Source organism: Actinosynnema sp. NPDC023794 (genome assembly GCF_040639675.1).
GTDB classification, from domain to species: domain Bacteria; phylum Actinomycetota; class Actinomycetes; order Mycobacteriales; family Pseudonocardiaceae; genus Actinosynnema; species Actinosynnema luteola.
Map to the genome: position 1 here is coordinate 1 of NZ_JBFAFR010000026.1, position 57,671 is coordinate 57,671.

Here is a 57,671-nt window from a genome sequence, read left to right on the forward strand (position 1 = left end):
GGGTTGCCGCCGGCGGTGCCGGTGGCGGGGTAGTAGACGTAGGTGGTGCAGGGGCGGCTGCCGCGGGTCCAGTTGTACCTGCGCACGCCGACCGCGAACGGCGTGGTCGGCGCCGTGGCCATCGGGCCGACGGGAGCGGCGAGCGCCTGACCCACGCCGAGCAGGCCCAAGCCGACGCCCGCCGCTCCGGCCGCGCTCACGCTGAGGAATGTCCGTCGTCGCATGGTCATGGATGACTCCTTGGTGCAGGGGTGGTTGTGGGAGTTGGAACGGCGGCGTCCGCGGTGTCACCCGGTGGCGAAGCTCGGGTGGGCGGCTGGTCGTGGACGGTCTGCCAGGCGACGGCCGGTCGGTCGCGCACCGTCCACAGAGACCGTCGTTGATTTGCGCACGGCAGATCTTCCGTTCGTCGGAGGGTGCTTCCCGCGGCGGCGGACTGTGGATGGCAGGGGCGACAGCGGGTGCGGCGGTCGCGCAGCGACAGGGTGCTGTGAACGTGCACAGTAGCTGGCCGTGTCACGTATGTAAACACGTCAACTTTGTTGGCACTACAGGGCTATCGCGTCAGAAACCACTGTGCACGTTCCCGGTCGATCGCCCGTCTGGCGGTGCATCGCTGGTGCGAACGGCGGCTTCTTGTCGAACATTCGACGAAAGCCGCGACAGGGGAGTGCCCGGTCGTGCATGGACCGATCAACTTGCGTCGGTCGGTGCTCTGTCCACAGTGTCCCTCGGGTGGCGGGACCTGGGGCGGCACAGGCGGTTCGTGACGCCCCGGAGTCGAGGTGGCCGCCGTGCTGGACCGTTCGGGCGATGCCCGGAACGCGAGCGAAACTTTTTCGCGAAGGTTGTTGACACCAGGGTGGCGGCGTTCGTACCGTCGCGGTCGGACCGGTATGCGACCACGACCTGGATAGCGCTTTCCGCACGAGGCGTCCGGGCCGTCGTGCTATCTCCGCATATCGGCTCGTCGAGTGCGAACCTGATTGCCCACGAGCGCGGGTGACGGCCGTCTCGGAAAAGGTGTACACCGCGGCGTCGAATATTCGACGGAGCGGTCCCATACGAGATGCGGCCATTGACGGCCACGCGAAATCGACGCGACTATCGGACTGGAAATGTCCTCTCATCCCGGCGGCTCCGCCGCTGTGCCAACTCCAGGTGAAAGGCACGTACATGACATTGTCGTCATGCGGTGCGGTCGTGAGGTCCGTGCTGGTGGGCGCGGTCGCGGCGCTCGCGCTCGCACCGGCCGCGCCGTCGGCCCAGGCCGCCACGGTCGACACCACGGCCACGTACGCGGTCGTCGCCCGCCACAGCGGCAAGGCGATGCAGGTCCAGTCGACGGCGGACGGGGGCGCCGTGGTGCAGGCGACCAGGACCGACTCGTCCGCGCAGCAGTTCCAGTTCGTCGACTCCGGCGGCGGGTACTACCGGCTCAAGTCGCGCCACAGCGGCAAGGTGGTGGACATCGCCTCCTCGTCGACGGCCAACGGCGCCGAGGTGGTGCAGTGGACCGACCGCGACGCCGCCAACCAGCAGTTCAGCCTCGTCGACACCGACGGCGGCCACGTCCGGTTCGTCAACCGCAACAGCGGCAAGGCGCTGGACGTGTGGGAGCGCTCGACCGCCGACGGCGCGCGCGTCTCGCAGTACGACATCAACTCGGGCGCCAACCAGCAGTGGCAGCTCGTCCGCCTGGGCGGCGGCACGCCGGGGGGCACGGGCGCGCCGACCGACCCGAACGTCAAGTACTTCGGCCGGTGGAACACCACCGACCCCACCGCGTACGTCTCGGAGTGGGCGGGCGCCTACGTGACCGTCGGGTTCACCGGGCGCACGGTGCAGCTCAAGCAGCGCAACGCGATCGACTTCTTCGTCAGCATCGACGGCGGACCGGACGTCTCCTACGTCAACCGCAGCGGCACGGTGAACCTCACTCCCACGCCACTGGCGGCGGGCAACCACACGCTGCGCGTGTCCTACCGGCCGATCGCCGGCTCCTACCGGGGTGACGCGGTCTACCGGGGCATCCAGCTGGACGCGGGCGCCACGACGTTCGCCCCGCCCGTCCCCGCGAAGCTGATCGAGTTCGTGGGCGACTCCATCACCGTGGGCCAGCAGTCGTCCAAGCAGGCGTTGACCGCCTACGGCTGGCTGGTCGGCGAGCGGCTCGGCGCGGGCCACACGCAGATCGCGGTGGGCGGGGCGTGCCTGGTGTCGGCGGCGGACGGGTGCATCGGCATGAGCGACAGGTTCCTGCGCACCGGTCTGCAGGCCAACGCGTCCAACTGGGACTTCTCGCGGTACCGCGCCGACGCCGTGGTGATCAACCTGGGCACCAACGACGTCGGCCACAACGTCACCAAGGAGCAGTTCCAGAGCGCCTACGTCACCCTGATCCAGCGGGCCCGGCAGAAGTACCCGAACGCCACGGTCCTGGCGCTGCAGACCTTCCGGAAGCGCTTCATCCCCGAGACGCAGGCCGCCGTGCGCATCGTCAACGACCCGAAGGTGAGGTTCGTCGACACCACGGGCTGGATCGTGGAGGCCACCGACACCACGGACAACGTGCACCCGAACGACCAGGGCCACCGCAAGATCGCGGACCGGTTGGCGCCGATCCTGTCCTCGGCCCTCTCGACCGGCTGAGCCGGCGCTCCGGTCACCCCTGCCCGCTCCACGTCCGGGGCTGCCTCCTGTCCCGGACGTGGAGCGGCCTCCGGCGCGCCCGCGCCCCCTCCCGCAGACCTGCGGTCGAACCGCAGCAAGGAGCACACCCATGCCCACCCTGTCCGCCGTCCTCCGCTCGGCGCTCGCCGTGACCGTCGCGTCGGGCGCGCTCACCGCCCTCGGCGCCGCTCCGGCGGGCGCCGCCCCGGCCAACTGCTCCGGCACCGGCCCGGTCACCTGCCGCTACGACGTCGCCCCCGGGCACTACGACGTGACCGTGCGGCTGGGCAGTCCCACCCGTGCGGCCAACACCGGCATCACCGCCGAGGCCCGCCGCCGGGTGCTCGCCGCCGTGGACACCGGCGCCGGTCAGCTCGTCGACCGGGTCCTCACCGTCAACGTGCGCAATCCCGAAGGCCAGCCGACCGGTCAAGGAGGCACCGGCACGCCGGGGTTGACCCTCGTGTTCGACGGTCGCGCCCCGGCGGTCGAGGCCATCACGGTCAGGCAGGTGAGGCCGCCGGCGTTGTTCCTGGTCGGCGACTCGACCGTGTGCGACCAGCCCGTCGCCCCCTACGCCGGCTGGGGCCAGGCGCTGCCCGCGCGCCTGCGCGAGGGCTTGTCGGTGGCGAACTACGCCGACTCCGGCGAGAGCTCAGGTTCGGTGCTGTCCAACTCGGCGCTGTTCCCCGCGGTGCGGTCGCAGACCCGGGCGGGCGACACGGTCGTGATCCAGGTCGGCCACAACGACAAGCAGACCTCGGCCACCGCGTTCCGCGACAACCTCACCCGCATGGTGCGCGACGTCCGCGCGGCGGGCGGCGCACCCGTGCTGGTCACGCCGCCGGTCCGCAGGTTGTTCGACTCGTCCGGTCGCCTCACCGGCACCGCTTGGCACATCAACGGGGTCGGCGTGAACCTGCCCGCCGAGATGAAGACCGTCGCACGGTCGCAGGGCACGCCGCTGATCGACCTGACCGCGATGTCCGCCTCCCTCGTCCAGCAACTCGGCGTCACCGCGTCCCAGAACCTCTTCCTGACCCGGGAAAAGGGCGATAACACCCATTTCTCGGAATACGGCGCGGCCACCATGGCGAACCTGGTGCTGAACGAGGCCGTCCGGCTGGGCGTCATCCGCTCGACGCAGGTCCGCTGACGTCGCGAATTCCGTCGTAACGACATGGAGGATCAATGAGGATCTCGATGAGGAACAGGTGCCTCGCGGTCACGGCGGCGGTGTGCGCGGCGATGGCGGTCGTGGTGGCGCCGGCGCAGGCCGCGCCCGCGCCCGCGCACTGCGCCGCACCGCAGGCCGCCGGTCCGGGGACCGCCGCCGCGCCGTTCAAGGTGTGGTTGGCCGGTGACTCCACCATGGCCAACGGCAACAGCACGTGCCCGGTCGGCTGGGGTCGGGAGTTCGACCGGCTGTTCAACGACGACGTCACCGTCGTCAACAACGCCGTCGGCGGGCGGAGCATCCAGACCTGGCTGTACGAGTCGAACGTCAAGAGCACCAAGGACGCCGCCGGCGAATGCGTGGTCAGCCCCCGCACTTACGCCTCGCGCTGGGCGAACATGCTCTCGTCCAACGGCATGCAGGCCGGCGACTGGCTGATCATCCAGTTCGGCATCAACGATGGCGACCGCAACTGCCCGCGCCACGTCGGCACCGCGCGCTACCGCGAGCTGATGGCGACCATGGGCCGCGAAGCCAAGGCGCGCGGGGTGAAGCCCATCTACGTCACGCCCGTCTCGGCGATCCGCTGCTCCGGTTCGACCGCGGTGGCCACCCGCGGATTCGTCAACGAGACCATCGCCCAGGGCCAGGCCGACCAGGTGCCGGTCATCGACCTGCACAAGCGCAGCATCGCGCTGTACAACACGTTGCGCCTGTGCCCCAACAACGGCGACTACAGCCAAGGCGCGGTCGGGGCCTTCTTCTGCAACGACCACACCCACTTCGAAGCCGCCGGGGCCGCGCGCATCGCGGAGACCGTCGCCAAGGCACTGAGGGAACAGGGCATCGGCCTGGCATCCTCCCTGCGCTAGCGAGGAGGGCCTCCGCCTTGCCGATCACGACACCTGCCTGACCTCGTGGAAACGTTTACCCAACGTGATCGCGAGGTCGGGCAGGGCAGTCGGGCGGCAACACCGCTCGCTGACGGGACTTTCGGCTTGAGGTGCTGTTGACAGCCTAGGGCGATCCTCTAAGCTGAGGCGACAGGTGTAAACGTTTTAACTCCTGATCGGCGTCAACTGTGCACGTTCACAGGTATCGGGCCCCCGAGCCTGGGAAATGATCTGTCTTACCGGCTTGATGTGGGGTGGCGGTCACCGGGCAGCTGTGCACGTTCACAGTCCTCGCCCCGGCTCGCCCGTGAGGACTCCAGAGCTCCCTCAACGTGTGACGCCACAAGGCATTCAAGGAGGCACCAAGATGACCCGAACACCACGCACATCCTGGAGGCGGCGGGCGCTACTCGTCGCGGCACTGTTGTTCGTGTCGGTTCTGGCACCGCGGTCGGTAGCGGCGGCGGCGCCGCTCGTCGCCGGGGTCGCTCCGGTCGCGGTGGTTCCCCCGGCCGCGCAGGACGCTCCGGGTGTGGAGGACGCGGTGGATGATCCGCATGGTCTCGGGAAGACGGTGGCCGATTACCGGACGCGTGTTCCGGTGGAGTACACCGCGGAGTCGTGGGGGCCGTTCGCGAAGGCGTTGTCGGTGGCGGACGAGGTGGCGGGGAGTGCCTCGGCGGGTGCGGTGGAGGCCGCGGCGGCGAAGACGGCCCTGGTCACCGCGGCCGGTGGGTTGGTGGCCGCGGACGAGGGCACGTTCCAGACGGTCACGAACAACACGTTCTGGAACGACACGGCCGGTAATCCGATCTACTCGCAGGGTGGTGGGGTGTTCAGGTTCGGTGACACGTATTACTGGTACGGGGTGCATTACCGCGGTGCGGAGAGCTATCGGGCGGACCCGACGCGGAAGTACGACGGCGAGGTGTCGTTCGTGTCGATCCCGGTGTATTCGTCCAGGGACTTGGTGAACTGGAAGTTCGAGAACCGGGTGGCGACGCGTTCGACCGCGATCCACAACGGGAACACGATGGCGTCGACGGGGTGGGTCGGGCGGTTGGGGGTCGTGTACAACGAGAACACGGGCAAGTACGTGCTGGCGACGCAGGCCTATGTCGGAGGGGCGCACGGGGTGCTGCTCCTGCAGGGCAACACTCCTACCAGTCCGTTCGCCTACGGCTACTTCCAGGGTCAGGTGGTCAACTCGCCGACGACGGGCACGGGTGACCAGACGGTGTTCACCGACGAGGACGGCAGGGACTACCCGGTCTTCTCCAACCGTGAGGGACGTTCCCGCGGCTTCGTGTCCAGGTTCCGGGAGTCCGATTCGCTGCGGATCGAGCCGGGTGTGGAGATCCGTCGTGGTGAGGGTCGTGAGGGCAACGCGATGTTCAAGCTCGACGGGAGGTATTACCACGCGGCCTCGGCCCTGCACGGTTGGAACACCTCGGTCAACTACGTCAACGAGTCGACCGGCGGGGACATCCAGGGTTCCTATTCGGGTGAGTTCGTTCTGGCCGGTACCGAGATGGACTACAGCCACGTCACCCAGACGGGGTTCTTCGTGACCGTGAAGGGGAGCAGGCAGACCACGGTGATCTACGCGGGTGACCGCTGGGCGGACTTCGCGTGGAACGGCATCGGTTACAACCAGTGGGTGCCGATCACGAAGGCCGGTGCGAGGCCCCGGTTCCACTCGGTGAGCCAGTGGCAGTTCAACGTCACGACCGGGGAGTGGCGTGTCGGGCCGGACAACAACTACATCCTCAACCCCGACTTCCAGGCGGACCGGATCATCGTCTCCGGTGTGCGGGGGTGGCGGAACCTCGGCGGTTCGGTGAGCAACGTCAACGGTGGTGTGAACGGGTCTCGTTTCGCTCTGCAGGTGGGTGACAGCGGTGGTGTCGAGCAGCGGATCGAGTCGGTGCCCGCGGGGACATACACGCTGTCCTCGCACGCCCGGGGCGGTGCCGGGCAGGTCGTGATCACCGGCGTCGACGGCGGCCAACGGACCCTGGCCATCCCGTCGTCGAGCGGTTGGGCCAAGCGCGGGCTCGCCGGCATCGCGCTTCCGGGCGGGGCCGCGACGGTCACCGTGCGGGCGTCGGGTTCGGGTGGCGTGGTCGTCGACCAGCTCTCGCTGGTCAGGACCGACGGTGCGCCGCCGACGGGGCGGCGTTACGAGGCGGAGACGGCGCCGGCGGTGTGTCAGGGCACGATCGACTCGAACCAGGCCGGTTTCTCCGGCACCGGGTTCTGCAACGGCACCGCGGCCGTGGGCGCCTACGCCCAGTTCACCGTCGACGCCGCGCAGGCGGGCCCGGCGGCGTTGGCGGTCCGGTTCGCCAACGGTCACAGCACCGGCGCTCCGCGCCCGGCGAACCTGGTGGTGAACGGGTCCACGGTCGGCACGGTGTCGTTCGAGTCCACCGGTTCCTGGACGACCTGGTCCACCAAGATCCTCACCGCCTCGCTGAACGCGGGCAGCAACACCATCCGGCTGGAGCCCACCACCGCGGGCGGCCTGGCCAACATCGACTACCTCGACGTGGGAGTCCCGACCGCATGAGCATGAACATGAGAACCAAGCGCCCGACCCGCGTCCTCGCCGGTCTGACGACGCTGTCCACCCTGGTGGCCGCGGGGCTGGTCGCGGGTGCCGCGCCGGCCGGCGCGATCTTCGGAACCGCGGACATCAAGCCGATCGAGAGCAACATCGCCGCCAAGCCGTGGTCCTCGGCGACGGCGGGCAGCGGCTCGTCGACCGCCGGGCTGGCCATCGACGGCGACCCGACCACCGCCTGGCGCCCCGATCGACCGGGCGCCCGGCAGTGGCTCACCGTCGATCTCGGTGGCACTTATGACAACCTGCGCAAGGTCAAGGTGGTGTTCCCCGAGCGCGGCGCGGCCCACCGGTACGTCGTCGAGTCCTCGTCGGACGGTCGCCGGTGGCGGACGATCGCCGACCGGTCCCACAACCGGGCCGTGTCGCGGGGAGAGGTGCACCTGTTCACCCGGCCGGGGACGCGGTTCGTCCGGCTGACGTTCACCGGTGGGGCCGGCCGCGCCGAGGTCGGTGTCAGCGAGCTCCAGGTCTTCAACTACCTGCGCGACGACCTCGTCCTCGGCGCCGACCTGTCCTGGGTGGACGACCACCAGTCCCGGGAGTACTGGGTCGACCCACTGGCCGCCGACCGGGGCGCCGGGCCGCACCAGTTGGACGTGGTCAAGGACCGCGGCATGCAGCACGCCCGGCTGCGGGTGTGGAACGAGCCGCGCAGCGAGAGCACCGGTCAGCCGACCGCGGTGCCGCGCCAGGGTCCGCAGCGCACGCTGACGTCGGCGCAGTGGATCAAGCAGCGCGGGATGGGCCTCGGCATCGACTACCACTACGCGGACTCGTGGGCGGACCCGGCCAAGCAGCCGAAGCCGCGCGCCTGGGCCGAGTTGGGGTTCGGGGACCTGAACCGGGCGGTGTACGACTTCACCGCCGATCACCTGCGTCAGCTGGTCCGGCAGGGCACGACGCCGGACAAGGTCGCCGTCGGCAACGAGATCATCAACGGGTTCATGTACGGCAGCGAGGCGGCGCTCATCGGCACGACGGATCCGAAGTACTTCGTCGACCAGGCCGACGTCTACCAGTCCCAGCCCGGCGGTGGGCTGCTGTGGCGGTACTGGGGCTCGACCGACCCGGCCGAGCAGAAGCTCTACGACGAGGCCTGGGACCGGTTCACGACCCTGGCGGCCTCCGGGATCAAGGCGGTCCGCGACGCGTCGCCGACATCGAAGGTCGAGATCCACGTGATCGTCGGCAAGGACCGGCTCGCCAAGACCATGGAGTTCTGGCACCAGTTCCTCACCAGGGTGAAGGCCAAGGGCCAGGACCCCGACGTGCTGGCCATCTCCTACTACTCGGAGTGGCACGGCACGCCCGAGGCGCTGGACGTCAACCTGCACACCATGGCCACGACGTACCCCGGGTACGAGATCGACATCGCCGAAACCGCGTACCCCGCCTCCGGCGGCGACGGCTCGCCGATGCCCAACTCGCCGTTCCCCCGCACGATCCAGGGGCAGGCGGACGCCATCCAGCGGGTGTTCCAGGCCGCCAACGACGTGGTCGACAACAAGGGCGCCGGCGTGCTGGTGTGGGAGCCGGCCGGCTTCCAGACGATGTTCCGGGCCGTGCCTGGACTGGCGAACACGTGGGAGCCGCACGCGTCCATCAACGTCTTCAACGCCAGTCGCGCCAAGCACATCCTCCAGGACACCGTCCACACAGCCACTCCGGTGGGCGCCGCACCGAAACTGCCCGCCACCGTCCAGGTGCTCACCACCGCCGACAACAAGATCACCGCTATCCCCGTCCGCTGGCAACCGTTGCCGCCCGGCGCCACCGACAAGCCGGGTGAGGTGACGGTCACCGGCATGACCGCCCGAGGACCGGTCACGGCGGTCGTCGACGTCCTGCCGCGACGCGGCGACCACGACGTGTCGGACTCGTAGCCCCCGCCGATCGAGGAGTGCCCTCCAGGGACCGCCTGGAGGGCACTCCTCGTGATCAGGTGACGTCGGCGGCCCGGTGAAGCTCCCGGCCCCCAGCACGTCCAGCAGGGCCAACGCCTCGGCGTCCCGGGATTCCCGCGGCGCGCTGTAGAGCACGAGTTGCTGGTCGCGGTCGACGAGGGTGAGCGAGTCGCAGTCGACGGTGATCTCACCGACGACCGGGTGGCGGAAGGTCTTCGTGAGCACCGGCGACGCCTGCACGTCGTGCCGCTCCCAGAGCCGGGTGAACTCCGGGGCGGCGTCGCGCAGTTCGTCGACGAGATCGGTCACGGCGGGGTCGGACGGGTACCAGGCAAGGGTGGCCCACAGCTCCATGACGACGTGCTGGCGGAACTCCGCGACGTCGGAGATCCCGTACAGCGGGGACTCGGCGTGCGCCGGGGCCAGGAACGCCCGGCGCGCGAGATTGCGGCCCTTTGGCGTGAGGCCGGCGAAGTCCTCCATGAGCGCCGCCGCGAGATCGTTCCACGCGAGCACTTCGAACGTCGCGGACACGACGAGAGCGGCGGTCTGCGGCAGGCGTTCCAGGAGCGCGAGGATGTTCGGGCGGACGTCGCGCCGGTGCAGCCCGGTCCGGCTCGGCGCGGTGCCCGCGAGGACGTGGAGGTGGTCGGACTCGGCGCCGGCGAGCCGCAACGCGCCCGCGATCCCGGTCAGGACCTCGGCCGACGGGCGAGGCGCGCGGCCCTGCTCGAGCCGGACGTAGTACTCGGTGGAGATGTGCGCGAGGACGGCGACCTCCTCGCGGCGCAGACCCGGTGTCCGGCGTCGCGGGCCCGGGGGGAGGCCGACGTCCTCCGGTCGGAGCCGCTCGCGGCGGCTGCGGATCCTGGTACAGCCTGTGCCTGCCTCCGGTCGGGTGGCCGGCCGGACGCTGTCCTCATGACCAACGACAGCGCACCCACCGGCCTGCTCACCGGCAAGGTCGTCTTCATCACCGGCGCCAGCCGCGGCATCGGGGAGGCCGCGGCCCGCCTCTTCGCCCACGAGGGCGCCGCCGTCGTGCTCGCCGCCCGCGGTGCGGACGCCCTCCGTCGAATCGTCACCGAGGTCCGCGCGGACGGCGGCGTCGCGGATGCCGTGGCGATGGACCTCGCCGATCGCGCGAGCATCCGCGCGGCCGTCGACCGCGTCGAGGAGCTGCACGGACGGCTCGACGGCGCGTTCAACAACGGCGCGACGATCCAGCAGCCCGGTCCGCTCGACTCGACGAGCGACGAGGACGTCGACGTGCAGTTCGCGGTGAACTTCCGGGCGCACTGGACCGCGATGACGGCCGAGGCCGCGCTGATGCGCCGCAGCGGCGGCTGAGCGATCGTCAACACCTCCAGCATCGGCAGTCGACGTGCGAACCCGGAGCTCCCCGCGTACGGCGCGATGAAGCGCGCGCTCAACAGCATCACCGAGACCGCGGCCGTGACCTGGGGTCGTCAGGGCATCCGGGTCAACGGGATCACGCCGGGCGGCACCGCGACGGAGATGATCGCCGAGTGGGAGGCGGCGACCCCCGGCGTCATCGAGCGCCTCACCCCGACGATCCCGCTCGGTCGGATGGCGGAGCCCCGCGAGGTCGCCGAGGTGGCCGCGTGGCTGCTCAGCGATCGGGCGTCGATGGTGACCGGCGCGATCGTGCCGGTCGACGGCGGCTCGGGCGTCGCCTGACGGGCCGTCACGCCCGGTCGTAGACGGTGACGGGGATGTCGCGGCTGGTGAGTTCGCTGACGACGAGTGGTTCGACGCGGTCCCACCGGCCTCCGGCCAGGCCGGTGCCGATGCGGGGCAGGTGGACGCCGGCGGTGAGCCGGGCGGCGTGCGCGGCGAGGTCGCGCAGGCACTGGCGCACCGCGTCGTAGCGGATCGGAGGCCCGGAGCTGCGGCTGGTCTTGAGGCCGTGCTGGCCGACCATGTTGGCGACCCAGAGGTCGGGCGCGACCTGGACGAGCTGGGTGGCGCCGAGCGCGAAGTCGTTGTGCGCCCGCTCGCGGTGCCAGCGGCGGTAGGCGGCTTCAGGCTCCGGCCAGCGCTTCGAGATCGCCAGGACGAAGCCCTTGCCCCACCCGCCCCGGTTGTTGCAGAGGTGGGCGATGATCTTGGGGCCCTTGGCCTGAGGGCTGGTCGCGTCACCGGTCAGGTAGCGGATCCCCGTCATGGTCGGGGACCATATCCGGGCCCACCGACAACATCACAGGCTGTTTTCCGCGGGACGCCGGGCATCCCCCCGACCAGGCGGTGCGCCGACCGTTCCCAGGCGTGTCCGCCGGTCGCTCGTGGCGGCCGTGGGATGCTGGAAGCGGCAACGCATCCGGGGGTGGGCATGGCGTCGAAGCGCAGGGGCGGTGTCGCTCCGTACGTGGCGCTGCTGGTGGCCGTGATCATTTTCGTGCCGGCGGCCCGGGACTTCGTCGCCGACCTGGTGGGACCGTTGGTCGACCTGCTCAAGGACGCCAACCCGTTCGGCGGGTGACACGGGTTCGGCATGATCCTTTCCCAGTTGACCGAAATAGTTGCGACCAATGGAGATGAACTATTTCACGCGTGATGTGACGCCCGTTACTTGACCTGCCCGATGTGGAGCGGTTTAACTGCGGTCGCGATTCGCCTACCGGCTGGTAGGCGATCTTCGCGCTACCGATACGAGGCGGGTGCGCCCCATTCCCCGTTGTGCCCGACATTGTTGTCGTGATCGACATCGGGGTGCCGCCTGCCGTAATCCGGGGAGTCCGGCATGTCCCTGCCCCATCGCCATGAACGCGTCCGACACCGGCTTGCGCGCCGCGGCCGGGCCCGCATACTGCTACCGATCGTGGCCGGTGTCATGACGGCGACGCTGATCGCGCCGTCCAGTCCGACCAGTGCCGCGGAGGAGCCGGTCGCGGGCGGAGGTGGCGCGGTGCAGTCCTTCTGGCTGCACATGAACTCCACACCCGTCTCCGACGAGGTGCTGGCCACCGAGGCGCGCCGACGCGCCTACATCGTGCTCAACGCCTGGGAAGGCGCGCTGATCCCCAAGCTGAAGGCGGCGAACCCGGCCCTCCAGGTGTTCGTCTACAAGGACTTGTCGTCCACGCGCTCGTACGCGTGCCGTGACGGGGTGGACGACGCGCAGTTGCCGACCGGTGTCGGGTATTGCCAGGCGGAAAAGGACCACCCCGAGTGGTTCCTGCTCGACCCGAACGGCCGCCGGTTCGAGTACGGCGGCTATTCCGGCCACTGGCAGATGGACGTCGGCAACACCGCCTACCAGGCCGCGTGGGCGGCCAACGTGATCGAGAGCAGCACCGCGTCCGGATTCGACGGCGTGTTCATGGACAACGCGCTGTTCCCCTGCGACGCCTATCACGACGGCGTGTGCCCGGCGAAGTACCCGACCGACGCGGCATTGCAGGACGCGTACAAGTCGATGTTGGCGAACACCCGCGACGACTTCGTCGCCGCCGGCTTGAAGACGGTCGCGAACCTGTCCAACGCCCGGTTGCACGCGGGCGCCTGGGACGCCTACACCGAGCACCTCGACGGCGGCTTCGACGAGTGGTGGCTGACGTTCGGCGACACCAACCTGCTCTCGGAGTACCCCGAGGGGTGGAGCAGGCAGGTCGCCGAGATCGCCTCGAACGAGGCCAGGGGCAAGATCACCTGGGTGCAGCCGCACCACACCGAAGGCGCGGACCGGCCGTACCGGTTCGCCCTGGCCAGCTACCTCTTGGCCGCCGGGGACCGGGCCGCGATCGCGAGCATCGACCAGACCGACGGCTACGGCGACGCCTCGCCGTGGCGCGCCGAGTACGACTGGGACCTCGGCACGCCGTCCGGGCCCTACAAGTCCGTCGGCACGAACGTCTTCGTCCGCGACTTCACGTGCGGCACGGTCGTGGTCAACGCCAACCGCACCGACAGCCGGTCCGTCACCGTGCCCCTGGACGGCGGGCACGTCAACGAGCGCGGCACGTCGGTCACCGAGGTCTCGCTGGCCGGCACATCCGGCGCCGTCCTGCGCAGGACCTGCTGACGGGAGGTCGCCCGTCGATCGGCGGTGCGACCCCGCGGCGGAGCGATTCGCCGCCGGTCAGGTCGTGCGCCGCCCGGGCGCGCGAGGTCGATCGCGACCGACGGTCGCGACCACTCCGGTCATCGGGCGAGGAGATCAGGGCGGACCCGTGCTCGCGGGCGTGGCGATCGGCGCCGTACTTCGGCGCAACCGACGATCGCCACGCCCGCGAGCAGCGGGAGGACCATGGCCCCCTCGACCGCCAGCGCGCACGTGAGCGCGATCCACAGCAGCAGTCTCATGACGGAGAGGTTAGGGAGACGCCGGTCACACCCGCACCTGATTTGGGCAAGACTTGAGGTAATGCCGCCCGTTCGTGCAGTCCGCTCCCGGTCACGACGAGGCGACGAACCGACCGACCTGATCATTTTGTCGGACCCCCTCGCTAACCTCCGCGCCACACCGTCGTGAACGACTCGCAGGAGGAACCGTGGGCTGGCTCGATGCCCAATCCGAAGAGGGGCACGCGTCCGGGTACCAGGTGCGGCTCGGGGAGAACGGGCGCGTCCAGTGCCGCAACGCCAAGGGCAAGCTGCTGTCCTCGGTGCCCGCGTCGCTCAAGGACGACCCGAGGGTCGTCCAGCTGCGCCAGCTCGCCGAGTGGCTGTCCCGGCACCGAGCCGAGTGCCTGTCCACGGTGGACGGCTGGATGGTGCGCTCGCTGCCGGTGCCGGCGGCGCTGATCGCCGAGGTCTGGGCCGACGCCGCGTGGGCCGAAGCGTTGCGGGACCTCGTGGTCACGGCCGACGACGGCAGCGGCGCGGAGACCGGGTTCCTGCGCGACGCCGACCCCGAGCGCGGGCTCGGGGTGGTCACCCTCGACGGCGACACCCGACGGCTGAAGCCCGAGGTGGTGGGCATACCGCACCCGGTGCTGCTGGAGGACCTGGAGGAGCTGCGCGAGTTCGGCGCGGAACTCGGCGTCGAGCAGCAGGTGCAGCAGCTGTTCCGGCAGACGCACGCCCGACCGTCCGGGTTGGCGGGCAAGACGTCGGTCGACGACTTCTCCGGCGGCCGGTTCGAGCAGCTCAACCACGCGCTGAGCCGGTGCCGCACGCTCGGCTACCCGGTGCGCGGCGGCGACGCGGTCTACTCCGCGTTCGAGGACGGCCGGGTCGTGGAGGCCCGCTACTGGCTCGGCTCGGACTACCCCGAGGGCGAGACGTGGACCGGCGAGCTGCACTGGGCGCTGGAGGACGGAACCACGCTGCCGCTCGCCGACGTCGGACCGGTCGCGTGGTCCGAGGGGATGCGCATGGCGGCGGCGATCCACGCCGGTCGCGTCGTCGAGGAAGCGGTGGTGGCCCCGTGAACGCCCTGAGCCCGAAGGCCCTGATCTCGGCCGGCGCCGTGCTGCCCGGCGCCGACGACGTCGGCGAGGACCGCGACACCATCACCGCCCGCCACTACGCCCACGAGGGCCTGGACGGCCGCGTCGTGGTGCGGCTGGTGCCCGCCGTCCTCGGTCAGGCGGAAGACCTGACCTGCGAGTACCTCGGTTTCGACGCGCCCGCCCGGGTCTCCGACGTCGGCACCGGCAAGCGCGTCGCGCTCGGCTTCCCCGCCTGGGCCCTGGTGCACGACCCGGCCAACGGCCACCACGCGCTCAACCTGGTCAAGGACGTCGAACGGCTGGCCCGCACGGCCAAGTCGCGCGCCGGCGCGGCGAAGGACGGGTTCACCGCGCTGGGCGCCATGCTCGGCCGGTCCGCGCCGCACTTCCTGCCCACGTTCTACGAGCAGGCCGGGCGGATCTTCCTCCAGCACGGCAACACCAGCTACGCGGCGAGCATGTTCGGCAAGGCCCGCGAGGCGGAGGAGGTGCACGACCTGGCGGTCGACCCCGAGCGCACGCGCGAGGTGTTCCTGGAGTTCGCCTTCGCCGGCGCGTTGACCGCCAAGGCGCTGTCCGCGCACGCCAAGGGCCTGGCCCGCAAGCACGACACGGACGCGGCCTACGAGCTGTTCTTCACGCTGTGCGTGGAGCGCACGCGGGGTGGTCTGCCGCCGTACACGGGCATGCCGGAGGACCTGCGGCGGTTGGCGAAGGCCGCCAAGCGCGACCTCGTCGCCGAGGACCACCGGCTGCTGCGGGCGATCCTGGACAGCTCCGCGATCAGCCGCGCGGGCGGCGCGTTCTGGAAGTCCTACCGAGCCTCGCTGGTGGCGTTGGCGACGGGCGACGCGGAGGTGCGCGGACGGCTGCTGTCGTTCGTGCCCGACTCCGAGACCGTGCTCGACCTGTGGCTGGACATCCTCGCCTCGTGCGGCGCGACCCGCGCGCTGATCGGGCCGGACGAGGTGGAGGCGAACCCGGCCGAGTGGCTGTCGTCGGTGCTGGCGGTCCGCTCGTCGGGGTGGCGCGGCACCGGGCGGTCGGTGAAGCTGCTGGACCTGGTCGAGGCGATGGCGGGCCGGCTCGCGGCCGACGCCGTGCCGGTCCGCGTGCTGCGCCACTACCGCCAGGGCGACCTCGACGTGCTGGACCTGCTGGTGTCGCGCGACGTCCCGATCGCCCGCGGCAACCAGGACGACCACCAACTCGACGTCACCGGGTGGCTGGCCGACGACCAGCCCGGCCGCCGCGACCTCGCCGCGCTGGCCGCGTCCGAGCGGTTCGGCGGCGCGCTCGGCTCCGGGCTCATCGCCCACGCCCGCTCGCACCTCCGCTCGAACGTCGTCGCCGTGGACGTGCTGTCGTCCGCGATGGCCGTGCCGGGTCTGCGCAGCGCGCTCGGTGCGTGGATCAGGGGGCGCGTCGAGCGCGTCGCCGTCACCGGCCTGCCCGACCTCCGCGCCCACCTCGACACGTTGGCCGTCGTGCGGCTGCCCGAGGCGTACGTGGACGTGCCCGAGGCGGCCGAGTCGCTCGCCCGCACCGACGTGGCCGCGGCCCTGCACCGGACGCTGCGCGGGGGCGTGCTGGACGAGTTGGGGTGGCCCGCCCTGGAGGAGGCCGTCGCGCGCCTGGCCACGGCCGGGACGCCCAGGGACAGCAGCGTGGTGGTGTGCGGCGAGGGTTGGCCCGCGCTCGTGCTGCGCCGCGGCGAGACGTTCGTCGTGGTCGGCCCGGACGGCGTGCTGGCCGAGCACGTCTCCCGCATCCCGGCCCACGCCCGGCACCGCTGGGGGGCCGCGCCGGCCGCGTCGTGGTTCGACGGCGTGCTGCTCGTGCGCTGGCAGGGCCCGGACGGCGAGCTGGCGTACTGGAGCGACGCGCCGGACCGCGTCTTCGCGATGGGCGAGGGCCGGACCTACCACCGCAACGACATGGTCAGGGCGTCCATCGCGCTGCCCGGCGGCGGTCGGTTCGCCGGTGGGCGGGCCGCGCACCCCGGCGACACGGTCGTGTCGACGCTGTCGGAGGCGCACGGCGACGGCGCCACCGTGTGGACCGGCTTCTACCACGACCGCGGCTGGCGCTGGTTCGAGGTCGACCCGGCCACCGGCCAGCGCGGTCGGGCGAGCTTGCCCCGGTTCATCGAGGACTTCGCCGCCGACGGCACGTCGCTCGAACTCGACGTGTGCGACCTGCGGCCCGCCGTCCCCGCGACGCACCGCAGTCCACTCGGCGCGGCCGACGGCCTGCACGGATGGCGCGTGCGCCGCGAAGCGGACGGCTCGTACGCCGGCGAGGGCGTGGACGGCCGCCGGGTCCGGCTGGCCGGCGGTGCCCGCCCGAAGGGCGTGCTGCGGCTGCCCGGCGGCGCGGACCTGACGCTGGCGACGGGCAACCAGACGACGGCGGTGCTCGACGCCGAGGGCGTCAGGCTGGCGACGGTGTCGGAAGCTACGCAGCACCCCGCGTACGCGACGGGCACGCCGTTCGTGCCGCCGTTGGACTGGTGGCACCTCCTGCGACCCCGCGACGAGGCCGGCTCGGTCGCGCTGCGCGGGGTGACCCGGGAAGCCGTGGACCGGATGCTCGCCGCCGCACGCCAGGAAGAGCCGGACAAGCGCACGGTCCGCGAGCGGCTGACAGCGCTGTTCGCGGGCGACCGCGGCGGGCTCGCCGGTGTCGTCGCCGCCGAGTTGCCCGGCCTCGCCCACCCGGCGCTGATCTCCGGCGTGGTCGACCTGGTCCGCGCCGCCGCCGAGGTGGAGCGCTCGTACCGGCGCTACGGCGAGATCGCCGAGGCGGCCCGCGCGGTCGACCCGGTCCTCGCGCCCACCGGGCCCGCCGTCACCGAGGACGACGTCAACGCCGCGCTCAACTGGTTCGGCGGCTACCGGTCCTACAACTCGCGCGGCCAGGTGCGGACCGGGCTGCCCGCCTTGATCACCGCGCTCGGCGAGGCGGTCGCGCGGCCCGAGGCACGCGCCCTGCCGCTGTCGAACGCGCCCCGCTGGTTCGACGCGCTGCCGCACCTGGCCGCGCTGGCGCACCGCGCCGCGTCACCGCTCACCCCGGACGACCAGCGGGCCGCGCTGGCGCTCGTGCTGCGGTCCGTCGCGGACGGCGGCCTGGCCGACGGCGCCGGGCACTGGCGGACCCTCGGCGTGGTCGTGGACAAGGGCCAGGCCGGTGTGAAGGACCGGGTCGTGCCGGTGGGCGACGGGTTCATCGCCCTGTTCGAGACCCAGTGGCGCAACAGCCCCGGCAGCCGGTTCGACGGCCTGCAGTTCAGCCGCACGCCCGGTGTGTTCGACCTGCCGAAGGACTGGCACGTCGAGTCCGCCGAGGAGGTGCGCACGTCGTTCGGGCCCGACCGGGTGGCCCGGTTCCTCGACGTGCTCGCCGAGCGCGGCCCCGCGCCGTGGTTCCCGGAGGCGGTGCCCGCGCTGATGGAGCTGACCGGCCTGGGCACGGCTGAGGCGACGTACCTGCTGGCCGGGCTGCCCGGCGTCGGCCGGTGGGACGCGAACTTCCTCTCCACCGCCGACCGGCGCCTGCTCGGCCTGTCCGCGGGCGGCGCCAAGGTGGCCAGGGACCGGTTCGACCGGCTGCGCGACGGGCTCCGGCTCGAGCTGGTCGCCGCCGCTGTGCCCGCCGACCCGGCCGACTTGTGGACGAGCGGCCCCGACGTGGCCACGGTCGCCGAGGTGTGGACCGCCGCGCACGGGCGGCGGACGCCGGTGCCCGAGGACGTGCTCGTCGACGCGGCGAAGCTGCTGAACCTGCGGGACATCGGCGAGTACGTGGCCGGCGTGGTCAACCCGGACCTCACGCCGTGGCTCACCGTGGACGCCGAACTGACGTTCACCGGTGACGGGCTGGAGGCCCGCCGGCCGGAGGGGTTCGACCGCGTGGCGCTGTGGTCGGTGCCGCAGGTGCTGGTGTGGCTGGCGCACCGGCTCCCGGCCGGCTCGCCGCTGCGCGCCCGACTGCCGGAGGCGTTGGCACTGGCCAGGCAGCGGGTCGCGCACCCGGGCTTCGCCGTCGACCTGGGTCGGTGGGTCTCGCTGGACCGGTTGTGCGCGTTGCTCGGCGTCGACGTGCCCACCGAGGCGGGCGTCCACCAGTACCACGGCTGGCTGGAGCTTGCCCCCGCGGGCGAGGAGTACTGCCGGTTGGCGGCCAGGCCCGGCCTCGTCGGACCGGCCGACCGGGACCTGTTCGTCGCGGTCACGGAGTTGGCCGGCGGGCAGGACGTGCTGCGGATGCTGGACCGGCTGGCCGACGACCGCCTCACCGCCCTGTGCGCGGTCCCGACGCCCGAGGGCGTCGACCCGGCCGCCTACCACCAGGACCCGACGGTGTCCGTGCCCGCGCTGGTGGCGGAGGTCGCCACGCGGTTCGGGCTGACCGAGGACGCGGCTGCGCTCTACCTGCAGCTGCTCGCCCTGCCCGATCCGACGGACGCGAACGTGGCCCGGTGGACCTGCTGGAAACCCGCCCGGCTGCGCCAGGCCCGTGCCGCGCTCGCCGAGACCGACCTCGTGCTCACCGCGAAGCGGGCCAGGGCCGGGCGTTCGCTGTTCCTGCCCGGCGGGTGGCTGGCCCTGGCCGCGCCGCACCTGCCGTTGGAGAGGTGGAAGGCGCCGATGCTCGAGTACGTCACGGGTCAGCCCGGCGTCATCGTGCCGCTGGAACCCGTCGCCGACCTGTTCGCCCGCGCCTGGCAACGGGTGCTCGACGGCGACGCGCCCGCCTACGAAGAGCTCAAGACCGGAGGACGCAGGTGACCGCACCCAGGCAGGTCGAACCCGCCGAGGACGCCTTCCGCGAGGAGTTGGCGTTCCTCGCGGCCTACGACAGCGGGCCCCGTCCGCCGGGGTGGCGGCTCACCCCGCGCGCCGTCGTGACGTTCGTGATGGGCAGCGGCGGCGACCCGCTGGCGCTGCCCAAGGGCGTGTCGGTGGACGGTGTGCCGAACCGGCTGGTCATCGGCGCCAAGTTCGTCGGCGAACGGGCGCTGGTCGAGCGGGCCGTGGTGACGCTGGCGGGCGAACGCGGCCTGCTGCTGGTCGGCGAACCCGGCACGGCGAAGTCGATGCTGTCCGAACTGCTGGCCGCCGCCGTGTCCGGCAGCAGCCAGCTGGTCGTGCAGGGCACCGCGGGCACCACCGAGGACCAGTTGCGCTACGGCTGGAACTACGCGCTGCTGCTCGCCGAAGGGCCGAGCCCTCGCGCGCTGGTGCCGTCGCCGGTGTTCACCGCCATGCGCGGTGGCGGCGTGGTGCGCGTCGAAGAGGTCACCCGGTGCCTGCCGGAGGTGCAGGACGCGCTGGTGTCGATCCTGTCGGACCGGCGCATCGCGGTGCCGGAGCTGTCCGGCACGGACGGCGCGACCGTGCACGCCGCGCCCGGCTTCACCGTGATCGCCACGGCGAACCTGCGCGACCGCGGCGTGTCGGAGATGTCGGCGGCGTTGAAGCGGCGGTTCAACTTCGAGAACGTCGGGCCCATCGGCGACCTGGCGGCCGAGACGGCGTTGGTGCGGCGGCAGGCCACCGCCGCGCTGGAACGGGTGAGCGCGCCGTTCGCCGTGGACGACGTGGTGCTGGAGGTGCTGGTCACCGCGTTCCGCGACCTGCGCAACGGCGTATCGGAGGAGGGGTGGGCGGTCGAGCGGCCGTCGACGGTGATGAGCACGGCGGAGGCGGTGTCGGTCGCCACGTCGTTGGGGTTGGCCGACGCGTACTTCCCCGGCGACCGCGACCCGCTGTCGCTGCTGCCCGGCCACCTGCTCGGCGTGGTCCGCAAGGACGACCCGAGCGACGCGGCCCGGCTGCTCGGCTACTGGGACGGCGCGGTGCGGCGGCGGGCCGAGTCCGGCGCGCGCACGTGGCGACGGCTGTGGGAGCTCCGTGACGTCCTCGATGCGTGAGCTGGCCGAGCACCGGCGCCCCTACCTGATCGGGGTGCGGCACCACTCGCCCGCGTTGGCGGTGGTGGTGCCCGCCCTGCTGGACGCGTTCGCGCCCGAGGTGTTGCTGGTCGAGCTGCCGGAGGAGCTGGGGGAGTGGCTGCCGCACCTGGCCGATCCCGACCTCGTCGCGCCGGTCGCGTTGTCCGGCGCCTCGCCGGACGGCGACCTGGCGTTCTACCCGTTCGCGGACTTCTCCCCGGAGCTGGCCGCGATCCGCTGGGCGCACCGCAACGGCGTCGAGGTCCGGCCGTGCGACCTGCCGCTCGCGCTGCGCGGTGACGGGCACCGGCCGCAGGAGCGCGGCGCGTCGCCGTTGACGGACGCGTTGCGCGGTGCGACGACCGGCCGTGACGGCGACGACCTGTGGGACCGGCTGGTGGAGGCCGCCGCGCCCGGCCAGACGCCGGAGGCGGTGCGGAGGGCGGCGTTGATGGTCGGCTGGGCGTTGCGTGAGGACGCCGCGGGCGCCGGCGTGGACCCGTACGACCTGCGCCGGGAGGCGTGGATGCGGCGGGCCGTGCGGGCAGTGGACGGACGGCGTTGCGCGGCGGTGGTCGGGTCGTTCCACGCGGCGGCGTTGCTGGACGGGCCGCTGGACACCTCGGACCGGGTAGCCGGTGACGTGGTCACGTCGTTGGTGCCGTACGGGTTCGCGTTGCTGGACGAGCGTTCCGGCTACCCGGCGGGGATCCGCGATCCCGAGTGGCAGCAGGCCGTGCTGGAGGCGGCGGGCGACCCGGAGGCGGTGGAGGCCGCCGCCGCGTCGCTGATCGTGCGGATCTGCGCGCGCGTGCGGGAGCTCGGCCACCCGGCCGGTCCCGGTGAGGCGCGGGAGGCGTTGCGGTTGGCGGTCGACCTGGCCCGGCTGCGCGGTCTGCCCGCGCCCGGTCGCGGTGAGCTGGTGGAGGCGGTGCAGACCGTGCTGACCCACGCCGAGCCGCTGGGGCGGGGACGGGTCGTGGCGCGGGCCGCCGGTGACGTGCTGGTGGGTCACCGCACCGGGGTGCTCGCGCCCGGCACTCCCCGGTCCGGTCTGGCGCCGGCGGTGGAGGCGCTGGTCGCGTCGCTGCGGCTGCCCGGTCCGGACTCGCGCGAGGCGGTGTCGTTGCGGCTGGACCCGTTGCGGTCGGACCTCGACGCGCGGCGCGAGGTGGCGTTGCGGCGGCTGGCCGTGCTCGGCGTGACCTACGGCGAGGAGACCGCGACCACGGGCGTCGGCGGCGGTGAAGCGCTGACCACCCGGTGGACGGTGACGTGGACCCCGGCGACCGCGGCGACGTTGCCGGTGGCGGGGTTGTGGGGCGCGACGTTGGAACTGGCCGCGTTCGGGCGGCTGCGGGCCCGTCGCGCCGAACGCGAACAGCGCGGCGGACACACACCCGCCGCCGTGCTGGGCGATCTCCTGGACGCGGCGCTGTGCGGGTTGCCCGGGATGGTGGACGCGCTGTTGGCCGACGCGGCGACCGTGCTGCCGTCGTCGGGGACGCTGCGGGAGCTGTTGGCGGGGCTGGACCTGCTCGACCGGTTGCGCGCCGGTCACGTGCCCGGGACGCCGGGCGACGTCTTGGACGCCCACCCGTTGCTGGCGCTGGAACTGGAGACGGCGGCGGTGGCCCAGCTCGACGGGCTCGCCGGGTCGGAGGACGTCGCCGACGCGCGGGCGTTGGTGGAGCTGGGTCAGCGGCCGGGGGTGCACGGGCTGCGGCTCGAAGCGTGCCTGCGGGCGTTGGCCGACTCGGGGACGCCGCTGATCGCCGGTGCGGCCGGCGCGGCCCGTGTGCTGCTCGGCCTGGCGCCCGCGTCGGTGTTGGGCGAGCGGGTGGCGTCGTGGGTGGACGGTGCGAACACGCCGGAGCGCAGGGGTGTGCTGCGGCTGGGGCTCACCGGGGTGCTCGCGGCGGCCGGGCCGTTGCTGGAGACGCCGGAAGCGCTGTCGCCGTTGCTGGACCGGGTGGAGGGGTTGGGGGATCGGGACTTCCTCGACCGGCTGCCCGCGTTGCGCGGGGCGTTCACGTCGGTCGGGCCGGCGGCGCGGGCCCGGGTGCTGGCGGTGGTCGAGGAGCGCACGGGTGAACGGGTCGACGCGGTCGGCGCGCCGGATCCGGAGCTGCTGGCGGTGTGGTTGGACGCCGAGCACGCGGCGGTGGACGCGTTGCGGGCGCACGGTTTGCTGCCCGAGCGGGCGCAGCCGGCCGCCGCCTCGGCGGACGGAGCGGCCGCGTCCGGGGGTGGCGGCGGAACGTCGGTGGGCGGGGCCGGGACATCGGCTGGAGCGGCCGGCACGGGCGGGTCGCCGATCGGCCCGGCCGGCCCGGCCGAGTCGACCGCCGAGGTGGCCGGCGGTGAGGCGTTGGCGACCGGAGTGACGAGCGGGGGAGGGGCGTCGGCCGGGTTGTCCTACGCCGGTGAACTGCCCGCCGGGGTCCGGTGGCGGTTGGTGCTCGGGTCGAACGGCGAACGCCCGGCGGGCGCGGCCAGGTACGCCGCCGCGTTGGACGAGCTGTACGGGCGTGATCGGGGCGAGGGCGCGGCGCGGGGCGATCTCGGCGCGGACCGCTCCAGCCCGTTCCCCGACGTGCGCGAGTGGTCGGAGGAGTTGCGCGACCTGTTCGGCGAGCACGTCCGCGAGGAAGTGCTGGCGGCAGCGGCGGAAGGCGGGCGGTTGGAGGCGGCGCTGGAGATCGACCCCGGCTCCGTGCGGCCGTCGGTCGACCTGCTGCGCACCGTGCTGTCGTTGGCGGGCGGGTTGTCCGAGTCGGCGCTGGCGCGGCTGCGGCCGTTGGTGGCACGGCTGGTGCGCGAGCTGACCGACCAACTGGCCAACCGGGTGCGGCCCGCGTTGACCGGGATCCAGCTGCCGACGCCGACCCGTCGGCCCGGCGGCCGGCTGGACCTGCCGCGCACCCTGCGGGCCAACCTCGCCACGGCTCGCCGCGGCGCCGACGGCCGCGTGGTGGTCGTGCCGGAGCACCCGGTGTTCCGCACCCGCGGGCGCAAGGCGAACGACTGGCGGCTGGTGCTGGTGGTGGACGTGTCCGGCTCGATGGAGGCGTCCACGGTGTGGTCGGCGCTGACCGCATCGGTCTTCGCCGGGGTGTCCGCGCTGTCGACGCACTTCCTGGCGTTCTCCACCGAGGTCGTCGACCTGACCGACCGGGTGGCAGACCCGTTGTCGTTGCTGCTGGAGGTGCGGGTGGGCGGCGGCACGCACATCGCGGGCGCGTTGCGCCACGCCCGTTCCCTCGTGACCGTGCCGGAGAGGACGATGGTGGTACTGGTCAGCGATTTCGAGGAGGGCGGTCCGGTCGGGCCGCTCGTCGCGCAGGTCCGGGAACTGGTCACCTCGGGGGTGACGGTGCTCGGCTGCGCGAGCCTCGACGACCGCGGCGTCGCCCGCTACTCCACGTCGGTGGCGGGCGCGCTGGTCGCGGCGGGCATGCCGGTCGCCGCGCTCAGCCCGCGTGAACTGGCCCGCTGGGTGGGGGAGAAGGTGCGCGGATGAGCGTGCCCCCGGTGTTCCCGGCGGTGGTGGCCGACGTGCTCGACGCCCTGCCGCCCCGCCTGCGCAAGCGGGTCGACGCGTCGCTCGGGCGCGTGGCCGACTGGACGGTGACCGCGGACGCCGACACGGCCCGCGCGGAGCTCGACGCCGAGACCGCGCTCACCTGGACGTTGCGCCAAGGCGTGCTCACGACGGCCGACGACCTGGTGTGCAGCTGCCTGCTCGCGCCGAAGTGCCTGCACCGGGGCATCGCGGTGGCCGCGGCCGAGGTCGCGGATGGCTTTCAGGAGACGGCCGAGGTCGCGGATGGCGTCCAGGAGACGGCGGCGGTCCCAGATGAGCCCGTTGCCGACACCGTCGAGACGACGTCCGACGACGAACGTGTGGCGGCGAGCGCGCTCTGGGCGGCGTGCGGCACGGTGCTCCGCGCCGGGGCCACGGGCAGCGGCGCCGTGGTCCGGGCCGAACTGCTGCGCGCCGTCCACGTCGCCCGCGTCGCGGGCCTGCACCGCGCCGCCGCGAACGGCCTGCGCATCGCCGCCACGCTGGCCGCCGCGCGCGCCGGCGACTCGTCGTTCGACCGCGAGGCGCTGACCGCCGAACTGGTCGAGCTGATGCTGCTCTGCCACGACCTGCGCACGGGCGCCGGCCCCGCGGCCGAGCTGCGCGGCACTGCCCGGCGCGAGTACCGCCCGATCGGCTCCCTGCGCCTGTACGGGCTGTGCACCGAGGTGGTCGTCGCCGCCTCCGGCTACGCCGGGGTGGTCACGCACCTGGTGGACGACGGCGGCGTGCTGTGGACCGTGCCGGCGATCATGCCGGGCGGCGCGGAACGGGTCGCCGCCGCCGCGAGCGGACCGGTGGCGATCGGCGAATCCGGGCTCAGCCAGCGCGAACTGGGCCGTGCGGGTCTGCTGCTCTCCGGTGGCACGGCGTCGGCGGACCACCGGCTCGGCGCGGGCAAGGCCGTCCGCGCGGTGGCCGCGTCCGCCGCGTCCTGGGACGAGCCGCCGTTGGCCGCCCTGTGGGCGCAACCGCTGCCGGACCAGGTGACCCGCGCGTTCCACGCCCACACCAGACCCGAGTCCCACCGCCCGTCCGGCGCGGACCTGCTGTTCGTGACGGGGACCGTGCTCGGCGCGGCGGGCGACGCGCTGCGGCTGACCGCCGACGAGACCCACGTCGACCTCGTCGGCGACGGCGACCGGGCACGGGAGAACCTGCGGGTCCTCGCGAACGCGCCCGGCCTCCGGCTCCGCGCCGTGGCACGCCTGCTGCCCGACCGACCCGGCACGGCCGTCGCGCTCGCCGTCACCGGCGACCTCGACCTGCCCACGGACCTGCGCCACCACGTCGACCTCGGCCTGGACCGGCTCCAACGCTCCCACGTCGCCGGGGACGGCACCCGCGAGCTCCCGGCACGACCGGAGCCCGCCGAACGCGTGCCGCGTCCCGCGCGCCCGCTGGAGAACGTGCTGCACCGCATCGCACTCGGCGGACGTGCCGTGGCGGCCGTCGCCTCGGCCGGGCGTGAGGTGGCCGCCTTGACCCGCAACGGCCTCACCACCACCGCCGACCTGTTGGCCGGCCTGGCCGACGCCTCGCGCGACCGCGGCCGGGACGCGTTCGGCCGGGTGGTCCGCGACGAAGGCGACGACTTCCCGATGGCGTGGCTGCGCGCGGGACTCCACGTCCGCGAGTTCACCCGTGCCGCCGCCCGGCGCGCCTGGCTGAACGAGGTGGGGTCGAAATGAGGTGACCTGACAAGACGATCATCCCTATCCTGCGGCGGTGTCGAAACCGCCCACCGGTCCGCTGTGCACGCGGGCTTCGATCGCCACCCAGCTCGGCGCGGCCGGCCTGCGCCCGGGCGACACCGTTGTCGTGCACTCCTCGCTGAGCTCGCTCGGCTGGGTCTGCGGCGGGGCCGCCACCGTCGTGTCGGCGCTGCTCGACGTGCTCGGCGAGGCCGGGACGCTGGTGACGCCCGCGCAGTCCGCCGACAACTCCGACCCGGCCGGCTGGCGGAACCCGCCCGTGCCCGAATCGTGGTGGGCCGAGATCCGCGCGTCGATGCCGCCCTACGACCCGCGCACGACGCCCTCGACGGGCGTCGGCGTGATCCCCGAGGCCGTGCGGAACCGGCCGGGAGCGGTCCGCAGCGCCCATCCGCAGACCTCGTTCGCCGCCATCGGCGCCCGTGCGGCCGAAGTCGTGGCCGAGCACGCCCTCGACAGCCAACTCGGCGAACGCAGCCCGCTCGCGCGGCTGGAGGCGATGGACGCGCGGGTCCTGCTCCTGGGCGTCGGCTTCGACTCCTGCACGGCGTTCCACCTGGCCGAGTACCGGCTGCCGAGGCCGCCGGAGGCCGACAACTCGTTCGCGATCACCACGCCGCGCGGCCGGTCCTGGACGACCGTTCGCGACGTCGTCCTCGACGACGGCGATTTCACCGAGCTGGGCGCGGCCTTCGCAAGCACGCGCCCGGTCGAGCTCGGCCGGGTGGGTGGCGCCGTCACCAGGCTGTTCCCGCTGGGCGACGCCGTCGCTTTCGCCGAGGTCTGGCTGGCCGCGCGCCGTGGGCGAAATGACGTTGGTGGCCGGGTCGCACCGTGACTAGTGTTCTCGGGGTGACCAGCCCCGAGTCGGACAGAGCGGAGCCGCCGATCGCCGGCGGCGAGCCGTCCGACCGGTGACCGACCGGTCCTGATCGTGATCGCCCGTCGGCGGTCGGCACGCGCACGCACCTGACCGCGCACGCCGACCTCGGAGTCGATCCCCTTGCCTGTGTTCGTCTACGTCCTCGGCCTTGCCGTGTTCGCGCAAGGCACCTCGGAATTCATGCTGTCCGGCCTCGTCCCGGGCATCGCCGCCGACCTGTCCGTCTCAGTGGGTGCGGCGGCGAGCCTCACCTCCGCCTACGCGATCGGGATGATCATCGGCGCGCCGGTGATGGCCGCGTTGAGCGCGCGGTGGCCACGTCGTCGCGCGCTGGCGGGTTTCCTGGCCGCGTTCGTCGTCGTGCACGTGCTCGGCGCGGTCACCACGGACTTCGTCGTCCTCTTCGGAACCCGGATCGTGGCCGCGATCGTCAACGCCGGGTTCCTCGCGATCGCGATGTCCGTCGCGACCGCGCTCGTGCACCCGACCGAGCACGGCCGGGCGACCGCCGTCCTGTTGTCGGGCATCACGTTGTCGTGCGTGGCGGGCGTGCCCGCGGGCGCTCTGCTGGGCGACTGGGCCGGGTGGCGTTCGGCGTTCTGGGCGGTCGCCGCGCTGTGCGTGCCCGCGTTGGGGTTCGTGTTCCGGTCCACGCCCGCGGACCCGGCCGATCGTCGCGACGTGTCGGTGAAGGAGGAAGCCAAGGCGTTGAGGTCACGGCGGTTGCAGCGCGCACTGGTGCTCGCGATCCTCGTCAACGGGGCCACGTTCGCGACCTTCGCTTATCTCGCCGTCATCGCCGCGGACGTCGCCGGCCTGCCCGCCGGGGCGGTGCCCCTGCTGCTGGCGGCGTTCGGCGTCGGCGCGTTCACCGGGGTGACGGCGGCCGGCCGGCTCGGTGACGTGGAGCTCTGGCCGGCGGTGTGCGCCCTGACGGTCGGGTGGGCGGCGCTGGCCCTGACGGGCACTCATCCGGCGCCGCTGTTCGCCTTGGCGGCCGTGCAGGGCGCGTTGTCCTTCGGTGTCGGATCGGCGTTGGTCGGCCGCGTGCTGCGGGTCGCGTCCGACGCGCCCTCGCTGAGCGGCGCGTTCGCCACCGTCGCGCTGAACGTGGGCGCGTTCCTGGGGCCGCTGTCGGCGGCCGCCGCGACCCGGGCCGCGGCCGACTACCGGGCCGCGCCGTGGGTCAGCGCGGTCCTGGCCTGCGGCGCGATCGTCGTCATCGGTGTCCGTAAGCGAGGTTCGTCCCGGTCACCGCGCGTTCCGCGGTGATCACGGTGTCGCCGACGAGCAACGCGCGGTCGTCCACCAACGGCGTGCCGTCCTCGCCCCGGCTGAGCCGGCTGCTCGACAGAGCCGGTGAACCGGGCTCGCGCCGGAGCACCCGGGCCTGCTCGGCGGTCAACGCCACCGCCTGGATCGTCTCGCTGGCCTGCCGCACCGGCCGCCCCGACTCCTCGAGGAGCCGGTACAGCGACCGGTGGCGCAAGGTCTCCACGTCGATCAGCCCGGCCGGCAGGTAGGACGTCTGGAGCAGCAGCGGGACGGACACGCCGGGGGAGGGTCGGGTGCTGCGCAGCCTCTCGACCGCCAGCACCCGACCCTCCTCGACGCCCAACCGCACGCCCACGTCGCCGGGTGGCACGACGAGCCGCGCGTCCAGCACCTCGGTCTCCAGCTCGATGCCCTGCTCGACCAGGTCCTGCGACAGGCTCCGCAACCCCGTGAGCCCGTAGGCGAACGAGGGCCGCCGCACGAACGTGCCGACACCGTGCCGCGTCTCCAGCAGCCCGTCCGCCTCCAACGCCTGGATGGCCTGCCGGACCGTCATCAGCGAGACGTCGAACTCCTCGCCCAACTCCCGTTGCGCGGGCAGCGGCGCGTCCGCCGGGTACCGCCCGTCCGCGATCCGGTCGGCCAGCACCCGGTAGATCGCCAGGTACTTGGGCACGCGCGTGCCGTACTCGCGGCCCGTGCGCCGCCCGTCGTCCACCGGTGGGAACTCCCGACTCTCAACCTCCGACGGAGGATAGCGCCCGGCGGAACGCGGCCACCTCGTCCACGACCTCGGCGACCGGCGCGCCGTCGACGAGCATCCGCATCAGCACCGAGCCGATCACGACACCGTCGGCGTCCGCACAGGCCTCGACCGCGTGCCCGACCGTCGAGATGCCGAAGCCGGTCACCACCGGCAGCCCGGTCATCCCCTTCACCCGCCGTGCGGTCTCCCGCGCCGTCGTGGCGAGGTCGGCGCGTTCACCGGTGATCCGCATCGAACTCATGCAGTACACGAACCCGGACGACGCCCGCGCGATCTCACGGCACCGGTCGTCGCCGCACGAGGGCGCGGCCAGCAGCACCGCCGCGACCCCGACCTCCGCCGCACGCGCCCGGTACTCCGCCGACTCCTCCAACGGCAGGTCCGGCACGATCACGCCCTGGACGCCCGCCGACGCCAGGTGGTCGAGGAACCCTCCCACGCCGCGTTCGGGCGTCAACGTCATCGCCACGTTCGCGTAGGTCATGACGACCAGCGGCACGTCGAGGTCGAGCCCGGCCAGCTCGTCCAACAACGGCCTCGGCCGTCCACCGCGACCCGCGGCGAGCGCGGCGGCCCGCTGCACGGTCGGCCCGTCCAGCATCGGGTCGGAGAACGGCAGGCCGATCTCGATCGCGTCCGCGCCCGCCTCCGCCGCGCCCCGCACCAGGTCGAGCCAGTCCGGCACGACGCCCGCCATCACGTACGGGATCAACAACGGCTCGCGGGCGTCCCGCAGACGCCGTTCCAACACGCTCATCGCAGGTGCTCCCTGATCTGCTGGATGTCCTTGTCGCCACGGCCGGACAACGTGACCAGCACCGTCGACCCGGCCGCCAGCTCACCGGTCGCGGCCGCGTCCACCACCCACGCCAGGGCGTGCGCCGATTCGAGCGCCGGGAGGATCCCCTCGGTCCTGGTCACCAGCTTCAACGCCCGCAGCGCCTGCTCGTCGGTCACGCTCGTGTAGTGCGCCCGCCCGGCTTCCGCGAGGTGCACGTGCTCCGGCCCGACACCGGGGTAGTCCAGCCCGGCCGAGATCGACTCCGCTTCGAGCACCTGGCTGTCGTCGTCCTGCAGGAAGTGCGACATGAACCCGTGCAGCACGCCGAGCTTCCCCTTCTCGACCGCGCTGCCGCCCGCCGCCTCCACGCCCACCAACCGGACCGGCGTGTCCACGAACCCGGCGAACGTCCCCGCCGCGTTCGACCCGCCGCCCACGCACGCCACCACCACGTCCGGCAAAGCCGTGGGCAGCCGCTCGGCGCACTGGGCGCGTGCTTCGTCGCCGATGACGCGCTGGAACTCCCGCACCATCCAGGGATACGGGTGCGGCCCCATGGTGGAGCCGACGCAGTAGTGGGCGTCTTCCGCCTCGTTCACCCAGGCGCGCAACGCCCCGTTGGTCGCCTCCTTCAACGTCCCGACACCGTTCGCCGACGTCACCGGCACGACCTCCGCGCCGAGCAGCTCCATCCGGAAGACGTTCACCGCCTGCCGCCGGACGTCCGTGTGTCCCATGTAGACGGTGCAACCCAGTCCCAGCAACGCGGCGGCGGTGGCCGTGGCCACGCCGTGCTGCCCGGCCCCGGTCTCCGCGATCAGCTTCCGCTTGCCCATCCGGCGGGCCACCAACGCCTGACCGAGCACGTTGTTGATCTTGTGCGACCCGGTGTGCGCCAGGTCCTCGCGCTTCAGCAGGACCCGCACGCCCAGCGCCTCGGACAACCGCGAGCACTCGGTCAACGGCGTCGGTCGACCCACGTACGTCGCGAGCAGTCGCCGGTACTCCGCCGTGAACGCGGCATCCGACCACGCCTCGCGGAACGCCGCCTCCACCGCCTGTGCGGCGGGTATGAGCGCCTCCGGCAGGTAGCGCCCGCCGAACCTCCCGAACCGACCGGCCGCGTCGGGTGCGCCCATCCCGCCGGTCCTGACCACCTCGTGAACTGACACTTCTAGAACTCTAGAACTCACTCGCCGCCCTGGCAAGGTTGCGGCTCGCCATCAAGGTGGTCACTCCCGGTGATGACCCCCGGTGTGTCGGAGGCTTTCCTGATGCCCTCGGAATAGCGCCGAACTTGACCTCCGGCATTCTCGCCTTCGTTGACGTATTCACCGGCACGGTAAAGTCGAAGATCGCCGGTGAGGGTCGGAATTCTCGATCGCCAGGAATGCGCCGTGATCCCTTGGTCTTGTGAATCACGCAGCTCGGACGGTTGCGCGGCCACCGGGTCGGCGCTAACCTCCGACCACAGGGGAGAGAATGGCGACGGGTAGGTCGAGTCGCCGCTCGGAGCGTTTCCGGGTCGCGCTCGCACCTATTCGTGGTGCGTCTGTGACTATTTCGGGGGTCGGTGGCATGCGCATTGTCGCGTTTGCGGTCGTGTTCATTGAGGTGATCTCACCAACGGCGGGCTAGGCATCGACGGCGTGATGGTGTTGGAAGGCGCGCTCGGCTGCTCACCTGATGGGCGGCCCGGTCTGGGAGAAGAAGGACGAGGGGCTACTGGTAAGACTGGATTTGCGAAGATCAAGTCCGAACCAGAGGCCCCTCGTGATCACCTATCGTGCCACACTCGACGTCTCCCGCGAACTCGCCCGGTACCTGGGCCGACTGCTGCACGCCGAACGCCGCGACCGCGGCACACGCAAAGGCAGCAGGGCGCTGACCTGCTACGAACAGGCCGTGCTGGGCCTGCGCTGGTTCCGCCAGAACACCGACATCACCGCCCTGGCACGCGACCACGGCATCTCCCGCGCCACCGGCTACCGCTACCTCGACGAGGTCGTCACCGTGCTCGCCGAACGGGCCCCGGACCTGCACGACGCGTTACGACGGGCCAAGGACGAGGACCTGTCCCACATCATCCTCGACGGGAAACTCTTCTCCGCCGACCGCCTCGACGAGAAGACCACCAGCGTAAAAGGCAAACAGATCGACCTCTGGTACTCCGGCAAAGCACACGGACACGGCGGCAACATCCAAGCCCTGACCGCCCCGGACGGCTTCCCGCTATGGGTCGGCGACGTGGAACCCGGCTCGGTGCACGACCTGACCGCCGCCCGCGAACACGTCCTGGGCGCCCTGTACTGGGCCGCCTCCCGACTCGACCTGCCCACCCTCGCCGACGGCGGCTACGACGGAACCGGCATCGGCGTGCTCACCCCGGTCAAACAGCCCACCGACGGCCAGGTCCTCGACGTCGACAACCGCGCCTACAACGCCCTGCTGCGCGGCCTGCGCTGCTTCGGCGAACGCGGATTCGCCCTGCTCACCGGACGCTGGCGCGCTCTACGGCACTTCACCACCAGCCCACGCAAGATCGGCGACATCGTCAAAGCCGCACTCACCCTCACCCATTTCGAGCACGGACGACTCACCTGAATTTGCTGAGATCACGTCATTGTGCTCGCCGCCGCGCCCGCTGCGGCTCAACCCCGGGACGACCGGTTGGCGCGTGCGCTGTCCGGATCGGTGAGCACGTCGTCCGCGCTGGCCACGCTGGCCGAGTTCGACGCCGCCGCCAAGCGCCACGGTGGCAACCGGGCCGCCGGCACCCCCGGGTTCGAGCGGTCGCGGGAGCACGTCGAGCGCGTCCTGCGGCGCGCCGGGTACCACGTGACGACCCAGCCGGTGCCCTACACGGGGTTCACGGCCGACGTCGAGGTCTTCACCGCGCCCGACGGCGCGCGGGTCCGTGCGCTGATGGGCCAGTTCACCCCGTCCGGACAGGTCACGGGCGCGCTCGCGGCGGCGACCGGTGACGGCTGCCAGGCCTCGCACTACCCGGCGGGCGCCGCGATCGCGGTCGCGCCCACCGGCGGCTGCCCGACGGTCGACAAGGCGGTGGCCGCGCGGGCCGCGGGCGTGCGCGCGGCGCTGTTCTACGACGTGTCGCCCGCGGTTGACGCCGTGCTGCGCCGCCGGGTGCCGGGCGCCCCGCTGCCGGTGGCGTTCATCAGCGAGCGCTCGGCCCGGTCGTTGACGCCCGGCACGGCGTCACTCGACCTGCGCGGGCACTCCTACGACGACGTCACGGTGAACGTGTTCGCCGAGACCTCCGGCGGCCGGGCGGACAGCGTCGTCATGGCAGGCGCCCACCTCGACAGCGCGGTCGACGGACCGGGCGTCAACGACAACGGCACGAGCGTCGCGGCGCTGCTGGAGACCGCGGTCCGCCTCGCGCCGCACCAGGCGCGAGTGGTCAACAAGGTCCGCTTCGCGTTCTGGGGCGCCGAGGAGTGGCTCAACGTCGGCTCGATCCACTACGTGAACACCCTCCCGCCGCAGGAGCTGGCCGCGATCAGCCTGTACCTGAACTGGGAGCTGATCGCCTCGCCCAACTACGTGCACTTCGTCGTCGACGGCGACGACAGCGACCACCCGGGCACCGGCTCGCCGCCGGGGCCGCCCGGGTCCGGTGTGGTGGAAGCCGTGCTGTCCCAGGGGTACCGCGTGCGGGACGTGCCGTTCCGCACCGCGGACCTCAACGACATCCGCTCCGACCAGGAGCCGTTCGCCGCGGTGGGCGTGCCGGTCGGCGGCGCGTTCGGCGGGGTGCGCGGCATCAAGACCCCGGAGCAGGCCGCGGTGTTCGGCGGCACGGCGGGGATGACGTACGACCCGTGCTACCACCAGCCCTGCGACGACCTGTCGAGCGTCCACACCGGAGCGCTGGGCGAGTCGATGCGGGCGATGGCCTGGGCCGTGGGGCGCTTCGCCGTGAAGGACGACGACGTGCGGTCCTGACAGGGAGGGAGGTGCGCGCCATGTTCTACGTCCACTAGTCGATGACCATCCCGGTGGGGTGCGCCCGGGCGCACCCCACCACGGCCCGGGGGAGCCCTGTGTCCAGCATCTTCGACCCGCTGTCGGCCACGATGCTCGCCGATCCGCACACCGTCTACGCGCGGCTGCGCGCCGAGGACCCCGTGCACCGGCACGACGGGCTCGGCGCCTGGGTGCTCACCCGGCACGACGACTGCACGCGCGTGCTCAAGGACACCGACGCGTTCGGTTCGGACCCCGCCGCGCTCGGCAGGCCGGTGCCCGAAGCGGTGCGCAACCTCCACGTGCTCGACCCGCCCGAGTCCACGCCCGTGCGCCACCTGTTCCTGGGCCTGCTGCGGTCCCGGGAGTCGTTGGTCGGCGAGTCCGTGCGGCAGTTGGCCGACGACCTCGTCGAGGACCTGGACGGCGTGGTGGACTTCGTGCGCGACGTCGCCGAACCCCTCGCGCTGCAAGCGGTCGCGGACCTCTACGGCATCGGGTTCCCGGCCGACCACCAGCGCTACCGGGAGACGTCGCGCACGATGGTGCTGGGCATGGATTCCGGTCTCGACCCGACCCGGCTGGAGCCCGCCCTCGCCGCGCGCGGCGCCCTCAACGAGCTCATCGCGGGCTGGCGGGAGGGCGCGGCGCCCGGGGGCGTGCTCGACGCCGTGCGGCCGGGCGACGACCGGGTGCTCGTCAACTCGCTGCGCGCGGTGTTCGACGCGGGCTACTCGACGACCGGCGACCTGATCGCCAACGCCCTGCACTGGTTGACCTCGCGGCGGTCGTGGACCGGAGCCGAACTGTCCTCCCTGGACGGCCGGGCGGTGGACGAGCTGATCCGCCTGGCCGGTCCGGTGCAGGCGGTGAGCAGGCACTGCAAGTCCGATGTGGACCTGCGCGGCCGGCGACTGGGGCGGGGTGACGTCGTGGTCGTCGTGCTGGCCGGCGCGAACCGCGACCCCCTGGTGTTCCCCTCTCCCGACGAGGCGGACTTCAGCCGATCGCCCAACCCGCACCTCGGCCTCGGCCGCGGTGCGCACGCGTGCTTCGGCGGGCCGTTGGGCAGGCAGGTGCTGCTCACCCTGTTCCGCGCGTTGGCCGGGGTCGGCCGGCTCGACGCGGCGGGCGAGCCCGTGGGAAGGCCGACGGCGACCCAGCGCGGCCTCGACCACCTGCCGCTCCGGGTGGCCTGATCCCGGCGCGGGCCGTCGACCGCAGCGCGTTGCCGGCGCACGCCCGCGACGACACCGGGGACGAGGACGCGGGGGCGGGCACCGCGATCCACCCGTCCGACCGCCGAAATACGGGGCAGAGGCCGCCGGCCACGGCACAAGCCACCCGACAGGGTGGACGACCACCCCGTCGGCCGCAAAGCGACACGCCGTGACTCCGCACTTCGGCGCTCCCGCCGACGAATTCAGCGCATTCGGCGACGCCCGCCTCACCCCATCAGGGCGTTGGCCACGGGTTTGAGGCCGAGTACGGTCGGACTACCGAGGATGGCCACCTCTTCTGCCAAACAGTCCGCGGCACGACCGCGGGTCCGACCGGGTGTAGGTGGTCTCGATGTCGTTGGACGTTCTCGACCTGCTCAAACAAGGGTTGCCGGAAAGTTCCGCGCCACGACGGCGGATCGTCGTCGTCGGCGCCGGGATGGCCGGGCTCACCGCGGCCATGCTGTTGAAGGAAGCCGGCCACGACGTGACGATCCTCGAAGGACAGAACCGGTTGGGCGGGCGCATCCTCACCCACCGCGGTTTCGCGGGGGACATGTACGGCGAGTTCGGCGCGATGCGCTTCCCGCAGCAGCACCCGCTCGTCTCGTGGTTGATCGAGGAGAAGTTCAAGCTCGCCACCAAACCGTTCCCCATGTACGACGAGGACACGTTCGTGTACCTCCAGGGAAAGGGCGTGCGGCGGCGGGACTTCAGCGCCGACCAGTTCTCGTTCGACCTGCAGCCCGGCGAGGTGGACCAGGCGCCGCACGACCTGCTGCGGCACACCGTGCAGCCGCTGATCGACATCATGGAGCAGGAGGACGAGGCCAAGGCGTGGCACCGCCTGCTGACCGACTACGACCGGTACACGCTGCTGGGCTACCTCAAGGAACGCGGCCTCAGCGACGGCGCGCTCGCCATGCTCGGGCCGCTGTTCAACCTGGAGGGTCGCTACCACTTCTCCCTCGTCGAGTGGTTCTCGCACTTCTACGAGGACGTCTTCGGCCACCTCGTCTACATCGTCGACGGCGCCGACTCGCTGCCGCGCGCGTACGAGTCCGAGCTGATGGACGACATCCGGCTCGGCGCCCTGGTGCACGGCGTCGACCAGGACGACACCGGCGTGCGCGTGCACTACCGCGCCGGCCGCCGCACGCAGACGGTCGAAGCGGACGAGTGCATCGTGACGGTGCCGTTCGCGAGCCTGCGCCACATGGAGATCCAGGGGCTCGACCCGGACAAGTGGTACGCCATCCGCAACACCTACTACGGCCGGGCGCACAAGCTCTTCATGCAGTTCAGCGAGCGGTGGTGGGAGAGCGCGTACGGCATCACGCACGGCCTCACGGTGACCGACCTGGCGATCCGCAACATCGTCTACCCGCCCGCGGGCCAGGACACCCGGTTCCGCAAGGGCGTGATGATCGCGTCGTACTGCTGGGAGCAGGACAGCATGCCGTACACGCCGCTGGCCGGCGAGGAGAGCGTGATGCAGGCGTTGGAGGACCTGGTCAAGATCCACCCGGAGGCGCGGGACACGTTCGAGTTCGGCGTCTACAAGGACTGGGCGCTCGACTGGTTCGCGTGCGGCATCGGCCCGCTGTTCCGGGCGTTCGAGATGAGCGAGACGTTCTACGAGGACGTGATCCGGCCGGTGAACCGGGTGTGGTTCGCCAACGACGCGTGCGACCGGCGGCACCGGCGGTGGGTCGAGGGCGCGCTCAAGGCAGCGGTGAAGAACGCCTACGCGATCCACGAAGGACTGCGCGACGAGATGCCCTGGAAGGACTGAACCTGGCTCAGCGCGGCGTGGCGGAGGCCAGCGGCACCGGCGTCTCCTGACCGGCCCACGTGCCGGTCAGGACGGCGCCGGCGAGCTCGCCGCCGACGTCGAGACGACGGCGGACGGTCAGCTCGACGGTCTCCGTCACGACCAGCGTCGGATCGCCCTCGACCACGCGCTGGACCGCACCGGCGGCGGGCGCCGCGGCCGACCCGTGCCCGATCACCGCGATGCCCATGTTGGGGTCGCGGCGTTCGAGCCGGTCCTCGTGCTGCACGAACTCCTCGACCTGGCCGGCACCGGTGAGGACCGCCTCCGCGAGCGCAGCCACGTACACCGGGTCGCCGAACGCGTCGTAGACCCAGCGCTTGCCCAGCACCGAGTGCTCGGTGGTGCCGATCAGCCACTCGTCGCCACCGTCCAACGGCGCGTCGCGGTAGGTGAGGGGCATCTGGAGCACCGGCCCGTCGCCGACCCGCACCAGCATGGTCTCGATCCCGACCGCGCCGGCCGGGTCGTCGAAGCGGTAGGACGCCACCCGCACCACCTCGCCGGTCGGCCCGGTGTGCCAGGCGCGGCCGGGCAGCCAGCCGGCCAGCAGCTCGACCTTGGTCGGGTTCACGGTCGCTTGGTGGATCAGGGCCATGCGGTCATCCTAACGACAGGGGTCGACGCGTTAGCGCATGACCTGCTCGGCGTCGCGCAGCGCCTCCGCGACACGGTCCGGCGGCCAGCCCAGCTCGGCGGCGAGCCGGTCCGCGCCCTCCGGGGTGACGGTGCGGACGAGCGCGCCCAGCACGGTCACCACGTCGGTGCTCGGGCCGCCGGACATGTCGTCGGCGAGCTGCGCGAAGAACCGGCGCATCCGGTCCAGCCGGGCGCCGACCGGCGTGGCGGGGTCGAAGACCTCGACCCCGCGTTCGGCCGTCTCGGCGAGCGTCGCGTTGGTCCGCGCGCTCGTCAGCCACGTCCGCAACCACATGTCGTCGTCGATGGAGTACCTCTCCCGACGCCGGGCGTCGCGTTCGCGGCGCAGGAGTTCGAGCCCTTCGAGGTAGCCGACCGCCTTGGACACCGACGCCGGGCTGACCCGCAGCCTGCCGACCAGCTCGACGGCGGTCAGCGCGCCGGTGTCGGTCGTGACGAGGCTCGCCAGCACGCGGGCCGCCATGCGCGGCAGCCCCAGCCGCACCATCAGCCCGGCGAACTCCTCCGCGAACGCCAGCACCGCCACCGGGTCGCGGCCTTCCGCTCCGACGACGGCGGGCGGCTCGTGGTGCGTGGCGGACTTGCGCCGGCGGGCGCGTCGGAGCGTGGCCCGGTGGGCGCGGTCGGCCCGGTAGTCACGGGGGCCGCCGTTGCGGCCCACCTCGCGGGTGACGGTGGACGTCGGCCTGCCCAGCCGTCGCGCGATCTCGGCGTACCCCAGACCGCGGGTCAACCCCGCCGCGATGTCACGGCGGTCCTCGTCGGTCAGCCTGCCACCCGGCATCGCCCGTCCTCTTTTCCTCGGTCGTGCCAGTGTGCGTTCACGGGCAACCCAGTGCAACGACCTAGGGCAAATCATTGCGTTCACCGCCACCACGGTTGCAATGATTGGAAGCTTCGCACCAGCTAGAACCCCTCAGATGTCCTCTCCGTTCATTGCAGGCCCACAAAACGCAACGTAGCTTTCGCTCCCTCTTGAAGATCGACCCGGCAGACAAGGGGGAGGAATGGCGAGCGAACAAGTCGCGCTCGACGTCGACGGCCTGCGCATGCGCTACGGCACGACCGACGTCCTGCACGACGTCACGTTCCAGGCCCGCCACGGCGAGGTGCTGGCCCTGCTCGGCCCGAACGGCGCGGGCAAGACCACGACGATCGAGATCCTGGAGGGTTTCCGGATGCGCTCGGCGGGCCGGGTGTCGGTGCTCGGCGTCGACCCGGCCCACGCCGACGAGCGGTGGCGCGCCCGCGTCGGCGTCGTGCTGCAGTCCTGGCGCGACCACGGCAAGTGGCGCGTCCGCGAGCTGCTGCGACACCTCGGCGTCTACTACTCCTGCTACGCCACCGACCAGGTCGCCCGACCGTGGGACCCGGACGACCTGGTCGCGGCCGTCGGCCTGACCGCGCAGGCGGGCGCGAAGATCCGCACGCTGTCCGGCGGCCAGCGGCGCAGGCTGGACGTCGCCGTCGGCATCGTCGGCCGCCCCGAGCTGCTGTTCCTGGACGAACCGACCACGGGGTTCGACCCGGTCGCCCGGCGTGAGTTCCACGAGCTCGTGCACCGGCTCGCGGCCCAGGAGTCGACGACGGTCCTGCTCACCACGCACGACCTGGACGAGGCCGAGAAGCTCGCCGACCGCATCGTCATCCTCGACGGCGGCCGGATCGTCGCCGACGGCACGGCCGACGAGCTGGCGCAGCGCATCGCGGGCGAGGACGAGGTCCGCTGGACCCACGCCGGGCAGCGGCACGTCCGGCACGTGCGGGAGTCCACGAAGTTCGTGCACGACCTGTTCCGCCGCCACGGCGACGGGATCACCGACCTGGAGGTCCGCCAGGCCTCACTCGAAGACACCTACCTGTCGCTGGTGCGGCGGGTCGAGGCGGAAGGAGCGGCCCGGTGAGCCCGACCACCACCGCGTTGCGCGCGGGCAGGCAGCGCGGCCTGATCGAACTGCGGCAGTCGCTGACCAACGGCGCGGACCTGTGGAACCACGCGTTCTGGCCCGTGCTGATGCTCGTCGTCACGTTCTTCCTGCGTGACGTGTCGTTCGGGCAGACCGGGTTCTCGGTCGGCGCCCTGGCGCTGCCCAGCATCCTCGGCATGAACGCCGCGATGGCCATGGTCACCATGAGCCAGCTGCTCACCGCCGACCGCGAGGACGGCACGCTGCTGCGGGCCAAGGCCACGCCGAACGGGATGCTGGGCTACCTGGTCGGCAAGCTCGTGTCGGTGTCCGGCGGCCTCGTCGTGGACCTGGCGATCTTCCTGGTCCCGGGCGTGTTCCTGGTCTCCGGCCTGGTCACGGGCAGCGTCGACGCGTGGCTGACCCTGGCGTGGGTGCTGGCGCTCGGCATGCTCGCCGCCCTGCCCATCGGCGCGGTGCTCGGTTCGGTGTTCTCCAGCGCCCGCGCGCAGGGCCTGCTCATCCTGCCGATCCTCGCCATGATCGCGATCTCCGGCATCTTCTACCCGGTCACGGCCCTGCCGGACTGGGTGCAGTGGATCGCCCAGGTGTTCCCGGTCTACTGGCTCGGCCTCGGCATGCGCTCGGCGTTGCTGCCCGACGCCGCCGCGGCCGTGGAGATCGGCGAGTCCTGGCGGCACCTGGAAACCGTCGGCGTGCTCACCGCGTGGGCGGTCCTGGGCCTGCTCGTGGCGCCGGCCGTGCTGCGCCGGATGGCCCGTCGGGAGTCCGGGTCGAGCGTGGCGGAGCGCCGGGAGAGGTCACTCCAACGGGTCAGATAGGTGAACGACCCCCACCGAGCGCAACGAAAGGGCGGTTCCGCGCGACCAATCAGATGAGCGCTGGAGTGACGTGCCCCGGACCGGAGGGCGTGACCATGACCATCTTCGTCAGCTACACCCGTGCCGACGAGACCCTGGTGCGCGCCCTTCGGGACGACCTCGGCCGGATGGGGCAGCAGGTCTGGCTCGACCACGAGATCCACGGCGGCGAGCTGTGGTGGCGCGAGATCATCCGCACCATCCAGGCCGCCCGGGTCTTCGTGTTCGCGCTGTCGCAGGCGTCCTGGAAGTCGGTGCCCTGCCACGCGGAGTTCGACTACGCGCAGCAGCTCGGCGTGCCGGTGCTGCCGGTGCAGGTCGGACCGCTGGACAACCTCCGCATCCCGATCATGGAACGGCAGCTGGTCGACTACCGGGAGCGCAGCGCGGACGCGATCGTGTCGTTGGCGGGCGCGCTCACCGAGCTGGCCGCCCAGAAGCGCGTGCCGCCGAACCCGATGCCCCCACCGCCCAAGGTGCCCTTCGAGTACCTCTACCGCATCGCCGAACTCCTCGGGCCGCAGCCGATCGCCCCGGAGCGGCAGGAGATCATCATCGGCCAGCTGCGCCGGCACCTGCGGACGGAGCGGGACGAGATCGCCCGTGCCGACATCGTGAAGCTGCTGCGCGAGTTCCGCGAGCGCGGCGAGATCACCAACATGAACTCGCGGGAGATCGACGAGATCCTGGCGGGCGTCGAGCCGGGGGAGGGCGAAGGGCTGCCCGAGGGCGTCACCTGGCTCTCGGCCGCCGACTACTGGCAGAAGAACCCGGTGGTGATCGGGCCACCACGGGAGCCGGAAGCGACAGCCGGCACGCCGGTCGGGGCCACGGGTGCCGGTGCGACGCCGGCCTGGCTGCGGAACGTGATGGAGACCGAGGCGCAGCCGGACGCCGACAAGCCGGAACCCGCCCGGCCGTCGGGTCCGCAGTGGTGGCAGGGCGAGAAGCCGACTCCGTCCACAACGGAACCGCCGGCGCCGCGCCCTTCGGCACCACAACCGCTCGCGTCACGCCCACCCGCCCCGGCTGAGCCGGATCGGTCCTGGCCGCGACGGCACGTGCCGCAGGAACCTGCGCGGGAACCCGTGTCACAAGAGCCCGAGCCGCAACAGCCGGTGTCGCAACCGCGCACGCCGGAGCCGCCGGCACCGGAACCGCCCACGTCCCCGCCGTCGAACGACCGCTCGTTCCTCAGCGCGGTTCTCGGCGCGACCGGGATCCCGTTCCTGCTCCAAGCGGCGGCCGGTGGCTCCCCGGTCGCCGCGCCGGCCGGGGTGGTGGTCCTCATCGGCCTGGTCCTGGGCGTCGTGGCCATGCGGAAGCACGAGCCACGCGCCCGCCAGGCCGTGGTGATCGCGTCCGTCGGCCTGCTCGGCGTGATCGTCTGCCTGTTGGCGGCCTAACCCGCCCGGTTCCGCCGGATCAACCCGATCGCGAACGTGACCAGGGCCGCCACCACCCCGAACAGGACACCCGCCCCAGCACCCGCTCCGGCCACGGCGACGAGCCCCAGAAGGAGGCCGACCGCGACTGCGGCCACGTAGACGCTCGCCAGTGGCGGGCGCTGAGGCGGTTGCGGCGGCACGGGCGCGTTCCGCAGCGCCGGGTCCACCGAGGCCCACCAGTCACCACCGGGCGGCCGCGGCCGGGTGACCGGCGTGGAGCGGGGCGGGGCGACGGGCGTGCGCGGAGCCGGCACGGCCACCCGCTCGGGCTGGGCCGCGACCACCGTGGGCGTGCGTTCCCACCACGGCTTGGCCCGGGGCGCGAGCAGGTCGTCCAACGCCGAGTCGGCGACCCACCCCGGCGCGCAGCACTCCTTGAGCCGCTGAGCCACCTCGTCCACCAGGGGGTCGCCGATCGCGGCCAGGTGCGCCCACGCGGCCGTGGTGAACGGCGGCTGGAAGTCCTCGCGCCGCAACAGCAGGTTCTCGCCGGTGTAGCACGTCCGCCAGCCGGTCGGGTCCTTCGCCAACGCCAGCAGCGACAGGTAGATGACCAGCCCGGAGAACGTGTCCATCCACCGGCCCCACGGCCGGTGCTCGGGCTGGTAGTTGCGGTGCCCGGCCTCGCTCGGCGCGAGCGCGCCGGAGAACCGGGCGATCCACGAGCAGTCGAAGTCCACCAGCCGCAGGTCGCCGTGCCGGCCGACCAGGACGTTGCCGTGCTGCAGGTCGCCGTGCGCGAACCCGGCCCGCTGTATCCGCGTCACCAGGGCGCGCCACGAGCCCGCCAACGCGGACAACGACGAGGTGTCCGCACGCTCCACCAGCTCGTCCACGTGCCGGTTGAGCGTGTGGCCCTCCACCCACTGCATCCGCACCGCGGGCCACGTGCGGCCGTTGACCCGGATGCCGTCGTCCACCCACCGGGGCAGGGCGACCACGTTCTCCAGCCCGCTCGACGTGAAGTGCGCGTGCAGCGCGCCGTAGCGCTCGCTGCTGGACACGTCGTCCCTGGTGAAGAACCGCAACGCCTGAGCCTGGCCGCCCGCCACCGCCTTGAACACGACGGCGCTGGTGCCCGCCGCCGGCATCGGTATCCCGTACAGGGGGTGCACGACGAGTTCCAGCCCGCGCAGCTCGTCGGCGACGAAGCAGTCCGCGTGCTGCACGGCCTTCGCGTACTCCTCGGGCGTCGGGTAGCGGATCACAGGCACACCACCAGGTGTTCGGCCGGCCTCCGATCGAGCCGCACCCGCATGAGGGTGACGTCGTCGTTGACCATCTCGCGCGCCGCCCGGCGGCCCGCCACGAGCGCGCGGAACGCCTCGGGGTGGTCCAGCCCCGCCAACGTCGTCCACAACGCCCGCGGGTCGCGCAGGTCGGCGGCGGCGGCCCACTGGGCGAACGCGTCCGTGGCCAGGTACAGCAGGTCGCCGTCCGCGAGGTCGCCCTCGGCGAACGACGCCCGGCCGATCATGTCGGCCAGCCCGGCGGCGTCGGTCGGCAGACCGTCGGGGTTGGAGCCGAACTCCTCCGGCGGGATCGGCGGGAACTGGGTCACCACCCGGTGCCCGCGGACGTGGAACAGCACCGCGTCGCCGAGCGCGACCGCCGTCCACCGCGGCCGTGGGCCGGCGAGGTCGCGGAGCTCGCAGCCGAGGAACGTGGCGAACGAGCCGACCGTCGCCTGCTTGAGCCGTTGCAGGTCCGTCGCACCCGCCAGGCGGGGATCGTCGTGCCACCGGCCCTGCATGTCCGACGCCCAGTGGTGCAGGGCGTCCACGGTCAGGTCCGGCGCCGTGCCCTGGTCCCCGACGAACCCGGCGACCAGCTGCTGCGCCCAGCGGGCGGAGCCGAAGCCCTGCGTGGCGCCGTCCGCGACGGCGAACCTGGGGCCGCGTCCGTCGCCGTCAGCGGGCGCCGCCGCCGCGCCGTCCTCCCACTCGGCCTCGGCGTTGCCGTGCTTCGGCGCGTAGAAGACGACTTGCCGGGTGTGCTCCACGGCGTGCCCCTACCTCGCGCGATCCGGCACTCTGGTGCCGATCTGCAGCACCCGCAGCAGGGTCGAGCGGCCCACGTTGAACGCCAGCCCGCGCGCGCCCGGCCGGACGTCGTAGCCGTCGACCCTGGCGTTGTCGACCATCGGCGGCGGCAGGGGACTGCTCAGCTCGAACAGGTCCGGGCCGGGCGGTGGCAGGCCGGCCGGATCGGACGGGAACACGATCTCGGTGACCTCGAAGGGGGAGAGGAACACGTTGAAGAACAACGTCGCCCCGTCGTTGGTCTCGATCGACGTCAGCCGCCGCGCCCAGTCCTGGAGGGTCGCGCCGTCGTACGGGCTGTCGGTCACCATGCCGTCGGTGATGTTGACGACGATCGGCGGGAACGAGTCCGGGTGCGCGGCGGCCCAGTCGAACACGTGCGCGCCGGCGACCGCGATCGCCTGGCACATCGGCGTGCGGTAGCCGTGCGCCGGGTCGACCCACACCGGCATCCGCGCGGCCACCGGCATCAGGTCGATGGACGGCTCCTCCCGCACCGCCACGGGGTGCTCGGCCAACTCCGGCAGCGGCACGAGACCGCGACCGGCCAGCACGCCGCCGAACGCCGACTCCACGCCCTCTCCGGGCTCGGTCGCGCGTGCGCCGTAGCTGAAGATGCCGACGTCGAAGTAGTGCCGCACCGGCGCGTTGACCTCGCTGGTCGCCTTGATGCACATGTCCAGCAGGATGTTGTTGACGGCCAGCGCCGCGCCGTCCGCCAGGGACGCGCCGGTGCGGCCCCAGGCGAGCTTCATCGAGTCCGAGCGGTCCAGCAGGATGACCACGCACCCCGGCTCGGACCGTGACACGGACTGCCGGTACTTCTCCACAGCGACCCCCTCTTCGTCGGTCGTCACGTCAGCCGGTCAGGTTGCGGCGGATCACGGTGGTCGGCCACGGCGCACCCGCGCGCCACTCCCACCGGTGGCCGCAGTTCGGGTTGCGGCAGTGGAAGGCGCAGGAACCGCCGTCCTGCTTCAGGTCCAGTCGGAAATCGCCGCAGCGCGGGCACTGCGCCACCACCGCGCGGTCCACGTCGTAGCCCTGCGGCGTCTCGTGTCGCGGGGTCGTCGGTGGCGTGGGTGTCTCGGTCCACCACGTCCGGTTGGGCTTCGTTCCGGGCTCGGTGGTCCGGGCGGACACCGGCTCGCGTTCCGCTGCGGCGGGCGCCACGCGGTGGGTCCGCGTGACCGCATGGCGGTCGGTGGTCAGCAGCCCGAACGCGAGCACGACGCCGAGGAGCGCGCCGACCACCACCACCGTCACCGACCGCCAGAGGTCCAGGTCCCAGGCCTGGAGGCCGACCAACGCGCCCGCCGTGGCGCACACCGCCGTCAGGACCAGGACGAGCGCGTTCCTCGTGGTCATCGGGACCCCTTCGGGGGGGTCACGACCAGCTCGACCCGCCGGTCGGCGTTGACCTCGGCGGTGTCGACCGACGGCCAGCACCGGTACCCGTCGAGCTGTGCCGCGGGCGCGGGCGCCGACCACTTGTCCGGTAGCCGCAGGCAGATCGTGAGCGGCTCGCCCGACGTGACGACGTCCACTTGGCCCCGGTCGTTCACCCGGAGGTCCGAGGAGTTCCGGGCGAGCACCTTGACGTGGGCGTTCGTCAACCCGGGGACCGCGCGGGCCGACTGGTCCGACACGAACTGGATGCCGACGGCCGCCGGGGGCGGGACGGTGGGCTCGCGCGCCACGGCACCGAGCAGCACGACCGCGAGGAACGAGGTCACCAGGGCGTAGGCCGGCGCCAGTCGGCGGTCGCGCAGGCGTCTCGGCGACGTGGACCGCGTCTCGGCGGCGCCTCCCGACGTGTGCACCCGGACCTCCGCCCGCAGTGGTGGCGTGTACTCCAGGTATCGCGGAGGATCATGCTCTCGTGTCGCCGTGTCCCCCGGACGGGCGAACGGTCAGCGCACGGTCACGGCAGGTTGCCGGTGGTGGCCAGGAGCAGGGCGATGGCCGGCAGGAGGTTGTTGACCTGGTGGGCGACGACGCTCGCGAGCAGGTTGCCGGTGAGCAACCGGGCCAGGCCGATCGGGATCGACAGCACCAGCAGCAGCGGGGTGCGCAGCAGTTCCAGGTGCGCGATCGAGAACACCAGGCTGGTCGCCACGAACACGACCCACCGGTTCCAGCCCAGGTGCTCCAACGCGCGCCACAGCACGCCCCGGAACAGCACTTCCTCGGCCAGCGGCGCGACCAGCCAGATCGCCAGGAACACGACCACGGCCGCAGGCAGCCCCAGTTCGCGCCCGGCGAACGCGTCACCGACCGCGGAGCTCGCCTGGTCCTCACCGACCCACGCGGCCCACACCGCGGCGGCGGGCAGCGTCAGCGCCAACCCGCCCAGGCCGAGCGCCAAGCCGATGGCGATCTCCTTGACGTTCCAGCGGACGGCCAACTCGCGCGCCACCCGCCCGAGCCGCGGGCCGCCACCCAGCCAGGCCGTGCCGACCACCGCCACCACCGCGCCCAACGACGTGGGCAGGACCAGCAACGCCAGCAGCCGGCCGTCTTCGAGCAGCGCCACGTCCCCCGAGCCGTACGACAGCAGCACGACGACGGACACCAGGAGCATCGTCAGCTGCCCGCCGAGGAACACCGCCACCAACGACAGCCCGGACCGGAAGTTTCGTGGTGGGACGGATCCGCCGGGATGGGCTGGGGCCAGGGGTGGCGCGACGGGCGGGAACTCGCCCGGCTGCGCCGCGACGGGCAGTGGTGCGGCCGGTGGTTGCGTGGCGGGCTGTGGTGCGGCCGGCTGCGGCGCGGCGGGTGGCGGCGTGGCCGGTTGCGACCCGACCGGTGGTGGGGCGGTCACGTGGTCGTCGCGGGGTACCGGCCCTGGCTGCTCATCGCGCACAACCGTGGATAACCCGCGCGGACGGCGAGGTCAACTCGACCACCGCCGTCGTGCGGCGATCGAGACCAACGGCCGGCGTCACGTCGCGTTCCGCACCGCATGCGCCGGCCGCCACCGCCACCGCTGTTCGCCGTCGTCGCGGAACTCGCCGGTGGCGCGCATCCCGATGCGCCGCGCGACCGCCTCGCTCGCCGGGTGGTCGGGCGCGATGTGCGCGTGCACGTCCCGCGCGCCGCCGTCGACCAGCCACCCGACCACGGCCGCGGCGGCCTCGGTGGCGTAGCCGCGACCCTGGAACGGCACCCCGATCACCCAGGCCACCTCGGCGGTCAACCCGTTCACGCCGGTCGTGGTCGTCGCCTGCACGGCGCCGACGGCGGTCTCGTCCTCCTCCCGCAGCACGACCCAGTTCAGCCAGCCCTCACGACCGTCATCCGACGTGGGCCGCTCCCAACGCCGGTACCGCGACGTGAGCTCGGCGGCACTGGGCGGCGCACCGCCGATGATCGCGTACAGCGCGGGATCGCCCAGTACCGCCGCCATCTCGTCGGCGTGCGCGACCCGCACGGGCTCCACCCGCAACCGCGCCGTCCGCACCACGGCCTCCTGCGGCCACGGCGCCGGCACCACCAGCGGCCGGCCCACGCCTACCACCGGCGCGGCCGGCGTGCGGTGACGGATTCGCCCATGAGCTGCCCCCTCGACGTCACGTGCACAGTAGTCACTCGGGTGCCGGTGCCGACCGGGATTTTCCGTCGGCCGGGACGCCGAACGACGGTTGGGGGATGATCGGGACATGATCACCTCCCGGCGTGCCGACCACGAGCGACTGTCGGCCGTCCTCGCCTCGTACCGCGATCGGGAACTCGCGGCGCTCGTCGGCACGGACGGCAACTCAGGCGTGGGTGGCGGCTCCGCGGTCCTCGACGTCGACGGCACGCCGGTGTTCGTCAAGCGCATCCCGTTGACCGACCGGGAGTTCGCCCGGCCGCACTCCACCGCGAACCTCTTCGACCTGCCGGTGTTCTGCCAGTACGGCATCCGCGGCCCGTCGTTCAACGCGTGGCGCGAGCTGGCGGCGAACCGGATCGTGACCGACGCGGTGCTGGCGGGCGAGACGGCGGCGTTCCCGCTGCTGCACCACTGGCGCGTGCTGCCCGGCCGCGCGCCCGTCGCCGCCGAGCACGCCGACGTGGACGAGGTCGTGGCCTTCATGGGCGGCAGCGCGGCCGTGCGGGCACGCCTCGACGCGCTGGCCGCCGCGACGCGCAGCCTCGTGCTGTTCTGCGAGTACGTCCCGCACCCGGTGCAACGGTTGCTGGCCGAGGATCCCGCGGGCAAGGCCGAGGCGGTCGAACAGCAGTTCTCGGAGATCGTGGCGTTCCTGCGCGACCGGGAACTGCTGCACATGGACGGGCACCTCGGCAACATGCGCACCGACGGCGAGCGGATCTACCTGACCGACTTCGGGCTGGTCACGTCGCCGCGGTTCGAGCTGTCGGCCGCCGAACGGGAGTTCGTCCGGCGCAACGCCACGCACGACGCCGGTTACGCCGCCATGCGACTGGTGAACTGGCTGGTGACCGAGGTGTGCGGGGTGACAGTGCCGCCCGGTGGCGTCCCCGCGGCCCGCAACGAGTACGTCCGCCGGTGCGCCGGCGGCGACATCCCGGACGACGTGCCGCCCGCCGTGGCCGGGATCCTGGCCCGGCACGCACCCGCCGCCGCGCGGCTGAACGGCTTCTACTGGCGCCTGTTCGACGGCGAGTTCCACGTCGAGTACCCCGAGCCTCACGACGAGCGCGTCCCGCGCGGGTAGCACCTACTCCAGCGACGCGCAGTGATCCAGCACGCGGCGCAAGCCGACCTCGGGCGGTCCGGTCGCGGAGTCCACCACGAGGTGCGGTTCGTCCCAGCTCTCCCACCGCCGCTTCATCCGCAGCACGTGGTCCCACGGCACCGTCGCCGGCCAGCCGGGGATCCCGCGCGCCCGGCCCTCGACGCGGCTGCGTTGCACCGCCTCGTCCGAGCACACGCACTCCACGCCGACGAACACCCCGCCCAGGCGCTCGGTGACCGACCGCCACCGCCGTCGAGCCTCCCGGCGGTGCCCGGTCGCGTCCACGATCACGTCGAGGCCCAGTTGGAGCTGCCGCGCCACCGACGCGGTCAGGTTCAGCTCCGCCAGGTGCGTCGTGTTGTCCGTCCGCAGCCCGCCGAACGGCAGCAGCGCGCCCAGCTGCCAGTCCATCGAGAACACCGGCGCGGTGAGCCGCCAGGCCAGGGCTTCGGCCAACGTGCTCTTGCCCGTGCCCGGCACACCCGCCAGCAGCACCGTCCGGGGCCGCCGCACGGCGTCCGGGCGGGGGATCGGCCGCAGCGCCTCGTACTCGGCGTGCGCGCGGTCGGCCATCAACGCCTGCAACCGCTCACGCACGACCTCCAGCGCCGGCACGCCCGGCGGCCGGGCCCCACGCTCCTCGACCGCGCGCACCCAGCCCAGCACCACGTGCTCCGGCCGCACGACCACGTCACCGAGCCGTTCGGCCTCCGATGACGACGCCGCCAGCAGCACACCCCGCTCCACCACGCCGAAGGCGGCGAGCCCCGCCCGTGCCGCCAGCTCCGCCGCGATCCCGTCTTTGGGTCCGCCGGGGTCCGCGAGCAGGGCGTCGGCTGACGGGTGCACCGGGAGGTCGACCACGGGACTCCGATCGGTGGGTGGGAGCCACCATGATCGCGCGCTCGTCGGACACCGGGAAAGCGGACTCCGCGCCGGGGTTCAACGGGTCGGTAGCTCACCCGTCCGGGTGAGTCGCTCGGCGAGGACGCGCAACTTCACGTTGGTTTGCTGGCTGGCGCGCACGAGCACGGCGAAGGCCTGGTCGGCGGTGAGCCGGTGGCGTTCCATCAGGATGCCCTTGGCCTGCCCGATCAGGTCCCGCGTCTGCACCACCTCGGCCAGGTGCTCGCGTTCCTGGGCGGTGGCCAGCGCCACGGCGGCGTGCCCGGCGAACAGCAGGCCCACGTGCTCCGACTCCTCGTCGAACGCGCGCGTGTCCGGTGAGTACAGGTTGAGCGCACCGAGGTCGTCGCCCTCCACGTACAGCCGGAACGACAGCATGCTGGCCACGTCCAGCGCGAGGGCCCGCTCGGCGAACAGCGGCCACCGGGTCTCCTGGGCCAGGTCGGGCGCGCTGACGATCTTCTGCTGGTAGAGCGCGGTCAGGCACGGTCCCTGGCCGGTGTCGAACTGGGCCTGGTCCACGTCGCGGGGCACGTCGCCGGTCGTCGCGACGGTCCGGACGTCGCGCTTGCCCACGATCGTCATGATCCCGGCGTGCCAGGCGCCGGGGATGGTGCCCACGGCCGCGCGCACGATCTCGTCCAGCGTGTCCTGGGCGGTGTCCTGCCGGTGCAGCGCGCGGGCGACCTCGTTCAGCCTGGCGGCCAGGTCGTCACTGGTCGTGTCCTCGGTCACCCGCCACCTCCGCTGAACCTCCGCCGGCCGAACCAGGCCTCGGCCCTTGGGGTGTGCCCCGTCACGCCCAGGCCCACACCGCCGTCTCGGGTGGAATACGAGCCGAAACCGTTCCGTTGAACCGGGTGTCGGCCCTGCCCGAGGTGCGCGGGGCGAAAGTCGTCCGAAGCCGTCATGTCGGCGGACGGCCCTCGAAATCCCCAGGCAGAACCCCGCACGTCACCCGTGCGCGGGTGCGATCCGGCAAGGAGACGACCATGTCGTTGACGGTGGAGATGCCCCGCCAGACCCGCCCGACCCGCGAGCCGCGCGAGCCCCGTCCGGCGGCGATCGGGCGCGAGGGTGCGCGCGAGGCCGACCTCGTCGGCCGCTACCTGCGCGAGCTCACGTCCACGCCCCTGCTCACCGCCGACGAGGAGGTCGCGCTGGCCAAGCGCATCGAGGCGGGCGTGTACGCGGCCGAACTGCTGCGGAGGTCCGACGAGGGCGACCGCCCGCCGCTGGACGCGGAGCGTCATCGAGCGCTGCGCACCGTGGCCGAGCAGGGCAGGCGTGCCAAGGACCACATGATCCGGGCGAACCTGCGCCTGGTGGTGTCGGTGGCCAAGAAGCACTCGTTCCGCGGCCTGCCGATGCTGGACGTGGTGCAGGAGGGCAACCTGGGCCTGATCCGCGCGGTGGAGAAGTGGGACTACGCCAAGGGCTTCAAGTTCTCCACGTACGCGGTCTGGTGGGTCCGCCAGGCCATCGAACGCGGCCTGGCCGAGCAGACCAGGACGATCCGGCTGCCCATGCACGTCCACGAGGAGGTGGGCAAGCTGCGCAAGACCGAGCAGCGGCTGCGGTTGGAGACCGACCGCGAGCCCACCCCGGAGGAGATCGCCGAGGCGGCGAAGATGCCGGTGACCAGGGTCGTCGACCTGATGGCCGCCAGCCGCACCGCCGTGAGCCTGGAAACACCGATCGGTGACGACGGCGGCGCGTCCGTGGCCGACCTGATCGAGGACGTCGAGGCCGTGGACGCCCAGGAGGCCGTCGAGCAGCAGGAGCTCTCCGAGGGACTGCGCGCCCTGGTGCGCACGCTTCCCGAGCGGCAGGCACGGATCCTCACTGAGCGTTACGGGCTGTCCGACGGGCGGCCCCGCAGCCTCCAGGAGCTGGCCGAGGAGCTCGGCCTCACCCGGGAGCGCGTCCGGCAGCTGGAGAAGGAGTCCATCCGCCTGCTGCGCGATCCCGAGCGCAACCGGGACCTGCTCGCCCTGGCCGGGTGAGCAGGCCCCCGGGCCAGGTTTTGCGGCCCGCGCCCGGCGGTAGCAGGCTCGGTGGTCTCCGATCGCGAGGAGCTTCCGCCATGGCCGAGCCCGCCCACCACCTGACCACCACCGAACTGGACCGCGGCATCCTGCTGGTGAGCGTGTCCGGCGCGCTCGACGCCGCCACGCACCAACCGGTCGTGGCCGAGCTCGACGTCGTGTTCGAGTCGCGCCCGCCGGGGGTGGTGCTCGACCTGGGGGAGGTCGAGTTCATGGGCTCGGTCGGCATCGCGATGCTGGTCAACTGCCACCACCGGGCGAACCGGCTGCGCGTCCCGTTCGCCGTCGTCGCGAACACCCGGGCCGTGCTGCGGCCGTTGCAGATCAGCCAGGTGGACGGGGCGCTGCCGCTGCACGCGTCCGTGGACGAGGCGGTCGCGGCGGTGCGGCTGGTGTCGACCTGACCGCTCGCCTGACCCGCGCCCACCGGAGCAGCCCGAGCGCCGCGAGGACGCCGAGGAAGGCCAGCCCGAACGGCCGCAGCGTCCTCGTCCACGGCCAGGCCGACCCGCTGAGCGCGAGGTGGTCGGTCGGGTACTCCAGCACCCTCGCCGTCCACGTCGCCGTGGCCACGTCGGTGGTGCGCGCGAGGTCGCGCAGCACGCCGTCGAACGGAAAACCGTCCTCCTGGTGCAGGTAGACCGGCTCCAACTCGGCGTACGGGTCCGCCGCCCGCCGTCGCGCGGATCCCGCGCCCGGCACGACCAGGCGGTCCAGGCCGCCGGCGGCGGTGGGGTCCGCCCTCGGCGCGAACGTCAACCCGTGCCGCGACCGCACCGGCTCGACACCGGGCGCGACGGCCACCGTGCGGACGGCCAACGACTGACCGTAGGTGTCGAAGACCGACGCCAGTTCGATCTCGCCGACGCCGTCGGTGAGCAGGACGCCGGTCCGGTCGCGGTCCCAGCCGAACGCACTGTTGAACCCCACGACGGCGTCGGCCGGCCGCACGTCCGCCTGCGTCATCGAGGCCGGGACGCCCCGGCGGTAGTGCCGCCAGCCGATCGCCTCCGCGGCGTCGGCCGCGGCGTCCGGCCCGACCAACCGTTCGACCACGCGCAGCGTGCCGTCGACACCGGACAGGATCCCGGCTGTCGTGATCACGTCGCCGTCGTCCACGTACCGCGTGCCGCGGGCCCAGTCGACGGCCGGGTAGTCGTCCTCGAACGCGTCGAGGCGCAGCCGGTGCGCGGTGGCGTCACGGCCGTCGAGCAGGCCCGCCGAGGCGAGGACCCCGGACCCGTTGCACACGCCGAGCAGCAGCGCGCCGCCGGCCGCCTGTCCCCGCACCCAGTCCGCGACCGGCTGCGCCGTGCCCTCGCCGAGGTCCGGCATCGCGGGCACGACCACCACGTCCGCGGCGTCGCCCCCGAGCAGGTCGGCCAACCCGGCGAAGGTCAGGTCGGGCACCAGGTCCAGGCCGCCGGTCAGCGGCGCCGGGCGGCCGGACGGCGCGACCGCGTAGACGTTGAACGCGCCGGTCGTGGCGAGGACCTCGTAGGGGGCGAGGGTGTCGGACACGACGGCGCCGCGGTCGCCGACCACGACGACGGCGGTCGGCTTGGCCGGGTCGTGCGCGAACCGTGCGGGAGGTGGCGCGGCGCCGTCCGCACGGGGCGCGTTCAGGTCGTCGAACGCGGCGCGGACGGTCGGCGCGCCGAAAGCGGTCGGCAGGGCGAGGGCGGCGAGCAGGACCGCCAAGGCGCGTGTGACGGTGCGCACGGCCGTTCAGCACCCGTAGTCGTGGCGGCGGCGCAGCATCGCGACCAGCATCGCCGGGACCATCAGCACGTGACCGGCGGTCATCAGCGCCGCCCCGGACAGGGCGTCGGCCCAGTGGAACGGCAGCAGCACGACGTACGGCACGTACATCGCGGCCGACATCTCGACGATGCCCGCCCACCCGTGCCGGCGGATCCGCATCCACAGCGCCATGCCAAGGGACATGTCGGTCGCCATCACCAACACGTGCGCGGTCACGTTGTCGGCCAAGCCCGGCCAGGCGAACGACCAGAGCGGTTCCAACGCCACCATGCCCACCACCATGGCGACGTCCATCTCCAGCGCGTGCCGGGCGAAGCGCAGGACGGCGGCGGTCCGCCCGGCCCTCCGGCCGGTGGTGGTGATCGTCTGTTCCGAACTCATGACAGCTCCTCCGTTGCGATTGCCTTGTGCGCAACGGAGATCCTGCGCCGCCGGGGGAGCGCGGTCAGGTGCCGAAGGTCATGCGTGAGGTCACATGACCTCAGCAGAGCCCGAGCTCGCGCGCCCGCAAGGCGGCCTGCGTGCGGTCGCGCACCTGGAGCTTGGCCAGCACGCCGGTGACGAGGTTCTTCACGGTGCCCTCGGCCAGGAAGAGCCGGCCTGCGATCTCGCGGTTGCTGCGGCCCTCGGCGAGCAGCCGGACGACGTCGAGCTCGCGTTCGGACAGCGGCACGGGCGGCTGACGGGGCGGCTCGTCCTCGTGCGGCAGCCGCGCCACCCGCGCCACGAGCTTCGCCGCCACGGACGGTTGCAGCACCGATTCGCCGCGCCGGGCCGCGACCAGGGCTTCGACCAGCCGGGCCGACGAGACGTCCTTGAGCAGGTAGCCGAGCGCTCCGGCGCGCAACGCCGCGAACACGTCCGCGTCGTCGTCGAACGTGGTCAGCGCCAGCACCCGCACACCGGGCTGCTCCACCCGCAGCCGGTTCGTGGCCGCGATGCCGTCGAGCACCGGCATCCGCAGGTCCATCAGCACCACGTCGGGCCGCAGCTCGGCGCACCGCCGCACGGCCTGCTCGCCGTCGCCTGCCTCGCCGACCACCTCGATCTCCGGCTGGACCTCGAGCAACGTCGCCAGCGCCTCCCGGAACAGGGCCTGGTCGTCCACGATCAGGACGCGGACGGGCTGGTCCGGCGCGGTCACGCCGGCACCTCGACGGTCAGCGTCACGCCGTTCCCGGCGGCGGAGTCGACCGACACCCGGCCGCCGAGCCCGGCCACCCGTTCCTCGATCCCGACCAGCCCGAACCCGTCGCCGGACCGGTCGACCACGCCGCGGCCGTCGTCGCGCACCTCCAACCGGACCAGGTCCTCGCGCTCGTAGTCGAGCACCACGGTCGCGGCGGTCGCGGCGGCGTGCTTGCGGACGTTCGTCAACCCCTCCTGGGCGGCCCGGAACAACGACTCGTCGACCTCCGCGCGGCTGACGCGGGCCGCGCCGCGCACCTCGAACCCGGTCGGCACACCCGCCTCGGTGGTCTCGGACGCCAACGCGCGCAACGCGTCCACCAGCGGCTCGGACCGGGGCTCGCGCAGCGCCGCGACCGAGCGGCGCACCTCGGCCAGCGCCTGCTTCGACTGGTCCTGCGCCTTGGCCAGCATCGCGTCGAGCCGCTCGGGCTCGGCGGTGCCGATCACCGCGCGCGCCGCCTGCAGGAGCATCTGGACGACGGTCAGGTGGTGACCGAGCCCGTCGTGGATGTCGCGGGCGACCCGGTTGCGCTCCTGAGTGGTCGCGAGCTGCTCGGCCTGGGCGGCGTACCCCCGCAGCCGCTCGTTGGCCACCGCCAGTTCCGCGCGGGCGCGCTGCTCCCGCACCAGCAACTCGGTGATGACGACCGTGAACGCGGTGACGGCCAACGTGCCGAGCCCTTCACGCAGCCCGGCGGGCCACTCCATCTCCACGTGGATCAACGGGACGACCGCGGCCACCGCGGCGGCGGCCGGCAGCGGCAGCAACAACACGCTCTGCGCGACCAGCACCACCAGCAGCAGCACCGACCCGATCGCCGCGCCGGACAGCGCGAACAGCACGAACCCCAACGGCAACTGCACGAGGACGTACGCCGCCGCGAACACCCCGCGCCGCCGTTGCGCGAACGGGAAGCCGAAGACGGCCAGCGCGCCGTAGACCAGCCCGACGAGCAGCGTCGGCACGAGCAGCTGCTCGAAGCTCTCCGACCCGAGCGGCAGCGTCACGTACGCGAGCACGGTCAGGATGCCCAACGCCCTTTGCACCCGACCACTGTGCTCGACCTCGAACGCCATGGTCAACCCGGTCATCTTGATCGAAACAGTGCCCTTTCCGGGTTCACCTCCCACCCGATCGGGGTAGACCCCCACTGCGTCAAACAGTCGGCGCGTCGACACCCTGGGTAATCGGGGAGAAGGCGGCGATGCGCGATGGAACTGGACTTCGACGACGCGTTGACGTGGGGCCTGCGGGGCTACGTCCGGTTGGTCACCGAGGAACTGGGGCTCACCGGCGAGTGCTCGTACGTGCATGCGGACCGGCCCGCCGGCGCGTACCTGGCGCTGGACGGCAGGCTCCCCGGGTTCCCCGAGCGGGACGTGGCGCTGCTCTGGGACGAGGAGCACGGGTGGTCGGCCGCCGTGGAGACGCACAGCGGCGAGGACGTCATCGTCCAGGCGAGGTTCGGTCCGGACGTCGTGCCGCCGCCGAGCGCGGTCGCCCGCTGGGTCCGCGGCCTGTTCCGCGGCGAACGGATGCCCCTGCCGCGAGCCGGGGAACCGCACGACGCGCCCGACGACCTGCTCCGCAGGCTGGTGCCCTATACAGCCGCCGCGCTCGTGCCGGCCCCGCGTCGAACCTGATCGTCCACTGAGGACCGCGGTGTCGGTGGAGCGGCTACCGGGTGCACCGCCGCCACGACCGCCCAGCCGCGCGTGGCCGCGTCGAGCCAGTGGGCGGACGCGGTCGCTCTCGCGGACCGCCGAGCGGAGCCTCTGCCGTCCCCCGCTGCGTCGCCGCGACCACCCGCGCGCCCAGCGGTCCGGACGCGGGTGGAACCGCCACGACCCGCGTCCGCAGCCGATCGTCCACTCAGGTGGCATGACCGCGTCGCCGTCTCGGCGGGTAGCCCGTCGTGGTCGGGCGGTGCCACGCTGGGTGGGGACGACGGGAGGCTGACGATGGCTGACGGGAAGCCCACGGACCGGACCGACGTCGACAAGGCCCTACTCGGGCACTCGACCTACCGCGGTCTCGCGGAGCAACGGCTCTCACCCGCCGAGGAGAGGTTCGAACGCGGTCGTCGGACGGTCGGGTTGTGGCTCGCGCCGCTCGTCGCCGTGGTGTTCCTGGCCCTGCCGCTGGACATCCCGGGCGACCAGCAGACGCTCGGCGGCATCCTCCTCGGCGTCATCGTGCTGTGGATCACCGAGGCGGTGCCGATCCCGGTCGGCGGCCTGATCGGCGTCGCGTTCATCGTCATCCTGAACGTGGTGCCGCCCGACACCGCGCTGCGCCCGTTCGGCTCCTCGACGATCTTCACGTTCATCGGCGCGTTCATCCTGGCCCAGGCGATGCTCAAGCACGGCCTGGCGCGCCGGTTCGCGTTCCGGATCCTCGCCCTGCCCCGGGTCGGCGGGTCGACCACGGGCGTGATCGTCGCGTTCGGCGGCATCACGTGCCTGCTGTCCGCGTTCGTGTCCAACACGGCCACGGTGGCGATGCTGCTGCCGACGGCGCTGGGCATCCTCGGCGTCATCGCGAAGCTGTTGCAGGACAGGGGGATGGTCGCGGCCGACTTCGACCCGCTGAGGCTGCGGGTCGGCGCGGCGATCATGCTCATGCTGGCCTACGGCGCGAGCGTGGGCGGCCTGCTCACCCCGGTCGGCACGCCGCCGAACCTGATCGGGCGCGGCCTGATCGAGGAGGCCACCGGCGAGCGGATCTCGTTCGCCCAGTGGACGGCCACCGCGCTGCCGATCTGCGCGCTCATGTTCGTCGCGCTGGCGGTCGTCCTGCTGCTGCTCAACCGGCCCGAGATCCGGCGCATCGAGGGCGTGGCCGACTACGTGGCGGGCGAGCGGGCCGCCATGGGCCCGCTGTCGCGCGCGGAGAAGAACACGCTGATCGCGTTCGGCGTCACGGTGACGCTGTGGATCGTGCCCGGTGTGGTCGCCTTGGTGGCGGGCAACGACTCGGACGTCTACGCGGCGATCAGCGACCGGCTCGACGAGGGCATTGTGGCCGTGCTCGGCGCGTCCCTGCTGTACCTGCTGCCGACCGACTGGCGGCAGCGCGAGTTCACGCTGCGCTGGCGTGACGCCGCGCAGATCGACTGGGGCACGATCCTGCTGTTCGGCACCGGCATCGTCTTCGGTTCGCTGCTGGCGAGCACCGGCCTGGCCAAGACCCTCGGCGAGACCGCGTCCGACGCGCTCGGCCTGAGCAGCGTCGTGCCCATCACGATCTTCGCCGTCGTGCTCGCGATCGTGGTGTCGGAGACGACGAGCAACACCGCGTCGGCGGCCGTGGTCGTCCCGATCGTCATCCCGATCGCGGTCGCGGCCGGCGCGGACCCGTTCGTGCCCGCGCTGGCCGCGACGTTCGCCGCGTCGTTCGGGTTCATGCTGCC

47 protein-coding genes and 4 pseudogenes (1 of these 51 running past the window's edge) are annotated in these 57,671 nt (G+C 72.7%); 28 read left to right on the plus strand and 23 right to left on the minus strand.

Going from position 1 to position 57,671, the window contains the following annotated elements:
- Nucleotides 1-230: pseudogene (locus tag AB0H12_RS34375) on the minus strand (alpha/beta hydrolase); the annotation flags it as partial.
- A gap of 973 nt (nt 231-1,203) precedes the next feature.
- On the opposite strand from AB0H12_RS34375, the gene AB0H12_RS34380 reads away from it, so the two are divergent.
- The 5 genes from AB0H12_RS34380 to AB0H12_RS34400 all read left to right on the plus strand — a co-directional run bounded on the left by AB0H12_RS34380 (nt 1,204) and on the right by AB0H12_RS34400 (nt 9,255).
- Nucleotides 1,204-2,652 carry an RICIN domain-containing protein gene (locus tag AB0H12_RS34380; RefSeq protein WP_499628573.1) on the plus strand — a complete coding sequence of 483 codons (1,449 nt, stop codon included), beginning with the start codon at nt 1,204-1,206 and terminating at the stop codon, nt 2,650-2,652.
- Between the two features lie 130 nt (nt 2,653-2,782).
- Nucleotides 2,783-3,829 carry a rhamnogalacturonan acetylesterase gene (locus AB0H12_RS34385; protein ID WP_499628574.1) on the plus strand — a complete coding sequence of 349 codons (1,047 nt, stop codon included), beginning with the start codon at nt 2,783-2,785 and terminating at the stop codon, nt 3,827-3,829.
- A gap of 47 nt (nt 3,830-3,876) precedes the next feature.
- The gene (locus AB0H12_RS34390; RefSeq protein ID WP_499628575.1) at nt 3,877-4,722 is read left to right on the plus strand and encodes an SGNH/GDSL hydrolase family protein; all 846 of its coding nucleotides are present in this window, start codon (nt 3,877-3,879) and stop codon (nt 4,720-4,722) included.
- 565 nt (nt 4,723-5,287) lie between these two features.
- Nucleotides 5,288-7,315: a family 43 glycosylhydrolase gene (locus tag AB0H12_RS34395; RefSeq protein WP_499628576.1), complete on the plus strand. Its 2,028-nt coding sequence runs from the start codon at nt 5,288-5,290 to the stop codon at nt 7,313-7,315.
- 8 nt (nt 7,316-7,323) lie between these two features.
- Nucleotides 7,324-9,255 carry a glycosyl hydrolase 53 family protein gene (locus AB0H12_RS34400; protein WP_499628577.1) on the plus strand — a complete coding sequence of 644 codons (1,932 nt, stop codon included), beginning with the start codon at nt 7,324-7,326 and terminating at the stop codon, nt 9,253-9,255.
- A 75-nt stretch (nt 9,256-9,330) separates the two neighbouring features.
- Here the strand turns inward: AB0H12_RS34400 and AB0H12_RS34405 are convergent.
- Nucleotides 9,331-10,143: pseudogene (locus AB0H12_RS34405) on the minus strand (helix-turn-helix transcriptional regulator); the annotation flags it as partial.
- A 54-nt stretch (nt 10,144-10,197) separates the two neighbouring features.
- On the opposite strand from AB0H12_RS34405, the pseudogene AB0H12_RS34410 reads away from it, so the two are divergent.
- Nucleotides 10,198-10,977: pseudogene (locus AB0H12_RS34410) on the plus strand (SDR family NAD(P)-dependent oxidoreductase).
- Between the two features lie 7 nt (nt 10,978-10,984).
- On the opposite strand, the gene AB0H12_RS34415 reads toward AB0H12_RS34410, so the two are convergent.
- Nucleotides 10,985-11,464, minus strand: a complete 480-nt coding sequence (locus AB0H12_RS34415) for a macro domain-containing protein (RefSeq protein WP_499628578.1) — start codon at nt 11,462-11,464, stop codon at nt 10,985-10,987.
- 165 nt (nt 11,465-11,629) lie between these two features.
- Here AB0H12_RS34415 and AB0H12_RS34420 point away from each other — a divergent pair, with 165 nt between their 5' ends.
- Nucleotides 11,630-11,779, plus strand: a complete 150-nt coding sequence (locus AB0H12_RS34420; RefSeq protein ID WP_499628579.1) for a hypothetical protein — start codon at nt 11,630-11,632, stop codon at nt 11,777-11,779.
- Between the two features lie 351 nt (nt 11,780-12,130).
- A complete protein-coding gene (locus tag AB0H12_RS34425) occupies nt 12,131-13,321 on the plus strand; it encodes a putative glycoside hydrolase family 15 protein (RefSeq protein ID WP_499628580.1) in 1,191 nt (396 codons plus the stop codon).
- Nucleotides 13,322-13,440: 119 nt separating this feature from the next.
- Here the strand turns inward: AB0H12_RS34425 and AB0H12_RS34430 are convergent, their stop codons facing one another.
- Complete coding sequence (locus AB0H12_RS34430; protein ID WP_499628581.1) at nt 13,441-13,602, minus strand: hypothetical protein; 162 nt, start codon at nt 13,600-13,602, stop codon at nt 13,441-13,443.
- Between the two features lie 188 nt (nt 13,603-13,790).
- Here AB0H12_RS34430 and AB0H12_RS34435 point away from each other — a divergent pair, with 188 nt between their 5' ends.
- From AB0H12_RS34435 to AB0H12_RS34465, 7 genes are all read left to right on the plus strand, one after another.
- On the plus strand, nt 13,791-14,672 hold the full coding sequence (locus AB0H12_RS34435; protein WP_499628582.1) for a DUF4132 domain-containing protein: 882 nt from the start codon (nt 13,791-13,793) through the stop codon (nt 14,670-14,672).
- A complete protein-coding gene (locus AB0H12_RS34440; protein WP_499628583.1) occupies nt 14,669-19,486 on the plus strand; it encodes a hypothetical protein in 4,818 nt (1,605 codons plus the stop codon). Before AB0H12_RS34435 ends, AB0H12_RS34440 begins: the two co-directional genes overlap by 4 nt.
- The gene (locus AB0H12_RS34445) at nt 19,483-20,631 is read left to right on the plus strand and encodes an ATP-binding protein (RefSeq protein ID WP_499628584.1); all 1,149 of its coding nucleotides are present in this window, start codon (nt 19,483-19,485) and stop codon (nt 20,629-20,631) included. Before AB0H12_RS34440 ends, AB0H12_RS34445 begins: the two co-directional genes overlap by 4 nt.
- On the plus strand, nt 20,612-24,175 hold the full coding sequence (locus AB0H12_RS34450) for a DUF5682 family protein (RefSeq protein WP_499628585.1): 3,564 nt from the start codon (nt 20,612-20,614) through the stop codon (nt 24,173-24,175). Before AB0H12_RS34445 ends, AB0H12_RS34450 begins: the two co-directional genes overlap by 20 nt.
- A complete protein-coding gene (locus AB0H12_RS34455) occupies nt 24,172-25,929 on the plus strand; it encodes a hypothetical protein (RefSeq protein ID WP_499628586.1) in 1,758 nt (585 codons plus the stop codon). Before AB0H12_RS34450 ends, AB0H12_RS34455 begins: the two co-directional genes overlap by 4 nt.
- A 37-nt stretch (nt 25,930-25,966) precedes the next feature.
- Nucleotides 25,967-26,791: an AAC(3) family N-acetyltransferase gene (locus tag AB0H12_RS34460; protein WP_499628587.1), complete on the plus strand. Its 825-nt coding sequence runs from the start codon at nt 25,967-25,969 to the stop codon at nt 26,789-26,791.
- 165 nt (nt 26,792-26,956) lie between these two features.
- Nucleotides 26,957-28,108: a Cmx/CmrA family chloramphenicol efflux MFS transporter gene (locus tag AB0H12_RS34465; RefSeq protein ID WP_499628588.1), complete on the plus strand. Its 1,152-nt coding sequence runs from the start codon at nt 26,957-26,959 to the stop codon at nt 28,106-28,108.
- Here AB0H12_RS34465 and AB0H12_RS34470 read toward each other — a convergent pair.
- From AB0H12_RS34470 to AB0H12_RS34485, 4 genes are read right to left on the minus strand one after another with little or no spacing between them, the layout of a single operon-like run.
- Nucleotides 28,056-28,829, minus strand: a complete 774-nt coding sequence (locus AB0H12_RS34470) for a GntR family transcriptional regulator (protein WP_499628589.1) — start codon at nt 28,827-28,829, stop codon at nt 28,056-28,058. The genes AB0H12_RS34465 and AB0H12_RS34470 overlap by 53 nt on opposite strands.
- Nucleotides 28,830-28,848: 19 nt before the next feature.
- Complete coding sequence (gene trpA / locus AB0H12_RS34475) at nt 28,849-29,634, minus strand: tryptophan synthase subunit alpha (protein ID WP_499628590.1); 786 nt, start codon at nt 29,632-29,634, stop codon at nt 28,849-28,851.
- Nucleotides 29,631-30,797: a tryptophan synthase subunit beta gene (gene trpB, locus AB0H12_RS34480; RefSeq protein ID WP_499628671.1), complete on the minus strand. Its 1,167-nt coding sequence runs from the start codon at nt 30,795-30,797 to the stop codon at nt 29,631-29,633. Before trpB ends, trpA begins: the two co-directional genes overlap by 4 nt.
- A 50-nt stretch (nt 30,798-30,847) precedes the next feature.
- Nucleotides 30,848-31,105 carry a hypothetical protein gene (locus AB0H12_RS34485; RefSeq protein WP_499628591.1) on the minus strand — a complete coding sequence of 86 codons (258 nt, stop codon included), beginning with the start codon at nt 31,103-31,105 and terminating at the stop codon, nt 30,848-30,850.
- 326 nt (nt 31,106-31,431) lie between these two features.
- Between AB0H12_RS34485 and AB0H12_RS34490 the strand changes: the two genes are divergently transcribed.
- From AB0H12_RS34490 to AB0H12_RS34505, 4 genes are all read left to right on the plus strand, one after another.
- Nucleotides 31,432-32,262: a transposase family protein gene (locus AB0H12_RS34490; protein ID WP_499628672.1), complete on the plus strand. Its 831-nt coding sequence runs from the start codon at nt 31,432-31,434 to the stop codon at nt 32,260-32,262.
- Nucleotides 32,263-32,352: 90 nt separating this feature from the next.
- A complete protein-coding gene (locus tag AB0H12_RS34495; RefSeq protein WP_499628592.1) occupies nt 32,353-33,627 on the plus strand; it encodes a M28 family peptidase in 1,275 nt (424 codons plus the stop codon).
- A 98-nt stretch (nt 33,628-33,725) separates the two neighbouring features.
- A complete protein-coding gene (locus tag AB0H12_RS34500; protein WP_499628593.1) occupies nt 33,726-34,847 on the plus strand; it encodes a cytochrome P450 in 1,122 nt (373 codons plus the stop codon).
- 373 nt (nt 34,848-35,220) lie between these two features.
- On the plus strand, nt 35,221-36,663 hold the full coding sequence (locus tag AB0H12_RS34505) for a flavin monoamine oxidase family protein (RefSeq protein ID WP_499628594.1): 1,443 nt from the start codon (nt 35,221-35,223) through the stop codon (nt 36,661-36,663).
- Between the two features lie 7 nt (nt 36,664-36,670).
- On the opposite strand, the gene AB0H12_RS34510 is transcribed toward AB0H12_RS34505, so the two are convergent.
- A complete protein-coding gene (locus tag AB0H12_RS34510) occupies nt 36,671-37,300 on the minus strand; it encodes a CG0192-related protein (protein ID WP_499628595.1) in 630 nt (209 codons plus the stop codon).
- A 195-nt stretch (nt 37,301-37,495) separates the two neighbouring features.
- Nucleotides 37,496-38,146: pseudogene (locus AB0H12_RS34515) on the minus strand (GbsR/MarR family transcriptional regulator); the annotation flags it as partial.
- Nucleotides 38,147-38,369: 223 nt separating this feature from the next.
- Here AB0H12_RS34515 and AB0H12_RS34520 point away from each other — a divergent pair.
- From AB0H12_RS34520 to AB0H12_RS34530, 3 genes are all read left to right on the plus strand, one after another.
- Entirely contained in the window at nt 38,370-39,266 is an 897-nt protein-coding gene (locus AB0H12_RS34520; RefSeq protein WP_499628596.1) for an ABC transporter ATP-binding protein, read from the plus strand.
- Nucleotides 39,263-40,111: an ABC transporter permease gene (locus tag AB0H12_RS34525; protein ID WP_499628597.1), complete on the plus strand. Its 849-nt coding sequence runs from the start codon at nt 39,263-39,265 to the stop codon at nt 40,109-40,111. Before AB0H12_RS34520 ends, AB0H12_RS34525 begins: the two co-directional genes overlap by 4 nt.
- Nucleotides 40,112-40,206: 95 nt before the next feature.
- Nucleotides 40,207-41,556 (plus strand): toll/interleukin-1 receptor domain-containing protein, encoded by a 1,350-nt coding sequence (locus AB0H12_RS34530; protein WP_499628598.1) that lies wholly within the window; start codon nt 40,207-40,209, stop codon nt 41,554-41,556.
- Here the strand turns inward: AB0H12_RS34530 and AB0H12_RS34535 are convergent.
- The 6 genes from AB0H12_RS34535 to AB0H12_RS34560 all read right to left on the minus strand — a co-directional run bounded on the left by AB0H12_RS34535 (nt 41,553) and on the right by AB0H12_RS34560 (nt 46,254).
- Nucleotides 41,553-42,806 (minus strand): protein kinase family protein, encoded by a 1,254-nt coding sequence (locus tag AB0H12_RS34535; RefSeq protein ID WP_499628599.1) that lies wholly within the window; start codon nt 42,804-42,806, stop codon nt 41,553-41,555. The two genes, AB0H12_RS34530 and AB0H12_RS34535, sit on opposite strands and share 4 nt — an antisense overlap.
- Entirely contained in the window at nt 42,803-43,600 is a 798-nt protein-coding gene (locus tag AB0H12_RS34540) for a hypothetical protein (protein ID WP_499628600.1), read from the minus strand. Before AB0H12_RS34540 ends, AB0H12_RS34535 begins: the two co-directional genes overlap by 4 nt.
- A gap of 9 nt (nt 43,601-43,609) precedes the next feature.
- Nucleotides 43,610-44,449 (minus strand): hypothetical protein, encoded by an 840-nt coding sequence (locus AB0H12_RS34545; RefSeq protein ID WP_499628601.1) that lies wholly within the window; start codon nt 44,447-44,449, stop codon nt 43,610-43,612.
- A gap of 49 nt (nt 44,450-44,498) precedes the next feature.
- Entirely contained in the window at nt 44,499-45,008 is a 510-nt protein-coding gene (locus tag AB0H12_RS34550; RefSeq protein WP_499628602.1) for a hypothetical protein, read from the minus strand.
- Nucleotides 45,005-45,463 carry a hypothetical protein gene (locus AB0H12_RS34555; protein ID WP_499628603.1) on the minus strand — a complete coding sequence of 153 codons (459 nt, stop codon included), beginning with the start codon at nt 45,461-45,463 and terminating at the stop codon, nt 45,005-45,007. Before AB0H12_RS34555 ends, AB0H12_RS34550 begins: the two co-directional genes overlap by 4 nt.
- A 101-nt stretch (nt 45,464-45,564) precedes the next feature.
- Nucleotides 45,565-46,254: a CPBP family intramembrane glutamic endopeptidase gene (locus AB0H12_RS34560; protein WP_499628604.1), complete on the minus strand. Its 690-nt coding sequence runs from the start codon at nt 46,252-46,254 to the stop codon at nt 45,565-45,567.
- 48 nt (nt 46,255-46,302) lie between these two features.
- Between AB0H12_RS34560 and AB0H12_RS34565 the strand changes: the two genes are divergently transcribed.
- Nucleotides 46,303-46,521 carry a hypothetical protein gene (locus AB0H12_RS34565; protein WP_499628605.1) on the plus strand — a complete coding sequence of 73 codons (219 nt, stop codon included), beginning with the start codon at nt 46,303-46,305 and terminating at the stop codon, nt 46,519-46,521.
- Between the two features lie 66 nt (nt 46,522-46,587).
- Here AB0H12_RS34565 and AB0H12_RS34570 read toward each other — a convergent pair whose 3' ends face one another.
- A complete protein-coding gene (locus tag AB0H12_RS34570) occupies nt 46,588-47,154 on the minus strand; it encodes a GNAT family N-acetyltransferase (protein WP_499628606.1) in 567 nt (188 codons plus the stop codon).
- A gap of 151 nt (nt 47,155-47,305) precedes the next feature.
- Here AB0H12_RS34570 and AB0H12_RS34575 point away from each other — a divergent pair, with 151 nt between their 5' ends.
- Nucleotides 47,306-48,328: a serine/threonine protein phosphatase gene (locus AB0H12_RS34575; RefSeq protein WP_499628607.1), complete on the plus strand. Its 1,023-nt coding sequence runs from the start codon at nt 47,306-47,308 to the stop codon at nt 48,326-48,328.
- 3 nt (nt 48,329-48,331) lie between these two features.
- On the opposite strand, the gene AB0H12_RS34580 is transcribed toward AB0H12_RS34575, so the two are convergent.
- Complete coding sequence (locus tag AB0H12_RS34580) at nt 48,332-49,213, minus strand: P-loop nucleotide/nucleoside kinase family protein (RefSeq protein ID WP_499628608.1); 882 nt, start codon at nt 49,211-49,213, stop codon at nt 48,332-48,334.
- Between the two features lie 78 nt (nt 49,214-49,291).
- The gene (locus tag AB0H12_RS34585) at nt 49,292-49,990 is read right to left on the minus strand and encodes a GAF and ANTAR domain-containing protein (protein ID WP_499628609.1); all 699 of its coding nucleotides are present in this window, start codon (nt 49,988-49,990) and stop codon (nt 49,292-49,294) included.
- A gap of 257 nt (nt 49,991-50,247) precedes the next feature.
- Between AB0H12_RS34585 and AB0H12_RS34590 the strand changes: the two genes are divergently transcribed.
- Both AB0H12_RS34590 and AB0H12_RS34595 read left to right on the plus strand, forming a co-directional pair.
- Entirely contained in the window at nt 50,248-51,261 is a 1,014-nt protein-coding gene (locus tag AB0H12_RS34590; protein ID WP_499628610.1) for a sigma-70 family RNA polymerase sigma factor, read from the plus strand.
- A gap of 80 nt (nt 51,262-51,341) precedes the next feature.
- Nucleotides 51,342-51,707 carry an STAS domain-containing protein gene (locus AB0H12_RS34595; RefSeq protein WP_499628611.1) on the plus strand — a complete coding sequence of 122 codons (366 nt, stop codon included), beginning with the start codon at nt 51,342-51,344 and terminating at the stop codon, nt 51,705-51,707.
- Here the strand turns inward: AB0H12_RS34595 and AB0H12_RS34600 are convergent.
- The 4 genes from AB0H12_RS34600 to AB0H12_RS34615 all read right to left on the minus strand — a co-directional run bounded on the left by AB0H12_RS34600 (nt 51,628) and on the right by AB0H12_RS34615 (nt 55,350).
- Complete coding sequence (locus AB0H12_RS34600) at nt 51,628-53,025, minus strand: DJ-1/PfpI family protein (RefSeq protein WP_499628612.1); 1,398 nt, start codon at nt 53,023-53,025, stop codon at nt 51,628-51,630. The two genes, AB0H12_RS34595 and AB0H12_RS34600, sit on opposite strands and share 80 nt — an antisense overlap.
- A gap of 6 nt (nt 53,026-53,031) precedes the next feature.
- Nucleotides 53,032-53,448: a hypothetical protein gene (locus AB0H12_RS34605; protein WP_499628613.1), complete on the minus strand. Its 417-nt coding sequence runs from the start codon at nt 53,446-53,448 to the stop codon at nt 53,032-53,034.
- 100 nt (nt 53,449-53,548) lie between these two features.
- Nucleotides 53,549-54,211 carry a response regulator gene (locus AB0H12_RS34610; protein WP_499628614.1) on the minus strand — a complete coding sequence of 221 codons (663 nt, stop codon included), beginning with the start codon at nt 54,209-54,211 and terminating at the stop codon, nt 53,549-53,551.
- On the minus strand, nt 54,208-55,350 hold the full coding sequence (locus AB0H12_RS34615) for a sensor histidine kinase (protein ID WP_499628615.1): 1,143 nt from the start codon (nt 55,348-55,350) through the stop codon (nt 54,208-54,210). The genes AB0H12_RS34610 and AB0H12_RS34615 overlap by 4 nt, the downstream gene beginning before the upstream one ends.
- Before the next feature lie 120 nt (nt 55,351-55,470).
- On the opposite strand from AB0H12_RS34615, the gene AB0H12_RS34620 reads away from it, so the two are divergent.
- Entirely contained in the window at nt 55,471-55,902 is a 432-nt protein-coding gene (locus tag AB0H12_RS34620) for a DUF6292 family protein (RefSeq protein WP_499628616.1), read from the plus strand.
- A gap of 318 nt (nt 55,903-56,220) precedes the next feature.
- A protein-coding gene (locus AB0H12_RS34625; protein WP_499628617.1) for an SLC13 family permease crosses the window boundary here: on the plus strand, nt 56,221-57,671 show its 5' portion. It continues 154 nt past the right edge of the window; the window shows 1,451 of its 1,605 coding nt (coding positions 1-1,451); its start codon is at nt 56,221-56,223; its stop codon lies beyond the right edge, outside the window.

What these genes read in the sequence shown, in the direction of transcription:
- AB0H12_RS34385 (WP_499628574.1), top strand. Translation starts at nt 2,783, where the DNA reads ATGCCCACCCTGTCCGCCGTCCTCCGCTCGGCGCTCGCCGTGACCGTC.
- AB0H12_RS34390 (WP_499628575.1), top strand. Translation starts at nt 3,877, where the DNA reads ATGAGGAACAGGTGCCTCGCGGTCACGGCGGCGGTGTGCGCGGCGATG.
- AB0H12_RS34400 (WP_499628577.1), top strand. Translation starts at nt 7,324, where the DNA reads ATGAGAACCAAGCGCCCGACCCGCGTCCTCGCCGGTCTGACGACGCTG.
- AB0H12_RS34415 (WP_499628578.1), bottom strand. Translation starts at nt 11,464, where the DNA reads ATGACGGGGATCCGCTACCTGACCGGTGACGCGACCAGCCCTCAGGCC.
- AB0H12_RS34420 (WP_499628579.1), top strand. Translation starts at nt 11,630, where the DNA reads ATGGCGTCGAAGCGCAGGGGCGGTGTCGCTCCGTACGTGGCGCTGCTG.
- AB0H12_RS34425 (WP_499628580.1), top strand. Translation starts at nt 12,131, where the DNA reads ATGACGGCGACGCTGATCGCGCCGTCCAGTCCGACCAGTGCCGCGGAG.
- AB0H12_RS34430 (WP_499628581.1), bottom strand. Translation starts at nt 13,602, where the DNA reads ATGAGACTGCTGCTGTGGATCGCGCTCACGTGCGCGCTGGCGGTCGAG.
- AB0H12_RS34455 (WP_499628586.1), top strand. Translation starts at nt 24,172, where the DNA reads ATGAGCGTGCCCCCGGTGTTCCCGGCGGTGGTGGCCGACGTGCTCGAC.
- trpA (WP_499628590.1), bottom strand. Translation starts at nt 29,634, where the DNA reads ATGAGCGTGTTGGAACGGCGTCTGCGGGACGCCCGCGAGCCGTTGTTG.
- trpB (WP_499628671.1), bottom strand. Translation starts at nt 30,797, where the DNA reads ATGGGCGCACCCGACGCGGCCGGTCGGTTCGGGAGGTTCGGCGGGCGC.
- AB0H12_RS34505 (WP_499628594.1), top strand. Translation starts at nt 35,221, where the DNA reads ATGTCGTTGGACGTTCTCGACCTGCTCAAACAAGGGTTGCCGGAAAGT.
- AB0H12_RS34510 (WP_499628595.1), bottom strand. Translation starts at nt 37,300, where the DNA reads ATGGCCCTGATCCACCAAGCGACCGTGAACCCGACCAAGGTCGAGCTG.
- AB0H12_RS34520 (WP_499628596.1), top strand. Translation starts at nt 38,370, where the DNA reads ATGGCGAGCGAACAAGTCGCGCTCGACGTCGACGGCCTGCGCATGCGC.
- AB0H12_RS34530 (WP_499628598.1), top strand. Translation starts at nt 40,207, where the DNA reads ATGACCATCTTCGTCAGCTACACCCGTGCCGACGAGACCCTGGTGCGC.
- AB0H12_RS34550 (WP_499628602.1), bottom strand. Translation starts at nt 45,008, where the DNA reads ATGACCACGAGGAACGCGCTCGTCCTGGTCCTGACGGCGGTGTGCGCC.
- AB0H12_RS34565 (WP_499628605.1), top strand. Translation starts at nt 46,303, where the DNA reads ATGGGCTGGGGCCAGGGGTGGCGCGACGGGCGGGAACTCGCCCGGCTG.
- AB0H12_RS34575 (WP_499628607.1), top strand. Translation starts at nt 47,306, where the DNA reads ATGATCACCTCCCGGCGTGCCGACCACGAGCGACTGTCGGCCGTCCTC.
- AB0H12_RS34590 (WP_499628610.1), top strand. Translation starts at nt 50,248, where the DNA reads ATGTCGTTGACGGTGGAGATGCCCCGCCAGACCCGCCCGACCCGCGAG.
- AB0H12_RS34595 (WP_499628611.1), top strand. Translation starts at nt 51,342, where the DNA reads ATGGCCGAGCCCGCCCACCACCTGACCACCACCGAACTGGACCGCGGC.
- AB0H12_RS34605 (WP_499628613.1), bottom strand. Translation starts at nt 53,448, where the DNA reads ATGAGTTCGGAACAGACGATCACCACCACCGGCCGGAGGGCCGGGCGG.
- AB0H12_RS34615 (WP_499628615.1), bottom strand. Translation starts at nt 55,350, where the DNA reads ATGACCGGGTTGACCATGGCGTTCGAGGTCGAGCACAGTGGTCGGGTG.
- AB0H12_RS34620 (WP_499628616.1), top strand. Translation starts at nt 55,471, where the DNA reads ATGGAACTGGACTTCGACGACGCGTTGACGTGGGGCCTGCGGGGCTAC.